This is a genomic window from Dermacoccus sp. BD5 (assembly GCF_044878485.1).
Lineage (GTDB): Bacteria > Actinomycetota > Actinomycetes > Actinomycetales > Dermatophilaceae > Dermacoccus > Dermacoccus nishinomiyaensis.
In genome coordinates this window covers 112,788-164,712 of the sequence record NZ_JANJER010000005.1, presented here as the reverse complement: position 1 = coordinate 164,712, position 51,925 = coordinate 112,788, and the positions used below count along the sequence as shown (strand labels likewise).

Genomic DNA, 51,925 nt, shown 5'->3' with positions numbered 1-51,925 from the left:
CCCCCCCCCCCCCGGCCCCGCGCCGCCCCCCCCCCCCCCCCCCCCCCGCCCCCCCCCCCCCGCCCCCCCCCCCCCCCGGGCCCCCCCCCCCGGGGGGGCGCCGCGCTCAGGCGTCCCGAGCGGGACGCCTGAGCGCGGCCGCGGCAGGCGCACGATTGCCCCGGCGTCACGCGGACGTGATGTCAGAGCCCTGATCGTTCGCGCCGGCCTGCGTGATGACGTCGCCGATGGCGTCGGTGACGAGGTCGGGCTCCTCGTACGTCAGCATGTGGCCCCGGCCGTCCACGATGTCGAGGTGAGCGTCGGGCATGGCCTCGGCGAGAGCGATGGAGTGGCGCTTCGGCGTCAGCAGATCACGCGAGCCGACGAGGATGCGCACGGGCACCTTGCTCAGCGCGGCCAGCGCGGCGAGCTCGTCGTGCGCCATGAGCGCGGTGTAGAACGCGCCGCTCGTCGAGATGCGCGTGGCGGCGATCTGGTCGCGCGTGGCCCGGACGTCTTCGTCGCGCGGGTCGATGCCGAAGCCGCCGCGGCGCTGTGAGGCGAGGGTGACGAGACGGCCCGGGCGGAGCGGAACGTGCTTGAGCGCCTTGACGATCCACTTCTCGCCGGGGACGGTGAAGCCGCGCAACTGCCCTGACGACGTCGAGACAAGCACCGCGCCGATGACCTTCTCGCCCAGGAGCCCCGGGTGCAGCCCGGCGAACGCCATCACCGTCATCCCGCCCATCGAGTGACCCGCGACGATGACCGGTGATCCCTCCGGTGCCGTCTCGGCGACGACGCTCGCGAGGTCCTCGCCGAGCGCGCGCACGGTCTCGTCGCCGGGGCGCATGCGGCCGCCGGCGAACGTCGAGTCGCCGTGCCCGCGCTGATCCCCCAGCACGACTCGCACGCCGCCGCGATCGAGCAGACGCTGCGCAACGGGTTCCCACGAGCGGTGGCTCAGTGTCCAGCCGTGGGACATGACGACGGTCGGCGCGTCGGGCGCGAGATCGGCCGGCTCGGCGGTGAAGACGGCGAGGCGCGCGCCGTCGGCGGCGGTGACGGTGGTGCGGGCGAATTCGTGGCTCACGCGACCCACTCAAACACACCCGGAGACGGTGAACCGCCCCGTTTCGGAACCTGCATTGCATAGGCTGCGTCACAACGACAGGTGAGCATCCGCTCACGACCCCCGACGGACAGGTGAGCTCATGACCTCCCACATGCCCACGCGCCGCAGCGTCATGACGGCAGCGCTCGCGAGCGTCGCCCTGACGGCGTGCTCGTCGGCGAAGAAGTCCGATTCGAACGCCTCCCGCGGCGAGGACGTGACGAAGCGTCTCAAGGCCGCGCAGGACAAGATCGGCAAGACGTCCGGGTACCACACGAAGGTGACGTGCTCGGCCGCGCCGAAGGACGAACCGGCGCTCAAGGCGGGGGAGGGTGACGTCGTCAACTCGCCCGCCGCGTTCAAGGGTGACGTGACGGCGAGCACGCAGGGCAACGAGATCAAGGCCGGCATCATCAGCATCGGCGAGAAGAACTGGGTGAAGCCGAGCTTCTCGCCCAAGTACCTGACGGTGAACCTCAAGTCGCTCGGTGTGCCGTCCCCGACGTCGCTTTTCAACGCGACGAGTGGCATCCCGGCGATGCCGCTCATGAGCAAGGACATGAAGCGTTCGGGCGAGAAGCTCGTCGGCGGCGAGAAGGTGACGACGTACAAGGGCACGCTCGACGGCCCGAGCGCCGCGAAGGCGATGGGTTTCGGCAAGACGCGCGGCGACTACACCGTCGAGGTCGGCCTCACCGACTCCGACGAGGTGCGCACCATGATCATCACGGGCCCGTTCTTCGACTCGGCCGACGCGACGTACACGATCGACATCTCCAAGTACGACCAGAAGGTCGACATCAAGCAGCCGTGATCACCGCCTGCCGGTGATGCATCCCTGCTCGTGACGCACCCGGCCGCCGACTGGCCCCCGACGCGAGAGACCTCGACGACCCATGACGCTCACCGCTGCCACCGCGCCCGACGCCGACGTTCCGGCGATCGCCACCCGTTCGAAGGCGCTGCTCGCGACGGCGGCACTCGCCGTGCTGCTGACGGCGGCCGACACTTACGTCGTCGTCCTCGCGCTGCAGGACATGATGGCGGGCGTCGGCCTCGGCATCGACGAACTGCAACGGGCGACGCCGATCGTGTCTGGCTTCCTGCTCGGTTACATCGCCGTGCTGCCGCTCATCGGCCGGTTGTCCGACCTCGTCTCGCGCCAACGCGTGTTGCTGTGGTGCCTCGTGCTGTTCGGCCTCGGCAGCGTCGTGACGGCGCTCGCCGTCGACCTGCCCGTCATCGTCGGCGGGCGCGTCATCCAGGGCATCGGTGGCGGTGGGCTCGTGCCCGCGACGCTGGCCCTCGTCGCGGATCTGCTGCCGCGCGGGCGACGGGGCATGGCGCTCGGGATGGTGTCGGCGGTGCAGGAAGTGGGGTCGGTGCTCGGCCCACTGCTCGGCGCCGCGATCCTCGCCGTGTGGTCGTGGCGGGCGATCTTCTGGGTCAACGCTGCAGCGGCCGTCGTGCTCGCCGTCATGATCGGTGTGCTGGGGCGACGGACGAGCGCGCAGGTGCCCGAAGTGGGTGATGGCGTTGAGCCGGTGGGCGGACGCGGCGCGTCGACATCCGAGGCTGGCGACGGCGCGCACCGCGTCGCTGCTGCGTCGTCAGGCCCCGGGCGTGTGGCCCGCAGCGTCGGATGGTTGGGGTGGCTGGCGTTGCTCGTCGGAACCCTCATCGTCCTGCTCGCGCTGTGGGCGCCGGAGCGGCTGACCTCCGACGTCGACTACGGCCTGCCGTTCGTCCCGTACGACGGCTACACCTCGCGCATGGCGACCCCCATCGCATTGCGTGGCCTCGGCGTCCTCGTGCTGGGCATCGCGCTGACGGCACGGACGTGGTGGCCGCGGCTACGCGCCGTCGACCTGCCCGGCGCCGTGCTGCTGACGGGCGCGCTCGCCTGCATCGTGTGGGCGTTCGCCGCGGCCGACACCTCGAAGGAGGTGCTCAGCCCCGCCGGATACGTGCTGCTGCCGGTGGCGGCGGTGCTGCTCGTCGGGTACGTCATCCGTCATCGCACGGCGCGGCGACCGCTCATCGAACGCGGCGTCCTGGCGGGTCGGGTGCCCGTCGCGCTACTGGTGTCGTTCCTCGTCGGCACGGCACTCGTCGCGATCGTCGTCGAGATCCCGGTCCTCGCGCGACTGACGCTGACGGACTCGCAGACGGCGGCCGCGTTCGTCCTGCTGCGCTTTCTCGTCGCCGTGCCCATCGGGGCGTTCCTCGGCGGGTTCCTGCTGCGCCGCGTGGGGCCGGCCCTCGTCGCCGCTCCCGGTCTCATCATGGCCGGGGCCGCGATCCTCGCGATGAGTACGTGGGGGCGCGACACGCTCGGCGGCGTCGTCATCTCGACGCTCGTGCTCGCCGTCGCGGGCCTCGGCATCGGCCTCGCCATCGCGCCCGTCAACGACGCGGCGCTCGCCGACTCGCCCGACGACGCGCACGGCGTGACGTCGGCACTCGTCGTCGTCGGCCGCATGATGGGCATGGTCGTCGGCCTCGCACTGCTGACGGCGATCGGCCTGCACCAGTTCAGCGTCGAGATGCAGAAGGCCGCTCATACGAGCGAGCAGACCGTTCGCGACGCGGGCGTCGTGCAGGTGCACACCGTGTTCGTCGGCGCAGGAATCGCGGCGCTCGTCGCGGCGGTGCTGGCGTTCTTCTTCCTGGGGCGCCGGGTCATCGGTTCACGCCGCGTCGAAAGTTGAGTGCAGGCTCGCCGACCACCGCGACCGTGTTCGGCGAGCGATTCATCAATGCTCGGGGTTTTGGCCCGTTTCGCGGTAGCGCGGTCAGTTCGCGCGTCGCAGGATCTGCTCGGCCTGCTTGAACACCGGCCCGTCGACCATCTGTCCCTCGAACGTGAACACGCCGCGTTCTCGCTTCGCCGCGTCCATGAGGCGTGTGGCCCAGTCGATCTGCTCATCGGTCGGGGCGTAGGCGTCGCGGATCGTGGCGACCTGCTTGGGGTGAATGGCGACCTTCGCATCGAAACCGATGGCGACGGCGTCGTCGGCCTCGGCGCGCAGGGCGAGGAGGTTGCCGATGTCCATGAACACGGAGTCGAGTGCGAAGCAGCCGTGCGCCTTCGCGGCCAGCAGGACGTTGCCGCGCACCTGCTGAACGATCGGGTGGTAACTCCCGTCGGCCAGGCGACTGCGGCGCCCACCGAGGCCCGCCGTCAGATCCTCCGAGCCCCACATGAACCCGGCGACGTTCGGGGCGGCCGCGATCTCGGCCGCGTTGACGGCACCCAGAGGAGATTCGATGAGGGCGATGATGTCGTGGTCCGGCAGGGCGTCGACGTCGGCGCGCGTCTCGGTCTTGGCGAGCATGACGCGACGGACGGGTAGCTGCTCCAGGCAGGCGAGGTCGGCGGCGAACTCGTCCGTCGTCGCGGCGTTGACGCGCACGACGGTCGTCTCGACGTCAGGAGCGCCGTCACCGTTGAATGCGTCGATGAGGGCCTGACGTGCCGCGGGCTTGTCCGCCGGGTTCACGGCGTCCTCCAGATCGAGGATGACGACGTCCGCCGCCGCAGCGGCCTTCGCGTAGCGCTCCGGGCGGTCCGCCGGGCAGAAGAGCCAGCCCGGCCCCGGCATCGTCCACGAGGTGCTTGTGTCCATGAGTTCCTCCGGTCGGTAGACGGTGACGGTTGGGGTGGATGGTGACGTCTGAACGTCCCCATCCACCCCAACCGTCACCAGGTGTGCATCAGGCCGACGGCGCGCACTTCACGAGCGTCTGGCGGACGGCGACGGCGACGACGTCACCGTGCTGGTTCTTCGCGACGTGCCGCAGCGTGACGATGCCCTGGCCGGGGCGCGACTTCGACTCGCGCTTGTCCTCCATCAGCGTCTCGGCGTACATCGTGTCACCGTGGCGCATCGGCTTGGGAAAGCTGATCTCGCTGAACCCGAGGTTCGCGACGATCGTTCCCATCGTCAGCTGGGCGACCGACAGCCCGACGAGCGTCGACAGCGTGAACATCGAGTTGACGAGGCGCTCGCCGAATTCCGTCCCCGCTCCGTACTCGGCGTCGAGGTGCAGGGCCTGAGTATTCATCGTCAGCGTTGTGAACAGCACGTTGTCGGCCTCGGTGACGGTGCGTCCGGGGCGGTGCTCGTAGATCGCGCCGACCTCGAACTCCTCGAACCACAGTCCACGCTGCGTGATGCGCTTGGGCTGTCGCTCGCCCGATTCGGGGCCGGTAGCGGCGTCGTCGCTCGAGGCGTCTTGGGGTGTTTCAGGAAGGGGCATGACGGCCTTTCGTCGAGTCGATGTTGCCCGGGTTTTGGGGCGCCCGTGCCCCGAAACCCGGGCAACATCGGGGGTCACAAGGACAGTTCGCGGGCGATGAGCATGAGCTGCACCTCGGTGGTGCCCTCGCCGATCTCGAGGATCTTCGAGTCGCGGTAGTGACGCGAGACGACGTACTCGTTCATGAAGCCGTAGCCGCCGTGGATCTGCGTGGCGTCGCGGGCGTTGTCCATCGCGGCCTCCGACGCGATCATCTTCGCGATGGACGCGGCCTTCTTGAACGGCTTGCCGGCGAGCATGAGTGCCGCCGCGTTGTAGTACGCCGAACGCGCCGTGTGAGCCCGCGCCTCCATGCGGGCGATCTTGAACTGGATGGCCTGGTACTCGCCGATCGCGTGCCCGAACGCCTGACGTTCCTTTGCGTACTTCACCGATTCGTCGACGCATCCCTGCGCCGCCCCGACCGCCAGCGCCGCGATGGCGATGCGGCCCTCGTCGAGGATGCGCAGGAAGTTCGCGTACCCGCGACCGCGTTCGCCGAGCAGGTTCGCCTTCGGCACGCGCACGTCCGAGAACGACAGCGGATGCGTGTCGGAGGCATTCCAACCGACCTTGTCGTACGCGGGCTCAGCCGTGAAACCCGGCGTGTTCGTCGGCACGATGATCGTCGAGATCTCCTTCTTGACGCGCCCGTCAGCCGTCTGCGACTCGCCCGTCACCGCCGTCACCGTCACGAGCTTCGTGATGTCGGTGCCCGAGTTGGTGATGAACTGCTTCGAGCCATTGATGACCCACTCGTCGCCGTCTTCCTTGGCCGTCGTGCGCGTGCCGGACGCGTCAGAACCGGCGCCGGCCTCCGTCAGACCGAAGCCGCCGAGCGCCTCACCGGACGCGAGCATCGGTAGCCACTGCTCCTTCTGCTCCTGCGAACCGAAGCGGTAGATCGGCATCGCGCCGAGCCCGACGCCGGCCTCGAGGGTGATGGCGACGCTCTGGTCGACCTTCGCGAGTTCTTCGAGCGCGAGGCACAGGGCGAAGTAGTCGCCGCCCATGCCACCGAACTCCTCGGGAAACGGGATGCCGAACAGGCCCATCTCGGCCATGCCGGAGACGACCTCGTAGGGGAACGTGTGGTCCTTGTCGTGCTGCGCCGACACAGGCGCGACGACACGCTGCGCGAAGTCACGCACGCCCTTCGCGAGGTCGGCGTACTCGTCGGGCAGATTGCCCTGCGCGATGAAGTCGGTCATGGCGGTCTCCTACGGGTGTGCGGGCGTCTACCCCCTCTGCGTGCAAGTGCACCCGGGTGCACTTGCACGCGGAGGATCAGGGCTCGGCGGGGGCGGTGGGCTGAAGAGGCGGAAAGAGTGGGGTGGGATGAAGAGGGAGGGGGTCAGGAGCCGTCGGGCGGTGTGATGCGAGCGAGCACCTCGTCGACGGCCACCTGAGTGCCTGCGGGGGCGAGAATCTCGACGATGCCGTCGATCGGTGCGGTGAGGGAGTGCTCCATCTTCATCGCCTCGACGATGACGACGACGTCGCCCGCCGACACCTCGGCACCATCGGCCACCTGCACGGCGATGACGGCGCCCGGCATCGGGCTCGTGATGTCACCACCCGCGTTGGCCGCAGCCGACGCGCGCAGGCTGACGTGTGGTGCCTCCTTGAGCGAGAACGTCCCGTCGGGTGAGTCGACCCAGACGGTGCGGGTACCGCTCTTGTCGCTCGAGATCGTCGTTCGGTACGTGCGGCGTTCGCCATCGGCGTCGATGACGAATCGCGTTGTGCCGTCGGTCTCCTCGCCTTCGATGACGACTGCGAGCCGCGTTGTCTCCCCGTCGCCGCGGGCCGCCGTCACGGAGGCGGGCACGTCGCGGCTGATCGTGACGTCATCACCGTCGCGGTGATGCACGAGGGCGACCTCGACGATGCCGCTGGCATCCTCACTCAGGTCGGTGACGGCGAAGCGGGCGCGCCGCGGGCTGTTGTGGCCGGTGCGCCATCCGTCTCGCCCGGCCCACAGGTCGCCACCGCCGGCGAGCCCCAACGAGGCCAACGCTGCGGCGACGAGCACGCCGTCGGGCGCGGGGGTGGCGACGTAGTCGGCGACGCGCGCGTCGAGCAGGCCGGTGTCGAGGCGCCCGGCCACGACGTCGGGATCGGCGAGCAGGAAGCGGCAGAAATCGATGTTCGTCACGACGCCGCCGATGTGCGTCTTCGCCAAGGCCGCGTCGAGACCTCGCAGAGCGGACGCGCGGTCGGGGCCGTGGGCGATGACCTTGCTCAGCATCGGGTCGAAGGTGCTGCCGACGATCGTGCCGACGCGCAACCCCGAGTCGACGCGCACCCCCGCGCCCGTCGGCTCGGACAGCGAGATGACCTCGCCGCCCGTGGGTAGGAAGCCGCGCGCCGGGTCCTCGGCGTACACGCGCGCCTCGATGGCGTGGCCCGTCAGCGTCACGTCGTCCTGCGTGAACCCGAGCGGCTCACCGGCGGCCACGCGCACCTGCCACTCGACGAGGTCGAGGCCGGTGACGAGTTCGGTGACGGGGTGCTCAACCTGCAGGCGCGTGTTCATCTCCATGAAGAAGAACTCGTCGGGCGCGTCGGCGCTGACGATGAACTCGACCGTCCCCGCGCCGACGTAGTCGACGGATCGCGCTGTGTTGCAGGCGGCTTCGCCGATTCGTGCACGCGTGGCGTCGTCGAGCAGCGGTGACGGTGCCTCTTCGATGACCTTCTGGTGACGGCGCTGCAGCGAGCACTCGCGCTCGCCGAGATGCACGACGTTGCCGTGCTTGTCCGCGATGACCTGCACCTCGATGTGCCGCGGGCGCAGCACGAACCGTTCGAGGAACAGCGTGTCGTCGCCGAAGCTCGAGGCGGCCTCCCGACGGGCGCGCGCGACGGCGTCGGCCATGTCCTCGGCGCGCTCGACGACGTGCATGCCCTTGCCGCCGCCGCCGGCGCTCGGCTTGATGAGGACGGGAAAACCGACCTCGCTCGCGGCCGCGACGAGCTCGTCGTCGCTCAGGCCGGGTCGGGCGAGGCCGGGCACGACGGGCACGTCGAACGCGCTGACGGCTGTCTTCGCCGTGATCTTGTCGCCCATCGTCTCGATGGCGCGGCTGCCGGGGCCGAGGAAGGCGATGCCCGCCTCCTCGCACGCCGCCGCGAACGCGGTGTTCTCCGACAGGAACCCGTAGCCCGGGTGAACGCCGTCGGCGCCACTGATGCGGCACGCCTCGATGACGGCGGGGATGCTGAGGTAGTTCGTGCGAACCGGGGCGTTGCCGTCACCGCGCGCAACGTCGAGACGGTCCAGGTTGATGGCGACGTCGGCTTCGCGCACGTGCAGCGCGCTCGCGTCGGCGTCGGTGTAGACGGCGACGCTGCGGATGCCCATGCGGCGCAGCGTGTGCATGACGCGGACGGCGATCTCGCCGCGGTTGGCGATGAGAACCGTTGCGATGTCGCGCTTCTCGACGTTCGTGTCGGGGGCGGAGGTCGTATTCGGGGTCATCTCACTCACATCCGGAAGACGCCGTATCTGACGTCGGGCAGGTCGGTGCCGGAGCACGCCTCGAGGGCGAGTCCGACGAGGTCGCGGGTGGAGGCGGGGTCGATGACGCCGTCGTCCCACAGGCGGGCGGTCGAGTAGTAGGGGTTGCCCTGCGTCTCGTACTGCTCGCGGATCGGGGCCTTGAACGTCTCGGCGTCGTCGTCGCTCCACGGGGTGCCGGCGGCTTCGAGCTGGTCGCCGCGCACCGTCGCGAGCACGCTCGCGGCCTGTTCACCGCCCATGACGCTGATGCGCGCGTTGGGCCACATCCACAGGAATCGCGGCGAGTAGGCGCGCCCGCACATCGAGTAGTTGCCGGCACCGTAGCTGCCGCCGATGACGACGGTGAACTTCGGTACGCGCGCGCAGGCGACGGCTGTCACCATCTTCGCGCCGTGCTTGGCGATGCCCCCGGCCTCGTACTCGCGGCCCACCATGAAACCGGTGATGTTCTGCAGGAACAGCAGCGGCGTCTTGCGCTTGTCGGCAAGCTCGATGAAGTGCGCGCCCTTCTGCGCGGATTCGCCGAACAGCACGCCGTTGTTCGCGATGATCGCGACGGGGTGGCCGTGGATGTGCGCGAACCCGGTGACGAGCGTCTTGCCGTATTCGGCCTTGAACTCGTGGAACTCGCCGGCGTCGACGATCGTCTCGATGACGTCGTGCACGTCGTACGGCGTGCGCAGGTCGACGGGGACGACGTCGTAGAGGCGTTCCTGGTCATGCACGGCGTCGCGCGGTTCCACGGTGCGCCAAGGGGTTTCGGGCTTCGGCCCGAGCGTGCTGACGATTCTGCGCACCGTCATGAGGGCGTCGTGGTCGTCGTCGGCGAGGTGGTCGGTGACGCCGGAGACCTTCGAGTGCAGGTCGCCGCCACCGAGATCCTCGGCCGTGACGACCTCGCCCGTCGCAGCCTTCACCAGCGGTGGGCCGCCGAGGAAGATCGTGCCCTGTTCGCGCACGATGACGGTCTCGTCGCTCATCGCGGGCACGTAGGCGCCGCCGGCGGTGCACGAGCCCATGACGGCGGCGATCTGCGGGATGCCCTTCGCCGACAGCGTCGCCTGGTTGTAGAAGATGCGGCCGAAGTGGTCGCGGTCGGGGAACACGTCGTCCTGCTTGGGCAGGAACGCTCCGCCGGAGTCGACGAGGTAGATGCACGGCAGGTTGTTCTCGCGCGCGATCTCCTGCGCGCGCAGGTGCTTCTTCACCGTCATCGGGTAGTACGTGCCGCCCTTGACGGTCGCGTCGTTCGCGACGATGACGCACTCGCGACCCTCGACTCGGCCGATACCGCCGATGACGCCGGCGCCGGGGCACTCGTCGTCGTACATGCCCTCGGCGGCGAGGGGCGCGAGCTCGATGAACGGGCTGCCCGGATCGAGCAGCGTCTCGACGCGGTCGCGCGGCAACAGCTTGCCGCGGGCGACGTGGCGCTCGCGCGACTTGTCGCTGCCACCCTTGGCAGCGCGGGCCAGCTTGTCGTTCAGCTCGTCGAGCAGGCGCAGATGCTCGGCTCGGTTGGCGGCTTGGTCGAAGGCCATGCGTTCGCTCACCCCGTGACGTCGGTGGGACGGGTCGGTGCGAGCGACCAGGTGACCTGAATCACTCGCACATTCAGTTAATCACAATTAACTCAACTGCGGTGAGTGGGGAGGTCTGCCCGGGTGTCCTCGCCCGAGCACGTGGCGGGAGTCGTCGAAGTGAGCGGTGGACGGTGGGCCGCTTGCGGCGGCCGGCGTCGTCGACCGGCCGTGTCGCATTCGTGCCACGGGGTATACGAGTCGGCGAGGCGAGCGTCACGGTGAGTGAGGTGCGCATGTGCCCGGCCGAATGGCGACGGCCGTCGAGGCTGCGACGGCCGCGGGGGTCCAGGGGGATCTGATGACTCGCAGGGATGAATTCACGAATCATGCTCAGTCCTGGCGACGGGCGGCTGTGGGAGCGGGAGCGGCGCTCGTCGTGACGCTCGGGCCGCGGCCTGCGGGCCGTCCGACGAGGGCGCGGCGTCGATGTCGTCGCCGGGTGCGCCGGGCTCCCGGTGAGGCGACGCTCGTGGGCTGGCTTCGCGAATCGGCTTCGTACGACCCGAGGTTCGCGTTCGTCGCATTCGATGGGGACAGAATCGTCGGCCACGTGATGGCGACCTGGGGTGACCTCGACGGGGCGCCGACGTTCCCGCTGGGGCCGTTGTCAGTCGAGCCGTCGAGGCAGGGTCAGGGCATCGGGTCGCGGCTGATGGAGGCGACCCTTGACGCCGCACGTCAGGCAGGTGCGAGCGTCGTCGTCCTGCTGGGTGAGCCGGGCTACTACGCGCGGTTCGGTTTCGTGCGGGCTGCGGATCTCGGCATCAGCGCAGACCGTCATGGGGTGAGTTCTTCCAGGCGCGTCCTCTCGCGGGCGGCTGGGGGCGCGACGGTGACGCTGAAAGCCAGGCGTGCGCCGGACCGCGCGGCGTCTTCACCTACCCTGAGCCGTTCGCGCGCCTGGGGTGACGGCCGGCGCACCCCGTCGTCTCGTCTGAGCGGAGCCCATGAGGGTGGTCAGCCCATGCGGCGCCCAGCTTCTCGCGTGAGGGAGCGTCGCGAGGCCCCTGAGGCGTGACAACGCGTGGCGTCGGCGACGCTACGTCAGGGGCAGGTCTCGTCGAGCTTGACGGTCTTGAACCGCACGTCGACGCCGTCCTTGACCTCGGTTCCGGCAGCAGGGGTCTGTGAGCAGACCTTCCAGTGCTTGTCGAGCAGTTGGGGGCGGCTCGTGCCGAGCGCGTCGTCCGAGTGCGAGACGTAGAGCGGGTTGCCGGAGACCCGCTGCACGTCGTCCTGCGCGGCTTGCAAGGTCTTGCCGGTCTCATCGGGCATGGTGAACGGCTCGGCCTGCGCCCCGACGGCCTCGGAGCTGGCTTCGCCGGCTGCGCTCGATGCTGCGGAGCCTGCGCTCGCCGCCGCGCTCGTGGCCTGCGACGCAGCACTGGTCGCGGCGTCCTTGGCCTTGTCGGTGTCGTTGCTCGAGCACCCGGCGAGGGCGAGAACCGCAGCCAGTGCGAGGAGGCTGGTCTTGTTCATAGATCGACCTTAGGCTGAGCTCCCTGGCTCAAGGGCCCGCTGGTCATGCTTGTGTCCAACTCGTCACGCACGGCTGAGGGGACTTCTCATGTCCGGGGCTTGACGCCGATGTGGTGGCTTGAGGATGAACCGGCACAACGGACGCTGAGGCCCTCCGTCCCCTTCCGGGTTCACGGGGCGCCGCAGTAGTTCCGTATGAGAGGCGGCCGTACCGTGATGATCATCGCCGCCGCAGTGATCTTGTCCAACCCCGTCGGCGCTGTCCTATTTGTAATAGCCCTTTGCGTTGCCAAAGCCGTTTTCAACCGCGATGACGAGGTCGCCCGTGGCGTCGACACCGTAGGCCTGCTTCCAAGTGAGTGTCTTGCCGGGGAGAATGTCAGCGGTGGGCAGATCAATGCCCTTCTCGGTGTCGAAGACCCCGTCGGATTGCTTATCTCCGCTCGTGGCTGTGGTCGTGAGCGTCATGGCGTTGTAGGGCTCTTTAGATCCGTTCTTCAACGTGACATCGGCGATGACGAACTTCTTGAACTTGGTGTCAGAGGCTGCATAGGGAGACGGCTGACAGGGCTGAGGCTTCGAGATGGTGATCGCGACGCCGTCGTCCCACGTGAACGTGGATCCGAAGGGCTTGGTCTTGCTGTTGCCTTCGTCAGATGACGTAGAGGTCGCGGAGCTGGATGTCTGAGGTGTCGCGCCTTCCCCGGCGGCTGACGAGGCCGACGAGGCGGGGGTGATGCTGCCAGGGGCGTCGTTCGTGTTCTTGACCTCTGACGAACAGCTGGACAGGGCGAGGGCAGCCGCCACGGAGCAATCTTCAGATTGCGCATGCGGCCAAGATAGAGGGTTTCGTATGTTTCGAGGGCGTTCGCGAGGTGACTTCTTTGGGTGACTGCCTGCGTTGGTGCGCTATGAGGAGTCCGTCGAGGTCAACCACACTCAGTTCATTGTGATTAACTCAATCGTTGGTATCCGTCTCTCGCCCACGGGGGTTCGCATGGCGCTCGACGTCGCGGCAGGCGCGGAGCTGACGGCCCGGGAGCGCAGCAAGGCTGCCCGGCGTCAGCAAATCCTCGATGCCGCTGCGGGCCTCATCGCCGAGCGTGGGCTCGCGGGGGTGCGTCTCGAAGACCTGGGCAGCGCGGTCGGCATCAGCGGCCCCGCCGTCTACCGCCACTTCGCGAACAAGGAAGCGGTGCTCGCCGAACTGCTCGTCGGCATCAGCCGGTATCTCCTCGAGAACGGTTCGCGCGTCGTCGCTGACGCCGCCACGGGCGACGAGGCGCTCGAGAACCTCGTCGACTTCCACATCGACTTCTCCCTGACCAAGCCGGCGCTCATCCGCGTGCAGGGCCGCGATCTCGCAAGCCTCGACGCAGCCGCTCGTCGCGACGTGCGGCAGCTGCAGCGCCAATACGTCGAGATCTGGGTCGGCGTGCTGCGCCACGTCGACCCCTCTCTCAGCGACGACGAAGCCCGCATCAAGGCCCACGCCGGCTTCGGCGCGCTCAACTCGACGCCGCACTCGACCGGCAGGACGAAGACCGCAGTCGAAGCTCACCGCGAACGCACCCGAGCCGTCCTGCGCGCGATGGCGCTCGCGGCGCTGCGCCCTGCTGGGTGAAGTCGGGCCGTTCCGCCCGTCGAGAAATTCAGTTAAGAACCATTAACCGAGACGGTGTGATGTGGTTCACTGAAATCCTGTGATGTGAGTCACGGATGACGCGACCGGAGGAGAGCCGATGTCCGCCACCGACACCCTCGAGAACGACCTCGACCCGAGGCTCAGCCACACGCGTGGGGCGCCCGAATCGCCGCTGATCGAGCAGACGATCGGCGACAACCTCGACGCGACCGTCGTCGCACACCCCGATCGTGAGGCGCTCGTCGACGTCGCGAGCGGCCGTCGCTGGACGTACACCGAGTTCCTCCACGACGTCGACGCCCTTGCCCTGGCCCTGCTCGACGCCGGCGTCGCGACGGGCGACCGCGTCGGCATCTGGGCGCCCAACTGCCCCGAGTGGACGCTCACCCAGTACGCGACGGCCAAGATCGGCGCCATCCTCGTCAACATCAACCCTGCCTACCGCAGCCACGAACTCAAGTACGTGCTGGGCCAGGCCGGCATCACGACACTGATCGCCGCCCCGAAGTTCAAGACGAGCAACTACGCCCGCATGATCGAGCAGGTGCGCGGCGAGTGCCCCGACCTCGCGCGTGTCGTTCTCATCGGCGAGACGTCGTGGAGCGACCTCGCCGACGCGGGCGCGAAGGCTCTCGCCGCTGAGGGCGGACGCGAGCGCCTCGCCGCCGTCCAGAAGTCGCTGAAGAACACCGACGCCATCAACATCCAGTACACGAGCGGCACGACCGGCTTCCCCAAGGGCGCGACGCTGAGTCACCGCAACATCCTCAACAACGGCTTCTTCGTCGGCGAACTCTGTTCGTACACAGCCGAAGACCGCGTCTGCATCCCCGTGCCGTTCTACCACTGCTTCGGCATGGTCATGGGCAACCTCGCCTGCACCTCGCACGGCGCGACGATGGTCATCCCCGCGCCCGGCTTCGACGCCGCCCTCACCCTGCAGAGCGTCGTCGACGAACGGTGTACGAGCCTCTACGGCGTGCCGACCATGTTCATCGCCGAACTCGCGCTGCCCGACTTCGACCGCTACGACCTGACGAGCCTGCGCACCGGCATCATGGCCGGCTCGCCCTGCCCCGAGCACACGATGCGTCAGGTCATGGAGCGCATGCACATGGAGGAGGTCTCGATCTGCTACGGCATGACGGAGACCTCGCCCGTGTCGCTGCAGACACGCAAGAACGACACCGTCGAGCAGCGCACGCAGACGGTCGGGCGCGTCGGCCCGCACCTCGTCATGGTCGTCGACCCCGTCACGTACGAGCCCGTCAAGCGCGGTGAGCCGGGTGAGCTGTGCACCAAGGGGTATTCGGTCATGCTCGGCTATTGGAACCAGGACGACAAGAGCGCCGAAGCCATCGTCGACGGCTGGATGCACACGGGCGACATCGCCGCCATGGACGACGACGGGTACGTCGCGATCACGGGGCGCATCAAGGACATGGTCATCCGCGGCGGCGAGAACATCTACCCGCGAGAGATCGAGGAGTTCCTCTACAACCACCCCGACATCGTCGACGCGCAGGTCATCGGCGTGCCCGACGAGAAGTACGGCGAGGAACTCATGGCGTGCGTCCGCATGATCGACGGCGCGGAGCCGCTGACGGTCGAATCGCTGCGCGCCTACTGCGGCGGCAAGCTCGCGCACTACAAGGTGCCGCGCTACGTGCGCGTCATGGATGAATTCCCGATGACGGTGACGGGCAAGATCCGCAAGATCGACCTGCGCGAAGAGGCGCCGCAGTACATGAAGTGACGCTGGTAGGTTCGCGGGCGTGCATATCGTCCTCGTCGCGCCGCAGATCGCGCCCAACACCGGCAACGTCGTCCGCCTCGCCGCGAACGTCGGCGCGAGCCTGCACCTCGTCGAACCGCTCGGTTTCTCGATGGACGCCCGCCTGCTGCGTCGTGGTGGGCTCGATTATCACGAGTTGACCGACGTCCACGTGCATGCGGACGTCGACTCGGCCCGCGCCGCCTGCCCCGGGCGGTGGCTCGCGCTGACGTCGCATGCCCGGCGACGGTATGACGCCGTCGACTACCGTGACGACGACGTCCTCGTCTTCGGTTGCGAGGCAACGGGATTGCCTGACGATCTCCTCGCGACGTTCGGCGCTGACGAGCGACTGCGCATCCCCATGCGCCCCGACAACCGCAGCCTCAACCTCGGCAACGCGGTCGCCGTCGTCGCGTATGAGGCATGGCGTCAGCTCGGCTTCAGCGGCGCCGCCGACGATGGCACCGGCACCCTCGAGGCGCTGAACGCTGACGCCCCAGGACGGAAGGCGTGATCGTCCCGCGTGAGACGCGAGGTGCCCGGTGTGGGGTGCGCGGCGGGCGGACGCGAACACACGATGCGACGCCGGCTCGACGCGGGGAGGTCGCCTTGGCAGGATGGCGGCATGGCCGCTCACATGCCCCTGACCGACGCTCCGCGCGTGCTCGCCATCGTCCAGGCCGGAGGTAAGGGCTCACGGATGGGTGTGCTCACCGCGCACCGCGCGAAACCGGCGCTGCCGTTCGGCGGCACGCACCAGCTTGTCGACATCGCCATGTCGAACCTCGTCAACTCGGGTATCTCCAGCGTCTGGGTTTCCGTGCAGTACCGCGCGGGCACGCTCGACAAGCACCTGCAGCACGGACGCCCCTGGGATCTGGACCGCAACGACGGCGGTTTCCGCCGCATCGTGCCCGAGGAGATCGACGCCGTGCGCACGGGTGGGTTCGCCACCGGCAACGCGGACGACCTGTACCGCATCCGTCATCAGATCGCCGACGAGAACGCTGACGTGACCGTCGTGCTGAGCGCCGATCAGGTGTTCACGCTCGACCTGCGGGACGTCGTCGCCGCTCACCTCGCCAAGGGCGCCGACCTCACCATCGTCACCACCGAGGTGCCGTGACGGAGGCGTCGAACAAGGCTGTCGTGACGAGCGACGCCACCGGCAAGGTAACCCGCATCGACGAGAAGCCCGAGGACCCGGCCCACGGAACGATCTCCGCGGAGGTCTTCGTCTACCGCACGGCGGCGCTGCTCGACGCCCTCGACGAAGCCGAGAAGGCGACGCGCCCTGAAGCCGACGGTGAGGACGAGACCGGCCTCGGCGACTTCGCCGAGCACCTCATCCCGACGCTCGTCGCGCGTGGACGTGTGCGCACCCACGCGCTCGAGGGGTACTGGATGGACATGGGCCGCCCCGAGACCTACCTGCGGGCCCACCGCGACCTCGTGCGTGGTGACGTGCCGATCTTCGACGACGAGGCGTGGCCGATGCGCACCCTCGCGACGAACAAGTGCGCCGCCCGCGTGCGGGAGGACGCGCTCGTCGAAGCGTCCTACGTGTCGCCAGGGTGCGACATCTCAGGCACCGTGCGCCGCTCGGTGCTCGGGCCCGGCGTGATCGTGCGCGCGGGGGCCGTCGTCGAGGATGCCGTGGTGCTCGACGGCGCGGTCATCGAGAAGGGTGCCGAGGTGCGCACCGCGATCGTCGACGTCGACGTCGCGGTGCGCCGGGATGCGCGCGTGGGGGCAGCCCCCGCGGCCACCAAGGTGCGGGACGCCGACATCGCCGTCATCGGCGCGGGTGCCACCGTGCGCGGTGTCGTGAAGCCGGGGGAGCAGATCGACCCCGGCGACGTCGTCGGCTGAGCCGCGCCGGGGGCGCCCCGGCAACCCCTGGGGTGACGCAGGGGCGCCGACGGCTGTGGATGATGACGGCTGCGCGGCCTTCCGCGGCCATCCTTCACCCTCGTCCACAGGGTTCGCGGCCGGCGCCGACGGTATACCCCGTGACATGCCTACCGTCGACGCATGACTATCTTCGCAACTCACGGCGTGCTGGCGGTCGCGGACGATCCCAACGCGGAAGCGCTCGCGACGTTCATCCACTGGTTCGTCGTCGTCGCCGTCCTGCTCTTCGTCGTCGCCCCGGCGCTGTGGCTCACCGGTGCCATCGTGGCGACCCGCAGCCTCAAGAAGTGGCCGAGCCTCGTCGCCGACACCGAGGACGCCATGTACCGCTGGGCCCTGCTCGTCGGCGTCCTGCCTGTCGTGGGCCCGCTCATCTACGCCGTCTCGTTCCAGCAGGCCAAGAACCGTCGGACGCCTGAGCAACTCGTCCTCGCACGGATGACACATCGGGAGCGCCATCGTCAGGCGCAACTCGCAGGCATCGGGCGACGGTAGCCGGGCTCTCGTTCGCGCATGACAAGGCGCGGGAGCGCAGGTAAGGCGAACGACTCCAGCCGGCTCGCCGGCGTGCTCAGGTGAAGAGGAAGTCGACGGCCGACGGCTCGGTGAGGCGCAGTTCGTATTCGCCGACCCCGCCGGGCCACAGCGTGCGGTTCTCGCCGTCGTCATCGAGGTACCAGGAGGTGCAGCCGCCCTGCGTCCACACCGAGCGACCGCTGCGTTCGCGCATCTCACGCGTGAAGGCGGGCACGAGTTCGGGGCGCACCTCGACGGCGTGGGCGCCGCGGCGATCGCGTTCGTCGAGCAGCGTCATGACGTGGGCGATCTGCGCTTCGATCATGAGCACGACGCTCGTGTGCCCCAGGCCCGTGTTGGGCCCCAGCAGCATGAAGAGGTTGGGGAAGTCGGCCATCGTCACGCCGAGATAGGACTCGACACCGTTCTGCCATTCCTCGGCGAACGAGCGGCCGTCACGCCCGGTGATGTCGAGGTGGGCGTACGAGCCGCGGGGGTCGAAGCCGGTGGCCAGCACGAGGGCGTCAATCTCGTGCAGGGTTCCGTCGGCGGTGACGACGCCGTCGGGCGTCACGCCCACGACGTCGTCGGTCACGACGTCGACGTCGGCGCGCGCGAGGGCAGGGTAGTACGTGTCGGACAGCAGGACGCGCTTGCACCCCATCGTGTAGGTGGGGGTCAGCTTCTCGCGCAGCTGCGGATCCGTGATCTGGTTGGCCAGGTGCCGTCGGGCCTCGCGGGAGGCGAGTTCGAGCAGCCGCGGCTGGCTGTCGAACGCGACGGCACGCAGGTCGTTGCGTCGGCGCAGTGCAGCCCGATGGGCCCGCATGAGCGCGGGGTGACGCCGGAAGCGGTCGATCGTCGCGTCGGAGTACTCGCTGTTGCGCTGCGGCATGATCCACGGTGCGCTGCGCTGGAAGACGGTGAGGTGCTCGGCGTCCTCGGCGAGCGCCGGGATGCACTGCACAGCCGAGGCGCCCGTGCCGATGATGCCGACGCGGCGGCCGAACATCGAACTGTCGCGAGGCCAGGCTGCGGTGTGGATGAGTTCGCCGGCGAACGTGTGCAGCCCGTCGATGAGGGGGATGTGCGGCAGGTGCAGCGCACCGACGCCGAGCACGAGTGCGCGGGCGGTGACGGTGTGCGTCGAACCGTCCGAGGAGTGCGTCGCGATCGTCCACACGCCGCTCGACTCGTCGTAGTCGGCGGCGTGCAGCGCCGTGTCGAAGCGGATGTGCTCGCGCAGCCCGTACTTCTCGACGACGGCGAGCAGATAGTCCTGGATGACGTCACCGCGCGAATAGGTGTGCGACCAGTACGGGTTGAGCTCGAAGCTGAACGAGTACAGGTGGCTCGGCACATCGCAGGCAACACCGGGATAACGGTTGTCGCGCCACGTGCCACCGATCTCGTCGGCCTTCTCGAGGATGACGAAGCTGCGGCCGGCGTCCTGCAGCGCCACGGCCATGCCGATCCCGGAGAAACCGGTGCCGACGACGACGACGTCCACCTCTGCCACAGTGCTCACCGCACCAACCTAACGGGGCCGACCGCCGCCATCGCGCACCGACACAGCCGACGGGGCGTGATGGCGCTGCTCGCGCCGCCACTGCGTCAGTCAGTGCCGGTTGCGTCACGCAGGACTGACTCGAACGACACGGACTGACGCAGCTGGGCTCGGCTGATCGCACCGTGCGCCGTCACGCTGCCAGCCGACTCGTCAGTCAGGACGCTGTCAGTCAAGCTGCACGATGACGGGCGCGTGGTCGCTCGCGCCCTTGCCCTTGCGCTCATCGCGGTCGATGACGGCGCCCTGGACGCGCCCGGCGAGGGCGGGGGAGCACAGGGCGAAGTCGATGCGCATGCCCTGCTTCTTGGGGAAACGCAGCTGCGTGTAATCCCAGTACGTGTAGGTGCGCGGCTCGTTCGTGTGCGGGCGCACCACGTCGGCGTAGCCTGTGTCGATCATCGCCTGGAACGCGTCACGCTCGGGTTGCGTCACGTGCGTCTTGCCCTCGAAGAACGCCGGATCCCAGACGTCTTCGTCTCTCGGCGCGATGTTCCAGTCACCCGTCAGCGCGATCTGCGCCTCGGGGTTCTCGGTGAGCCACTTCTCGCCGTCGGCGCGCAGCGCGGCAAGCCAATCGAGCTTGTACTCGTAGTGCGGGTGGCCGATCTCGCGACCGTTCGGCACGTACAGCGACCACATGCGCACCCCGTCGCACGTGGCGGCGATGGCGCGGGCCTCCGCGGCGATGGGGTCGCCGAAGCCGGGCATGTCCTCGAAGCCGATCTGCACGTCCTCGAGGCCGACGCGCGAGGCGATCGCGACACCGTTCCACTGGTTCAGCCCGTGATGGGCGACCTCGTACCCGGCCTCCTCGAAGCGGGCCATGGGGAACTGCTCGTCCTTGCACTTAGTCTCCTGCATGGCGAGCACGTCGACGTCACCACGTTCGAGGAAGGCGATGACGCGGTCGACGCGGGTGCGGATGGAGTTGACGTTCCACGTGGCGATTCGCATGCCTCAACCCTAGACGGGCCCTGCGACAACCCTCGAAACCAGCGGGATCCTGCGGTTGTCGGCCACGAGTGGCACAGTGGTGAGCATGACGAAATGGGCACTGGTCACCGGCGCGAGCGCCGGCATCGGCAAGGAGTTCTGCGAGCAGCTCGCGGCGCGCGGCGACAACGTCGTCCTCGTCGCGCGGCGCGCCGACCGGCTCGAGGAGCTCAAGGCGCACCTCGAGAAGCGCTACCGCGTGCACGCCGAGGTCCTCGCGGCCGACCTCGCCAACGCTGACGATCTCAAGCGCGTCGCCGAGCGTGTCGCGCAGGCGAGCGACCCCATCGAGGTGCTCGTCAACAACGCCGGCTTCGGGCTCAAGACGGCGTTCCTCGACACCGACGTCGAAAAGGAAATCGCCTCCGTTGACGTCATGGTCAAGGCCGTCGTCGTGCTCAGCCACGCCGCAGGCCGCGCGATGCGTGAGCGGGGGCGGGGCGCGATCATCAACGTCTCGTCGGTCGCGGGGTTCATGGCGAGCGGCACCTACTCGGCGGCGAAGTCGTACGTCACCGTGTTCAGCGAGTCGCTCGCCGGCCAGCTCGCGCGCACCGGCGTCACGGTGACCGCGCTGTGCCCGGGTTTCACCCACACCGACTTCCACGCGAGCGCCGACATCGACGTCGACAAGACCTCGGCCATCGGCAAGCGACTCTGGCTCGACGCCGACCGCCTCGTGCGCGACTGCCTCGCCGACGTCGACGCCGGACGCGTCATCTCGGTGCCTGGGAAGCAGTACAAGGTCGCGACGCAGTTGCTGCGCCACGTGCCGCGCTCCATCGTGCGCGCGGGCGCTTTGAGCAACCGTCATCGGCCACGCGACTGAGGAGCCCCCGCCAATAGAATGGACGGCATGACGAACATCGCCGAAGACCGCGCCCGCCTGCTGCAACTCATCAAGGACAACGCCATCGTGCACGGCAAGGTGACGTTGAGCAGCGGCAAGGAGGCCGACTACTACGTCGATCTGCGTCGCATCTCTCTCTCCGGCGAGGCTGCGCCGCTCGTCGGACGCGTCATGCGCGATCTGACGAAGGACTTCGACTACGTCGCCGTCGGCGGTCTGACGCTCGGTGCCGACCCCGTCGCGACGTCGATGCTGCACGCTGCGGCTGCTGCGGGGGAGCAGGTCGACGCGTTCGTCGTCCGCAAGGCCGGCAAGGCGCACGGCCTGCAGCAGCGCATCGAGGGCCCCTCGATCAAGGGTCGCCGCGTGCTCGTCGTCGAGGACACGACGACGACGGGTGCCTCGCCGCTGGAAGCCGTCGCCGCGTGCCGTGAGGAGGGCGCCGAGGTCGTCGGCGTCGCGACCATCGCCGACCGTGCCACCGGTGCGCAGGAGAAGATCGAGGCCGAGGGCCTCACCTACGTCAGCGCGTTCTCGATGGAGGATCTGGGCCTGGCCTGAGCGTTGATGAAACGACAGAAGGCCGATCACCTCGGGGTGGCCGGCCGCTCGTCGCTCCTCGGCCCGCGTCGTTGGTGCGGCCCCATAGGGAGTGGTGCTGGCTTCAGCGGCGCATCTCTCCAGCGATGAGTCGCGGCGGTGAGGTGGATGTTTCACGCGTGAAACATCGTCGGCTGGTGGGAGAAACAAGGTGCTCCTAACGTCAGGGGCACTTCGTCGTCGATGTGTCTGGAGACGCACCATGGCTCTCACCCACGCCCAGAAGCACGCCCCCACCCCTGCGAGCGCGCCTCGCCCGGCACGAAGCGCAACTACAGCGTCGAGCTTCACACGTCGGCCGGGGCGTTGGGTCGACGGGTGGGATCCGGAGGACGCCGCCCAATGGCATCACGCCGGGGGAGCACAGACCGCGCGCACTAACCTCGCGTGCTCCGTCTACGCTGAGTTTCTCGGCTTCGGTGTCTTCGCGCTGTGGGCGATCGTCGTGCCGCAACTGAAGAAGTACGGCTACACAGGAAGCGCGGCGCTGAGTGAATCTCAACAGTTCTGGCTCCTGTCGGTGCCGACGCTCGTCGGCGCGTCGCTGCGTGTCCCGTACACCTTCGCCGTGCCGCGCTTCGGCGGCCGTAACTGGACGATCATTTCGTCTTTGCTGCTTCTGTTGCCGACGATCGGGTTGGCGCTCGCGGTCGGCCAGCACGCGAGCTTCCCGGTGTTGCTCACTGTTGCGGCGCTCGCGGGTTTCGGCGGTGGCAACTTCGCCAGCTCGATGACGAACATCTCGTTCTTTTACCGCAGCAGCCAGAAGGGCAAGGCGCTCGGGCTCAACGCGGCCGGCGGAAACCTCGGCACCGCCGCAGTGCAGTTCACCATCCCCCTCCTCGTGACTTTCGGTGCAACCGCAGGAACCGCGGGTAGTATCCCCAACCTCCCGCTCGCAGGCTGGATCTTCGTGCCGCTCGTTCTGGTGTCGGCGGGGCTCGCGTGGAGGTTCATGGACAACCTGTCCGTCATCTCCGGCACGGGCGATCGCGGCGGGTTCGAGATGGCGTCGCGCGCCCGCCACACCTGGGTGCTCGCGGTGCTCTACATTGGCACGTTCGGCTCGTTCATCGGCTTCGCCGGGGCATTCCCCAAGATTATGTCCGACGCGTTCCCCCAGCACGGTCTCAAGCTCGCTTTCCTCGGTGCCCTCGTCGGCTCGCTCACGCGTCCGCTCGGTGGCGTCATCGCCGACCGCGTCGGGGGCGCAAGGATCACCGTCATCAGCTTCGTGGCGATGGCGCTCGGTGCCGGCGGTGCGGTGATCGCGTTGCAGGGCAAGAACTTCGGGCTGTTCATGGCGACGTTCCTGCTCCTGTTCGTCTTCACCGGCATCGGCAATGGCTCGATCTACCGGATGATCCCGGCCGTGTTCGAGGCGACCGGTAACACTTGCGACGATGCGGCCCGTCAGCGCACCCGACGCATCGCCGCAGGGTCGATCGGCATCGTTGGAGCCGTTGGCGCCTTCGGGGGATTCCTCATCCCGCAGGGATTCGCGCTGAGCAAAGCATCCACCGTCGGAAGCGCCCACCCCACCGGCACCATCGTTCCGGCACTCGTCGTCATCATTGGTGTGTACGTTCTGCTCGGTGCGCTGACCTGGGCGGTCTACGCCCGCCGCGGTGCGGCTCTGGCGAAGGCGGGCATCTGATGACGGCGCCCATGGTCGAGGAGGATGCGGCGAGCCGTACCGGTGCGGCGACCCACTGCCCATACTGCGCACTGCAGTGTGCGATGACGGTGACGCCGGCGACCGCCGAGATGGCGGTCGACGTGCAGCCGCGCGACTTTCCGACGAACCGTGGCGGCCTGTGCCACAAGGGGTGGACGTCGGCGTCGCTGCTTGATCACCCTGACCGGCTACGCGTGCCGCTTGTGCGTGATGCGGCCGGCGAACTTGTCCCGAGTTCCTGGGACGAGGCGTATGCCCGCATCGTCGCGGGCGTGCATCGGGCACGTGTGCGGGGAGGCCCGGACGGAGTCGCTGTGTTCGGCGGCGGCGGCCTGACGAACGAGAAGGCGTACACGCTCGGCAAGTTCGCGCGCGTGGGTTTGGGGACGGCAATGATCGACTACAACGGGCGATTCTGCATGAGTTCCGCCGCGGCCGGGGCGGCGCGCTCGATCGGGATGGATCGAGGTCTGCCCTTTCCCGTCGCCGATCTCGACAGTGCTGGCGCGGTGCTACTCGTGGGCAGCAACCCCGCCGAGACGATGCCACCGTTCGTCCAGCACCTGCGCTCGTGTCGGGAACGGGGTGGGCTCGTCGTCATCGACCCGCGCCGCACGCCGACGGCTGCGCTGACGGCCGATGCGGCCGGCATGCATCTGCAACCGCTGCCCGGAACCGACGTGACGGTGCTGCTCGGGCTGCTCCACCTCGTCGTCGTGCGCGGTGAAACGGACGAGACCTACCTCGCCGAACGCGTCGACGGATGGGACACGGTTCGTCGCGCAGCCATGATGTGGTGGCCTGAGGCGGTCGAACGGGCGACGGGCGTGCCGGTGAGCGAACTGCGCTCTGCGGCAGCGATTCTGACGGCGGCCTCACCGGCGTCCGGTGGCCACGGCGCGTACGTGCTGACCGGCCGCGGTGCCGAGCAGCACGCTCACGGCACCGACACCGTCAACGCGGCGATCAACCTGGCGCTCGCCCTGGGGCTACCGGGGCGCGTCGGCTCGGGCTATGGGTGCCTCACTGGCCAGGGTAACGGCCAGGGCGGGCGTGAGCACGGTCAGAAGTGCGATCAGCTGCCCGGCTACCGCAAGATCACCGACCCGGCGGCGCGCGCCCACGTGGCCGCGGTCTGGGGTGTCGAGCCGTCTGACATTCCTGGCCCCGGCATACCCGCCGTGCAGCTGCTGGACTCGCTTGGGCAGGTGGACTCCGCGGGTCAGGCTAGCGGGCCGACGATGCTCTTCGTCCACGGGGCGAATCCCGTGGTGAGCGGACCGAACTCGACAACCATCGCCAAGCGATTCGAAGCGTTGGACACGCTCGTGGTCACCGACTTCGTCCTGTCCGAGACGGCTGCGATGGCCGACGTCGTGCTCCCGTCCCTGCAGTGGGCCGAGGAAGAGGGCACGATGACGAACTTGGAGGGCCGCGTGTTGCGGCGTCGCCGTTCGGTCGTCATGGATGATCCGAACGGGCCGCGTGACGAGCTGCGCATCTGGAGTGATCTCGCTCGACTGCTCGTGGCCCCGGCACGGTTCGTCACCGAACCGGCCGAGGTGTTCGACGAACTGGCCCGTGCCTCCGCGGGTGGTCTCGCCGACTACTCGGGCCTCTCCCACGCGCTGCTCGACCGCCTCGAACTGGGCAGCGGCTCCACACCCGCTGGCGAGGACGAGCGCGCGGCGTACTGGCCGGCGCCGGCTCGTGGCAGCGATGACAGTGATGCCCAGACGGTCGAGCGGATGCCTGCGCTGCTCGATGGGTCCGCAGACGCCGAAACGCCCGCAAACCACCCCGACTCCCCGACGCGGCGAGCGACGGGGAGCGTCGGCACCCCGCGGCTGTTTCTCGATCGATTCGCCACGCCGAACGGCCGGGCGACGATGATCGACGTCCGGGCGAGCGATGTCGAGGACGACGTACGCCCCGACGCTCCGCTGTACCTCATCACCGGGCGCGTGCTGCAGCACTACCAATCGGGGGCTCAGACCCGTCGCGTGCCTGAGCTCGTGGCCGGCGAGCCGCGCGCGTTCGCCCAGCTCCATCCGTTGACGGCCGACAGGTTCAGCATCGAGGAAGGCGACGACGTCGCCGTCACCACACGCTTCGGGCGTGTGGTCGCGGCGGCCCGCCTGAGCAACGACATCCGTCGCGACTGTGTGTTCGTCCCGTTTCACTTCGCAGGCTCCGCGACGGCGAACCGAGCGACCAACCCTGCGCTCGACCCCATCAGCTCAATGCCCGAGTTCAAGGTCTGCGCCGCGAGCATCAGAGCCGTGCGGATCGGACGGAGCGACGCCGATGAGGGCGCGAAGGCGGAACGCGCCGGCTCCGCTTCGCCGCTTCCGTCCGAGGGGTCGCACACTCCAGGCACCGCGTCGCACGGAGCCTGGCGAGTCGCGGGGGTGGCATCGTGAAACGGGTCGTCGTCATCGGCAATGGCATGGTCGGTTCGCGCTTCGTCGACGAGCTGATGCGAGAAGCGAGTCGGTGCGATGCAAAGTTTGACGTCACCATCCTTGGTGACGAACCGTACGAGGCGTACAACCGGCTCATGTTGTCGGAGGTCATCGCGGGCCGCGCCGAGATCGGCGCGCTGACGCTACCCGCGCCACCCGAGGGCATCGTGGTGCACAGCGGTGTCGCTGCGCAATCGATCGAGCGTTCACGCCGCATCGTCATCGACGCAGAGGGCAGGGCGCATCCTTACGACGTGCTCGTGCTCGCCACCGGAGCGGACGCGGCGCTGCCGGCGATCCCAGGGCTGCGAGCAGCGCGCGGGCGGGATGTCCATACCGTCCGAACCATCGACGACTGCCGTGAGCTGCTCGCGGCCGCCTCGATGTCGACGCCGGAGGCGCCGCGTCGCATGGCCGTCCTCGGCGGTGGTCTGCTCGGCGTCGAGATCGCGTGCGGGTTGCGTGCACGCGGGGTCGACGTCAGCCTGGTGCACCGCGGCACGCACGTCATGGATCGCCAGATCGACGCTCCGAGCGGAGTGATGGCGGGCGCCACCCTGGCCGATCTCGGCATCGACGTGCGCACGGGCAGCGGCATAACACGGGTACTGCGCAGCAAGGGTCGTGTCACCGGCGTCGAACTGATCGACGGCACATGCCTCGACGTTGACGACCTCGTCGTCAACACGGGCGTGCGCCCACGTGTCGACCTGGCTCGCGCGGCTGGCGTGCCCGTCGACGTCGGGGTGCTCGTCGATACGCGACTGCGGGTGCTCGACGACGAGTCGGTCGCGGCGATCGGAGACTGCGCGCAGACTGACGTCGGTTGCCCCGGACTCATCGCACCCGGGTGGGATCAGGCGGCGCGGTTAGCGCACGACCTGTGTCATGTCACGCCGGTCGGTTCCGCCGAGCCGGGCGAGCACGTTGCAGATGAGCTCAGCATCGTCAAGCTCAAGGCGGTCGGGTTGGAGACGGTCGTTCTCGGTGACAGAATTCCCGATCCGTTCGTTGCACACGAGCGCGGCCTACGTGTCGTCACGCTCAGCGATGTCGGGGCGCGGCGCAGCGCCACCGTCGCCGTGGATGGCGACCGCATCGTCGCCGCGGTCATCATCGGATCGGCGCGTATGGCCGCCGATCTCACGGCAACCTACGAGCGTCGAACGCCGTTGCCACTTGACCCCGCCCACCTGCTCGTCAAGGGGGCCTCGACGTCGGGGCTCGTGCCCGAGACCGCGAGCCCGACTGCCCTGCCGAGTGGCGCGACCGTGTGTCGCTGCAACGGCGTGACGAAAGGCGACGTCGTCGATGCGCACGTGCAGGGGGCCCGCAGCGTCGAGGCGGTCGCGAGCGAGACCCGCGCGACGACCGGGTGCGGCGGTTGCACGAGCACCGTCTGCGGAATCCTCAAATGGATGGACGAGGTGGATCCGGTGGACGAAAAAGTCGCTGTCTGAGATCGGCCGCAAGGTGCTCGACCCTAATGCGATGGCGCGCGCCTCGCGGCCCGCCTGCGGATTGGTCCGCAACACGCGGTGGGCACAGGATGGTGGGATGGCCGTTCTCATCGATCCGCCGCGCTGGCCCGCGTGGGGCACCGTGTTTGCGCATCTCGTCTCTGACGTCTCGCTCGACGAGCTGCACGCGTTCGCGTCCGCGAACGGCGTCCCGCGAGCCGCCTTCGACCTCGACCACTACGACGTGCCCGAGCGCCTCTACGACGCGCTCGTCGCCGCCGGCGCGGAACCCGTGCGCGAGACCGAACTCATCCGCCGTCTCATCGCCAGCGGGCTACGTGTGCGCGCCGTCGACCGTCGCTGAGCGGGTCGCAAACACCCGGGCCGAACCTCCCGTCGCTCACCCCGCTGTGGTGAGGGTTTTGTTTCACTTCCGAAACATTTCCCAGGCGCACGCGAAACACGGGACCCCTACCGTCGGGTCATCGAAGCTCACAACCGCCCCGGCGCACTGCCGGGACGCTAGGAGGATCAGATGGCCAGGTACCCGCAACAGATCGTCGTCGTCGGTGGTGGCATGGTGGCGCACCGGTTCGTCGAGGCTATGCGTGACCGCGACTCGGACGGCCGTCACGAGATCACCGTGCTCGCTGAGGAGCCCCGTCCTCCATATGACCGTGTGGCGTTGACGAGCTACTTCACTGGCCGCGACCCGCAGGAACTCAACCTAGGCGCCGACGAGCTGTGGGCTGATCCGCTCGTCACGCTCAAGAAGAACACAGCGGTTGCGAGCATCGATCGCACGGCAATGACTGTGACGACGAGGTGCGGCGCGACTTACGGCTACGACCATCTCGTCCTCGCAACAGGCAGCTACGCGGCCGTGCCGCCGGTCGAGGGAAGCGACCTTCGCGGTTGCTTCGTCTATCGCACGCTCGACGACGTCGCCGACCTGCGCGGCTACGTAGAGCAGCTGCGTCGTGACCGGCCTGGACGCACAGTGCGGGGCGCCGTCATCGGCGGTGGTCTGCTCGGTCTGGAGGCCGCGGGCGCGCTGCAGGCGCTCGGCGCCGAGCCGACGGTTGTCGAGTTTGCTCCGCGGCTCATGCCGTTGCAGGTCGACGAAGGTGGCGGGCAGGAGCTGCGACGCCTCATCGAGAGCCTCGGGGTGAGCGTACGAACCGGTACGGCGACCCAGCGCGTCCTGGGGAGCGGCTGCACGAAGCAGGTCACCGGCATGGAGTTCGCCGACGGTGAAAACGTCGACGTCGATGTCGTCGTCTTCGCGACGGGTGTCCGCCCCCGTGACGAACTGGCCCGCGCAGCCGGCCTCGTGGTCGGCGAGCGCGGGGGTGTGGTCGTCGATTCCGCCTGTACGACAAGTGATTCGGCGATCAGTGCCATCGGTGAGGTCGCGTGCATCGAGGGGCGCGTGTGGGGGCTCGTTGCGCCCGGTTACACGATGGCGGAGATCGCTGCCGATCGGCTGCTGGGCGGGTTGTCGAGCTTCCCCGGCGCCGACACGTCGACGAAGCTAAAGCTGCTCGGCGTCGACGTCGCGAGCTTCGGTGACGCGTTCGCGACGACGCCCGGTGCGCTGGAGGTCGTCTACTCCGATCCCGTGACGGGCACGTACAAGAAGCTCGTCGTCAGCGACGACGCGAAGACGCTGCTCGGCGGCATCCTCGTCGGTGACGCGAGTAGCTACGCGAGCCTGCGCCCGATGCTGGGACGGGATCTGGGCGGCGACCCGAGCGCGTACATCGTGCCGACCATCGACGGTGCAAGCAGCCCGCTGGCGACCCTCGAACTGCCTGACGACGCCCCGGTGTGTTCGTGCAACAACGTCTGCGCCGGCACGATCCGCAGCGTGCTCGACGACGACCCGAAGGCGACGCTCGCCGATGTCAAAGCGTGCACGAAGGCCGGAACGTCCTGCGGCTCATGCCTACCCACGGTCAAGAAGATATTCGAGACACAGCAGGAACGCGCCGGCATCACGATTGACACGGCTTTGTGCGAACACATGCCGATGTCCCGCAGCCAGCTGTTCAACGCGGTGAAGGTGAGTGGTTTGACGACGTTCAGCGCCGTCATCGAACGCTTCGGCACGGGGCGCGGCTGCGACATCTGCAAGCCGACCATCGCGAACATCCTCGCGAGTCTCGGCGGCGGCCACATCCTCGACGGTGAACAGGGCACACTGCAGGACAGCAACGACCACCTGCTCGCGAACCTTCAGAAGGACGGCACATACTCGGTGGTGCCGCGTATCCCCGGGGGCGAGATCTCGCCAGACGGCCTCCTCGTCATCGGGCAGGTCGCGAAGGATTTCGGGATGTACACCAAGATCACCGGCGGTCAGCGCATCGACATGTTTGGCGCGCGCATCGATCAACTGCCGGCGATCTGGAAGCGCCTCGTAGACGCCGGGTTCGAATCCGGTCATGCGTATGGCAAGAGCCTGCGCACGGTGAAGTCGTGCGTCGGCCAGAGCTGGTGCCGCTACGGCGTGCAGGACAGCGTGCGCATGGCGATCGACCTCGAACTGCGCTACCGCGGGCTACGCAGCCCGCACAAGCTCAAGCTCGGCGTCAGCGGCTGCGCACGGGAGTGCGCCGAGGCGCGGGGCAAGGACGCCGGCGTCATCGCGACCGAGAACGGTTGGAACCTGTACGTCGGCGGCAACGGTGGCGCGACGCCGCGTCACGCCCAACTGCTGGGGCAGGATCTCAGCGACGACGAACTCGTTCGGGCGATTGACCGGTTCTTCATGTTCTACATCTCGACCGCCGAACGGCTGCAGCGCACGGCGCCGTGGCTGGAAGAGCTCGACGGAGGCATCGATCACCTGCGCGCTGTCGTGTTCGATGACGAACTCGGCATCTGCGACGACCTCGACGCGATGATGTCGAACCATGTCGCGACCTACAGCGACGAGTGGCGCGACGTGCTCGAAGACCCGGCGAAGCTGGCCCAGTTCACGGGTTTCGTGAACGATGCGACCGACGTCGACCCCGACCTGCTCTACGTCGTCGAACGTGAACAGATCCGCCCCGCGACGACGCAGGAACGCCGCCTCGGTGAGGCAGGCGAACTTGAGCTCGTCGACTCCAACCGCCGCCCGGTGATGATCGCCGGCACCACCCTGGAGGTGCGCGCATGACGCTCACGCAGACCGACATGACTACAGACCTCAGCATCGGCGACGACGCCGCGACGGTGTGTCGCAGCGATCAGGTGCCGGTCGAGCGTGCGGTGGCCGTGCGTGCCCCCGACGGTGTGCAGATCGCCCTGGTCCGGACTGCGACGGGAGAACTGCACGCCGTGGGCCACCACGACCCGTACTCGGGCGCCAACGTCATGGCGCGCGGCCTTATCGGTACCGTGACGGTCGAGGGGCAGGTGCACGACGTCATCCAATCGCCCATGTACAAGCAGGCGTTCGATCTCGCCACGGGTGCGAGCACGGTGGGCGACGGGGCCAACCTAGGGGTGTGGGACGTCGTCGAGGCTGACGGGATGATCGTTCTGCGGAACAACAGGATTCCCGCCCGTGCGTCGGCCTAGAGTGCGAGACCTGAGACACCTGAGCGTCGCTCGACGACCGGAGGGGACGAAGGAGATGGCTACGATGACGAGCAGCGATGACGCCTGCGGCCGCGTTGTCCTCGTCGGTGGGGGCCCGGGTGCCCTCGACCTCCTGACGATCCGGGCCCTGCGAGAGCTGAGGGCCGCCGATGTCATCGTTGCTGATCGTCTCGGCCCTCGTGACGAGCTCGATCAGCTCGGCCTCGACGCGGAGATCATCGACGTGGGCAAGACTCCGCATCACCATCCGGTGCCGCAGGTCGAGATCAACAAGATCCTCGTACGTGAGGCGCGCGCCGGGCGCCGCGTGGTGCGCCTCAAGGGCGGCGACCCGTATCTGCTCGGTCGTGGCGGCGAGGAGCTGCTGCACTGTCGCGCGCACGGCGTGGAGGTCGACGTCGTCCCCGGCGTGACGAGCGCGTTGTCGGCTCCGCTCGCCGGTGGCATTCCGGTGACGCACCGCGGCGTCTCCGCAGGCATGCTCGTGCTGTCCGGGCATGACGACCTGGCGCTCGACTCGCTCGCCGTCTGGCCCCACACGATCGTCGTGCTCATGGGCATGAGCCGCCTGCCCACCCTCGCCGCCGGCCTCGTCGGCCACGGCAAGGACGCGGCGACGCCCGCTGGCGTCGTCTATCGTGCGTGGACACCGCAGCAGCGGGTCATCAAGGGCACCCTCGCGACGATCGCCGCCCAGTGCGCGGTCGAGGAGGTGGGCAACCCGAGCGTCATCATCATCGGCGATGTCGTCGACGTGCTGCACGACGCCGAGATCGTGCAGGTAGCGCGCGATGCTGACTCCGCGCAGGGGAATGCCTCAGGGCAAAGAGACCTGGACGTGCCCGCATGAGCGTGTCGCGAAGCACAGACCTCACTGGGTGCCGCGTCGTCCTCACGGCGCAGCGGCGTGGTGAGGAGTTCGCTGCGGCCCTTGAACGTCGGGGCGTCGAGGTCGTGCACGCGCCGACCCTGTCGCACATCCCTCACGTCGACGACCTCGAACTGCTGTCACGCACCAGGGAACTCCTCGACGGGCCGCCGGACGTTGTCATCGTGACGACGGGCGTGGGCTTCCGCGGTTGGTTGGAAGCGGCCGACGCCGCCGGGTTGCACGCGCGCCTACTCGAGGCGCTGACCGGTGCACGCATCATCGCGCGCGGCCCGAAGGCGCAGGGGGCTGTCCAGCGTGAGGGGCTCGACGTCGCGTGGACGGCCACTTCGGAGACTGCGCGAGAGATAAAGGACCTTCTCGCCGAGGAGGGGGTCGCGGGGCTGCGCGTCGCAGTGCAGCACCACGGGGCAGGCTCCGATGGCATCGACGACGCCCTGCGTGCGGGCGGTGCGCAGGTCGTCTCGCTCATCGTCTACCGCTGGGGGCCGGCCCCCGATCCGGTTGCGGTAGAAGCCGCCGTCGACCTGGTCGCCCTGGGCGAGGTCGACTGCGTCGCCTTCACCGCAGCACCGGGCACCCAGGCCTTCCTCGATGCCGCCGCCCGCGTCGGCGTACTCGATGCGGTGCTCGGCTCGCTGCGCGAGCGCTGCGTTCTCGCCGCGTGCGTCGGCGACACGACGGCGGCCCCCCTACGCGCCCACGGCGTCGAACCGCTCGTTCCGGAGCGGTTCCGGATGGGCGCACTCGTGCGTGTCATCGCGACGGCCCTCGAGGAACGGCGCGAGCCGCCCATCGCGACGCCGGCGGGCCGCATCATCCTTACGCGGGACGGCGCGCTCGTCGATGACGAACCGTTGGCCCTGACTCCTGCAGCACTCGCTGTCTTGCGACGCCTCGCGGACGCGGACGGAGCCGTCGTGGCCCGCGACGAGCTGCTCGCCGTGCTACCGGGTGCTGCGGGCGAGCACTCGGTCGAGGTCGCTGTCGGGCGTCTGCGCGACGCGCTCGGTAGTCGTGATGCCGTCGCCACCGTCATCAAACGCGGTTATCGCCTTGAGATTGTGCGATGACGGGCGAACCTGCCGGCACCGCTCTCGTCCTCGTCGCCCACGGAACGGCGAGCCCGCAGGGGCGGCAGGTCGTCCACGACCTCGTCGACGCCGTCCGCGCCGCCCGCCCGGAGCTCGCTGTGGCGGACGCCTACGTCGACGTCCAGGAGCCGAAGGTCGCCGACGTCGTCGCGCGCCTTGCGCCCGAGTACGACGAGGTCGTCGCGGTGCCGTTGCTGTTCTGCGGCGGCTACCACGTGCGTGTCGACGTCGCGAAAGCCGTTGCTCCACACGACAATGCGCGCTCCACCGGAGCGCTGGGCCCGTCGCGGCTCATCGCCGACCTGCTCGCGCAGCGCCTGCGCGAGGCGGGCGCGAGCCCCGGTGACGCGATCGTCATGTCCGCCGCCGGGTCCAGCCGTGTCGAGGCCACCGCCGACGCACGCGCCCAGGCGCGTCTGCTCGCCGACGTCTGGGGCACCTCGGTGGACGTGGCCTTCGGCTCGGCGGCCACCCCGTCCGTGCCCGACGCCGTGAGCGCCAACCGCGACCATCCTCGAGCCCGAGTGGCCGTCGCCGCGCTGTTGCTCGGCGAGGGGCACTTCCATGACCAGCTGACGCGGTCGGGCGCCGACATCGTCACCGCGCCGCTGGGCGCATGCCCCCAGATCGTCGCGCAGATCCTCACCCGCTTCGACGAGGAGTGACCTCCAGTCCCCAGGCGCAGCCGGCCCTGCGGGGGGCGAATCGTGCCGTGACACGCATCGAGCGCTGACGGTGGTCGCTGCCGTCGGCTAGGGTCGAAGCAGACATGACCCCTCGAAGTAGGAGCCACTCATGACGTTCGTCATCATCCTTCTCGTCATCATCGTCGCGCTCGTCGTCGCAGCCGTCATGATGTACAACGGCCTCGTCAAGCAGCGCAACACGGTGCAAGAGGCCTGGCACCAGATCGACGTCGAGCTGACGCGTCGTCACGACCTCATCCCGAACCTCGTCGAGACGGTCAAGGCGTACGCGAAGCACGAGGCGGGCACGCTCGACGCCGTCATCCGCGCGCGTGGTGCGGCCGTCAACACGAACGGTTCGCCGGCGCAGGTCGCCGAGGCCGAGGGTGAGCTGAGCCAGGCGCTGGGTCGCCTCATCTCCGTCTCCGAGGCCTACCCCGACCTCAAGTCGAACCAGAACTACCAGCAGCTCATGGGCGAGCTCAGCTCGACCGAGGACCGCATCTCCAACGCGCGCCGCTACTACAACGCGTGCGTCAGCTCGCTCAACTCGAAGGTCGACTCGATCCCGACGAAGTTCATGGCCGGCCCCGCGGGCGTGACGAAGGCCGAGTACTACGAGGCCGACGAGGCGACGAAGGGTGCCCCGCGCGTCAACATGACGAACGACCAGGCGCCGAACGTGCAGTTCGACGCGCCGCAGAGCCAGCAGCGTCCGTACAACGAGCAGCCGCAGCTGCCGCCGTCGCAGATGCCGTACCCGACGCAGAACACCGCGAGTGGCGAGTACCAGGTGCCCGGCCAGGAGGGTTACGGGGTGTCGTACCCCGAGCAGCGCAAGTGAGCCGAGCCCACCTGCGTCGACGCCCCGAATCGCCTGTGCGGTTCGGGGCGTCGTCCGTCGCGTCCCGATGGACGGGCTGGGGCGTGGGCCTGCCCGACGACGCGATGGGTTCGCTCTGGGCAACCTCGGGCGCGTTTCGCTTCCTGACGCTCGCGTACAGCCTCTTCATCCATTCGATGGCGATCTCGCACTACTCGCGCCCCCACCTGGCAAGCGCCCTCATCGCGGTGCAGTGCATCTGGTCCGGCATCGCGGCGTACGCGATGTTCGCGCGCCGCACCTGGCGACCTGTGCTCGTCGGGCTCGACCAGGTCGTCACGCTCGCGCTCGTCTACTCGACGTGGATCGTCGCACCCGAGAGCTGGTGGGATCACAACCAGAGCCTGCCGACGACGATGTGGGTGACGAACGCCGTGCTCACCGCCGGGATGATGTGGGGTGTCGGCGCAGGTTTCGCGAGCGCCGTCGTCCTGGGGCTCGCGTGCCTGCACGTCGGCGGAGATCTGTCGTGGCTCGAACGTTCACCGACGCTGCCCATTCTCGTCAGTGCGGGCATCGCCGCGGGGGTGGCGAGCCACGGTGTGCAGCGCGCCCACGAGCAGTTGACGAGGGCGCTCGAGCTGCGCGCCCGGGCCGCGGAGCGCGAACGGCTCGCCCGGCAGGTGCACGACGGAGTGCTGCAGGTGCTCGCCTTGACCGCGCGCGAAGGGGAGCGCGCGGGTGGTGAGTTCGCGCGTGTCGGGCAGCTCGCCGCCGAGCAGGAGCAGGCTCTACGCCACCTCATCGCGGACGGCGACGACAGCGCGCGCCGCGACGGCACGTGGGCGGGCAACGCGGGGGCAGTGCGTCTTAATGGTCTCGCCGGGGGAGTCGCCTCCAGCCTGCGTGATGCGGGTCAGAACGGGGTGGCGCGGGGTGGGGGAGCTCTCGACGCCGGCATAGAGGCGTCGTCGGTGGACGCGCCGGCGCGGGGTGCTGCCCGCCGGTCTGACGCGCCTGACCCGACGGATCTGCGCCAGGCGCTGCTCGCCCTCGAGAGCCGTCGGTGCCACGTCAGCGCCGGAGCCGAGGCGTTGACGCTGCGCCCCGACGTCGTCGCCGAGATCACCGCGGCGGTGCGGCAAGCCCTGACGAACACCGATTTGCACGCCGGGCGTGGTGGCGCACCCGCGACCTCGTACGTCCTGCTCGAGGATCTCGGCGATGAGGTCGTCGTCACCGTCCGTGACGACGGCGTGGGCATGTCGCCGGAACGGCCGGCGCAGGCACGCGCCGAAGGGCGACTGGGCGTCAGCGGATCGATCGTCGGACGCATCGAGGCGATCGGCGGACGCGCGCATCTCACCACCGTTCCGGGCGAGGGCGTCGAGTGGGAGTTCACGGTGCCGCGCTGAGGCGCGGCAAGCGGCCTCGATCATGATCGTGTCGCGCGACGGGCGTTCTCATCCGCCGCAGCAGTGGAGCGCCGCAGCGCCACGGTGGCCCGCGATCTTGGCGTCCGCGACAATGTCGTCATGAATGACTCGTCCCGTGAGCCCCAGGCCCGCGTCATGATCGTCGACGATCATCCGATGTGGCGTGACGCCGTCGAACGCGACCTCGTCGCGCGCGGCTACGACGTCGTCGCCACCGCCGGGTCCGTGCGCGAGGCCGTCGATCGCGCTCGCGCGACGCGCCCCGACCTGGTCCTCATGGACATGAATCTGCCCGACGGCAACGGTGCCGACGCGACGTCCGCCATCATGCTGACGCTCGCCGAGGTCAAGGTGCTCGTGCTGTCGGCGTCGTCGGCGCGCAGCGACGTGCTCGACGCCGTCAAGGTTGGCGCGTCGGGCTACCTGCTCAAGAGTGCCAGCGCCGCCGAACTCGTCGACGCGGTCGAGGCGACGCTGCGCGGAGACGCGGTGTTCACCCCCGAACTCGCCGGGCTGGTGCTCGCGCACCTGCGTGGCCGCGTCGACACCACGGACGACCCGGCGAGCGCCCTGACGCCCCGCGAGAGCGAGGTACTGCGCATGGTTGCGAAGGGGCTCGCGTCGAAGCAGATCGCCTCGCGGCTCGGCCTCAGCAGCCGCACCGTCGACAACCACGTCGCCGCGACGCTGCGCAAGCTGCACCTTGCCAACCGCGTCGAACTGACGCGGTTCGCTCTCGAGAACGGCCTCGACTGACGTTCGCCGCACCTGCGTGGGCAGGGGCGCCCTGAGCACTCACTCGCGTCCATTACTCACGTCGTCTGAGTAGTCCTGCTCAGGCGCCGAAGCCGACGGCCGACGAGGCTCGAAGGCATGAATGAGAACCAGCCCTCGAACTCCTTCGACCCGTCCCGCCCGGTGCCGCCCTACGGTCCGTCGTACCCCGGACGCCCTGCCTTCGACGCTCCTGACGGCCACTCGACGCCGCCGCCACCGTTCATGGGGGCGACGCCGAACAGTGGTCATCGGCAAGGCCAGTACAGCGGTGCCGCTCCCGGTCAGGCTCCCCATGACGGGCGCCCTGGTGCAGGACCGGCACCCGCATTTCCCGGTTCGCTCGCGTTCATCCCGCCGCCACCTCCCGAACTGAAGCCTCGACGGTTCGACAACCAGCAGATCGTCGCGATGCTGCTGGCGGCCGCGGGCGTCGTCGTCACGCTCGTCGGGGTCGTGCTCCTGCTCGTCATGGCGGCGCGTGAAGGCATCCTGACGCCGCCGGTCCGCGTCGTCGGTGGCGCCGCGGGTTCGGCGGCTCTCGCCGCGGCCGCCGCGTGGGTACGCCGTCGACCGGGTGGCCAGATCGGCTCCATCGCGCTGCTCGCGACGGCAGCGTCCGCGGCTTACTTCGACGTCATCGCCGTCACCCGCCTCTACGCGTGGGTGCCGTTGAGTGTCGGCCTCGCGATGGCGTTCGTCGTCGCGGCAGCCGCGTTCCTGCTCGCGATGCGCTGGGACGAGAAATGGCTCGCCATCGCGATCATGGTCGCGGTCTGCGTGTTCGCGCCCTTCTTGACGCAGGGCCCCGGCCTCGCGCTCGTCGCGTTCCTGTTCGTCATCCAGCTCGTCGGCGTCGCACCCGAGCTGACGCGTCGCTGGGACGAGCTCGGCCTCGCGCGGACCGTCCCCGTCGTGCTCGCCGCGACGTTCTGGATCGACCTCGACCACAGCGTCCAGGTGCCCGTCATGATCGGCCTCATCGCCCTCACCGCGGTGACGACGACGCTGCTCACCGCGACGGTTCGTCCCGACGCGCGCTGGGGTGCGGCCGCCTACGTCAGCGCCTGGCTGCCGATGTGGGTCTTCATGATCCGTGCCGACCGTTCGACGTGGACGCTGTTGGCCCTCGGGGCGACGCTCGTCGCGGCACTGACGTGGTGGGCCCTGCGGCACGCGGGGCGCGAGCTGCGCCTGGGCGCGCTCGTCGTCACCGTCATCAACGCGCTGACGTTGGCCTTCGCCATGACGACCGGGCCGTGGCTCGCCCTGCCGTTCCTCGCCGCTGCGCTCGTGCTGTTCGCCGCGCAGGGCATGACGCGTCAGCGCATCGACGGTCAGTTGGCCCTCGGAGCGCTGGGTCTCGCCGCCGTCGCGCAGCAGGTGGCCTCTCCCACGATCGACCTGTTCTACCGGGGGCGTGCCGCTGAACTGCCGGCATCCGTCGCGGTGAGCGGGCTGCTCATGCTCACGGTGGCCGCCGTCGCGACCTGGTCGGTCCGGGGCCGGGCGATGCCCGCGCCGCACGTCCAGATGACGCTCGTCGGTGCCGGCTTCATCGGTCTGCTGGGCTTCGCAATGTCGCTGATCACCTGCCTGGGTCGCACGCCGTCGGGCTTCTTCCTCGTGCACCTCGTCATCACCGTCGGCGCGATGGCGCTCGCCGCTCTCGTGCTCGTCGCCGGCCTGACGCGGCCGCGCCACCTGTCGGCCTCGATGGCGTGGGGTCTCGCGCTGCTCGGCTGTGCCCTTCTCAAGTTGCTCATGTTCGATCTCGCCTACTTGGGCGCGATGACGCGGGCCATGACGTGCGTCGTCGCAGGCCTCGTCCTGCTCGCGGCCGGCACCACGTACGCCCGCACCTACGCGCTGGCCTCGAAGGAGGCGAAGCAGCCGAAGGCATCGTCGGAGCCGCATCAGGAGCGTCACGTCTGACATGAGCCAAACGCGCACCGGTGACGGGTGGGGCGGACCCCGCCCGTCACTGGTGCGCGTGCGTCGTTCATGCGGCGCGCCACCCCTCGAGACCCAGCCATGTCGCCATCGTCGTGAGCTCGTCGCTCAAGGCGTCCGCGGCGCCTGGGTGTGCGGCGGGGGCGCCCGGCTCCCAGTGGATCGCGTGAGCGCGCAACACCCCGGCGGCGCGGTCGGCCTTCAGGTCGACGCGCGCGACGAGGCGCTCGCCGAACAGGAACGGCAGGACGTAGTAGCCATACTGACGCTTCGCGGCGGGGGTGTAGATCTCGAGGCGGTAGCGGAAGTTCCACAGTGCCTCGGTGCGTTCGCGCTGCCAGATGAGTGAGTCGAACGGCGACAACAGCGCGGCCGTCTCGATGCGGCGAGGGTTCTTTGCATCGACGTGGCGCCATGCGGGTTTGTCGAAGCATTCGACGTCGACGGGTTCGAGTTCGCCCGCCGACACCAGGTGCTCGATCGCCGGGCGCACCTGCGCGCCCTTGAGCCGGAAGTAATCCCTTAGACACAGCTCGGTGCCGACCCCGTGCGCCATCGCGCTGCGCCGCACGAGTTCGACGACGTCGTCGAAGTAGGCGACGTCGCTGCCCGCAGGGGCGTCGATCAGGGAGGTCGGTGAGAAGAACTCCTCGGCCAGCGCGGCGTCGGCGATCTGGTTCGGCAGGACGCGCTCGAGGCTCGCGTAGCGACGTTCGAACTGCGGCGTTCGTCCGGCCGAGGTGATGCGGCCGGCCCAGAACAGGTGCTCCAGAGCTGCCTTGACGAGCGACCAGTTCCAACCCCAGTGGTCGTTGTTCAGCTGCTCGTCGTGTTCGAGCGCGACCTCGATCTCGCGGGCTGTGGCGGGCGGGTGCGTCGTGACGTGGGCGTGGACGCGTTCGACGAGGTCGGGGTGCTCGGCTGCGACGCGACGCATGCCACCCCAGGCGTCCTCATGGGCGCGCGCCATGCGGTGACGCAGCAGCGGCCACACCTGCGGCGTCACGAGACTGGCCTCGTGCGCCCAATACTCGACGAGACGACGTGGCGCGCGGTCCCGAAGCGCGTCCAGGTCGCGCTGCGCATACGGGCCGAGGCGGCTGAAGAAGGGGAGGTAGTGGCTGCGCGTGAGGACGTTGACGCTGTCGATCTGCACGACCTGCAGGCGCGCGGCGGTCGCCGTCAGGTGGCGTGTCGTGACGCTCTCGGGGCGTGCCTTCGCGAACCCCTGGGCGGCCAACGCGATGCGGCGTGCCTGCGCGGTGCTGAGGCGTCGCGGACTGCGGTTCGTCATGTCGCCGACAGTAGTGGGCGGCCCCGACAACCCTGTCGGCTCGGGGTTTTCCGGCCCCGTGACGGCGTGGCGACGCGCCGGCGTCCGGGCAGCACTCGGCACCTGACGGGCGGCGCCGAAGGCCTGGAATGACGGGGTTGTCGCCGGCGCGCGGTAGCGTTCGCGCCATGGACGACGTGCACGAGGAGAGTTTCTCGACCGCGCTGCTGGCGCGCGGCAAACGGCTCGCGATCGTCGGCGCTGCGCTGCTGTGGGTGGCCTCGCCACTGCTCATCGGCGCATGGGTGACTGTGGCCGTCAAGCTCGCCGACCGGGGGCATGTCGGCGCGCTGCTCCATGCCGCCATGGTGGTGTGGGCGCTGGTCTGTCTCGTCGCCCTGCTCGCCGGGTTCGCGATGCTGCTCGGCGGGGTGTTCTTCTGGTGGCGCTCGCGCGCCGTCACGCAGCCGCCGGCCGCCCGCCGTGCGTCGGCGGGCGATGCGGCGTCGCGCTCGGCCCGCGCCGACATGCTGCGGCAGATGCAGCAGCAACTGCGCGAGGACAACGCCGGCAGCAGGGACGGTGCACACGAGCGCGGCGGCGGCTCGGATGACGCCGGCATCGAGGTCGCCGAGCCGAGCGTGGAACGCGTCGAGGCCGACGATTCGGAGGCGCCGCACACGCGCCGGTAAACTCGAAAAGTTACTGTTCGACGGGGTGCCGCACGCGCGAGCCACCCCACCCGAGGTCGCCCGCCGGCCTCATGAGCAAAGAGGTGCGACGTGCCGGTCGGCAAGGTCAAGTTCTACAGCGCCGAGAAGGGCTTCGGCTTCGTCTCCGGGGACGACGGCGTCGACGTCTTCGTCCCCGCGAGTGCGCTGCCTGCCGGGGTGAGCCAGCTGCGGGGCGGAATGCGCATCGAGTACAGCGTCGTCGACGGGCGCAAGGGCGCGCAGGCGATGCACGTCCAGGTGCTCGACGCGCCGCCGTCGATCGCCGAGCGCAAGCGCAAGCCCGCTGAGCAGATGAGCGTTATCGTCGAAGACGTGATCCGTCTGCTCGACGACCTGTCCTCCGGGTTGCAGAAGGGGCGTTACCCCGACCGCAGCCATTCGAACAAGATCGCGACGGTGCTGCGCGCCGTGGCCGACGACCTCGAGGTCTGATCATGTCTGACGTCCCCTCCGTGCCCTCCGCGGCGAGCGAACCCGTCGAGCCGGCGCCCGCGTCGTCACCGAAGGCTCGCCGCGTCAAGGTGGTGAAGAACGACGCCGTACTCGCCGCTGACGCCGCACGCGACATGGCGCGCGCCGCCGTCGTCGAGATCGCCTACCGCGACACCGTCGGTGAGCACGTGCGCTTCGAGATGAACTCGGAGCGACTCGGCACGCACTACTTCGCGAGCCTGGCCAAGGGCTACCCCGACTGGCAGTGGGCCGTCTCCGTGGCCCGCGCGCCCCGCGCGAAGGTCGCCACCGTGTGCGAGACGAATCTCGTGCCGACGGCGTCGTCGATCCTCGCGCCCGAGTGGGTGCCCTGGGCTGACCGGCTCGCCCCGGGGGACCTGAGCGCCGGCGACGTGCTGCCGTACAAGGAGGACGACCCGCGCCTCGAAGGCGGGTTCGAGGCAACCGGCAACGAGGACGTCGACCAGGTCGCCATCTTCGAGCTCGGCCTCGGCCGCGCGCGCGTGCTCTCGGCAGAGGGGCGCGACGAGGCGGCTCAGCGCTGGTACGACGGAGAGAACGGGCCGTCGTCCGACGTCGCCCGCAAGGCTCCCGCGCCGTGCGCGACGTGTGGCTACTTCCTGCCGATGGCGGGTGTGCTGCGTCAGCAGTTCGGTGTCTGCGCCAACGACTGGTCGCCCGCCGACGGCAAGGTCGTCGCCCTCGACTTCGGGTGCGGCGCCCATTCCGAGGCCGACATGGAAGCTCCGCAGGCGCACGACCATCAGGATGCGCCGGTGCTCGACGAACTTGACGTCGACCTCGAGGTCTCGGGCGGCGGCAAGGGTGCGCGCGAGAACACCGAGCACGAGAACACCGAGCACGAGAACACCGAGCACGACGAGGCCTGAGGCAGCGATCAAGCGGGCGCGGGGGCGCCCCCCCCCCGGGGGGGGGCCCCCGCCCGGCGGCAACGCGCCCGGCGGCGCCCCCGGCGGGGGGGGCCCCGGGGGGGGCCCCCCCCCCCGGGGGGGGCGCCCCCCCCCTCGCCGCATGATCGCTGCCTCAGCTGACGCCGAGGATCTGCTTGACCGGTTCGATCCCGAAGTAGACGAGGAAGAAGAACCCGACGACGTACATGAGTGGGTGCACGTCCTTCGCCTTGCCCTTGACCAGCTTGATCAGGATGAAGCTGATGAACCCGGCGCCGATGCCGACGGCGATCGAGTAGGTGAAGGGCATGAGCGCCATCGTCAGGAAGGCGGGCAGGCCGATCTCCATGTCCTTCCAGTCGATGTCGTTCGCCTGCGTCATCATGAGGTAGCCGACGATGACGAGGGCAGGCGCGGCGGCCTCCGAAGGCACCATCTCGACGAGCGGGGCCAGGAACGTCGTGAGCAGGAAGCACACGCCGGTGACGATGGAGGCGAGGCCGGTTCGCGCGCCCTCGCCGACGCCGGACGCCGATTCGATGAAGGCCGTGTTGGAGCTGATGGAGCCGGCGCCGCCGGCCATCGCGGCCACGGAGTCGACGATCATGATGCGTTCGGAGTGCTCGGGCACACCATCCTCGTCGAGCAGGTCTCCCTCGGCGCCGACGGCGTACATCGCGCCCATGAGGTCGAAGAAGGCGCCGAGCACGAGCGTGAAGATGATGAGGATCGTGGAGATGGTGCCGATCTTGCCGAAGGCTCCGAATAGCGAGAAGTCGCCGATGATCGAGAAGTTCGGCTGCGAGACGAACGAGTCGGGCACCTGCGGCACGGTGAGGGACCACCCTCCCGGGTTCACGACGTCCCCCTTGGCGTTCGTCTTGCTGCCGATGTTGCCGACCGTCTCGGCGATGACGGCGAGCGTCGTCGCACCGAGGATGCCGACGAGCATGGCGCCTTTCACCTTGCGGGCCATCATCGCGGCGATGCCGAGCACGCCGATGATGAAGATGAGCACCGGCCAGCCCTGCAGCGTGCCGCTCGGGCCGAGTTGGAGGAAGCCGCCGCCGGCGGAGTTGAAACCCGCGTCGTGGAGGGCGACGAGGCAGATGAACAGCCCGATGCCGACGCTGATGGCCGTCTTCAACGAGTGCGGAATCGCCGCGAACAGTGCCTTGCGAAAACCGGAGATGACGAGCAGGAAGATGATGAAGCCCTCGATGACGACGAGCCCCATGGCGTCAGGCCAGGTCATGCCCGGCAGCTTCGCCACGGAGTAGGCGACGAATGCGTTGAGACCGAGGCCGGTCGCGATGGCGAGGGGGAACTTGGCGATCGCGCCCATGAAGATCGTCATCACACCAGCGACGAGGGCCGTCACGGATGCCACGAGGGTGAGGTTCGGCGACGTTCCGCCACCGATGTAATGGCCCGTCGAGTCCGGCACCGTGCCGATGATGATGGGGTTGAGGACGACGATGTACGCCATCGTGAAGAAGGTGACGAGGCCACCGCGGATCTCCCGTCCGACGGTGGAACCGCGTTCGCTGATCTTGAAGTAGCGATCCAGGGCGTTCGCGGGCGGCCCGGGGGCGGGGGCCGAAGTGACTGTGCTCGACATGGCGCACATCGTATTTGGCGCCCGTGTGCGCCGGGAAACGTGCTCAGCGGGTGGTCGTCGCCGCCTCGTCGGGTGCCCGCCCATGACCGGGCCCGTGAGTGACGTCTGCCGTCCCTTCGCCCCGCTCAGCAGAGGCACGCCCTGGGTCTGAGGCGCCGGCGCCGAGCTCGGCTGTCGGTGCTTCGCCGCCCGTCAGGGGCGCGTCAACTAGGCTGTGGCGGTGAGCCCAGACCAGCGTCAGCCGAAGCGCGCGCCGCGTGCTGACGGTGCGACGCCCCGCTCGATCGAGCGCGCCCGCGAGATGCGGGAGCGCGCCGAGCACTCGATGTCCTACGAAGCTGGCGTCGTGCTCCCCGCCGAGGGCGAGGCGCGACTCGAGGAATCGCCGTACGAGAAGTTGTTCACCGGCGGCGACACCGTCATTCCGAAGCCGCAGCCGCTGCACGTCGACACACCCAAGGTGATCCTCGTCGGCGTCGCGTGCTGGGTCGTCATGCTCGTCGTGACGCTTCTCGTGCCCGCCCTGCACACGGGCGAGCGTGACTGGTGGCCGTGGACGTGCGTCGCGGGCGCCGTCCTCGGACTCATGGGCTGGGCCTACGTGCGTCGCGGACGTGGCAACGCCGAAGCTGCGTGAGCTCTCGCGGATGGCGTCTTTCGCACTTCGGCCGAGACCGCGGTCGTCCTGCAGTAGCCGCAGCGCGACGTGGGTATCGAGCAGGATGCTCATCGCTCGGCGCCGAACAGCGCCCCGACGAGCGTGTCGATCTCATCGCCGAAGGCGTCGTCCGCCGTCGTCCACGACGCATCGAGTGTGCCGAACCTGACGGGCTCGGCGACATGCGGGACGAGGTCGACGATGGGCCGCCCCGCCTTGGCGATGGTGATCGACTCGCCGGCCTCGACCCTGGCGAGCAGCCGGGAAAGGTGAGTCTTCGCCTCGTGGATGTTGACCGTCGTCATGTGGTTGGTCTGCTGAACCAAGCTGTGCGGGGAAGGGCTCAGATGTCGCTCTCGTCGACGATGCGGTAGGCGTAGCCCTGCTCGGCGAGGAAGCGCTGGCGGTGCGCGGCGAAGTCGGCGTCGACGGTGTCGCGCGTGACGATCGAGTAGAAGTGCGCGGTGCGTCCGTCGGCCTTCGGGCGCAGGACGCGACCGAGGCGTTGGGCCTCCTCCTGACGCGAGCCGAAGGTCCCGGAGATCTGGACGGCGACACTCGCCTCCGGCAGGTCGATCGAGAAGTTCGCGACCTTCGACACGACGAGCTTGGTGATCTCGCCGTCACGGAACTGCTGGAACAGCTTCTGCCGCACCGCAACCGACGTCTCACCGGTGATGAGGTCGGCGTTCAGGCGTCCCGCGATGGTCTCGAGCTGGTCGAGATACTGGCCGATGACGAGGGTCGGTTCGCCGTCATGCTTGGCGACGATGCGTTCGACGACCGGATCCTTGACCGTCGCGCACGAGGCGAAGCGGTAGCGCTCGTCGGGTTCGCTCGTCGCATAGGCCATGCGGTCGGAGTCGGAGAGCCCGACGCGCACCTCGACGCAATCGGCGGGCGCGATGTAACCCTGGCTCTCGATGTCCTTCCAGGGTGTGTCGTAGCGCTTGGGGCCGATGAGGGAGAACACGTCGTCCTCGCGGTTGTCCTCACGCACGAGCGTCGCCGTCAGGCCGAGACGTCGACGGGCCTGCAGGTCGGCCGTCATGCGGAAGATGGGCGCCGGGAGCAGGTGCACCTCGTCGTAGACGACGAGGCCCCAGTCGCGCGCGTCGAGCAGTTCGAGGTGCGGGTAGACGCCCTTTCGCTTGAGCGTGAGCACCTGGTACGTCGCGATCGTGACGGGGCGGATCTCCTTGCGCGCACCGGAGTACTCGCCGATCTCGTCCTCCGTCAGCGTCGTGCGCTTGAGCAGCTCGTCGCGCCACTGACGGGCCGAGACGGTGTTCGTCACGAGGATGAGGGTCGTCGCCTTGGCCTTCGCCATGGCACCGGCGCCGACGAGCGTCTTGCCGGCGCCACAGGGCAGGACGACGACGCCGCTGCCGCCGTCCCAGAACCCGTCGACGGCCTGACGCTGGTAGGGGCGCAGCTGCCAGCCGTCGGTGTCGAGGTCGATGGGATGGGCCTCGCCGTCGACGAAACCCGCACGGTCCTCGGCCGGCCAGCCGACCTTGATGAGCTCCTGCTTGATCGCGCCACGCTCACTTGGGTGGACGGCGACGGTGAAGTCGTCGAGGCGCTCGCCGACGAGTGGCTTGATCTTCTTGTGCCGCAGCACCTCTTCGAGCACGGGCTTGTCGGTGGAGTGCAGGACGAGCTGGTCGCCGTCCTTCTCGAGGACGAGACGGCCGTAACGATCCATCGTCTCGGCGACGTCGAGCAGCAGCGGTTGCGGCACGGGGAAACGGCTGTGCGTGATGAGGGCGTCGACGACCGTCTCGGCGTCGAGGCCGGCAGCGCGGGCGTTCCACAGGCCGAGCGGCGTGACGCGATACGTGTGAACGTGCTCGGGGGCGCGTTCGAGCTCGGCGAACGGAGCGATGGCGCGACGCGCCGCCTCGGCGTCCTCGTGATCGACCTCGAGCAGGATCGTCCGATCGCTCTGCACGATGAGTGCGCCGTTGTTCACGCGTTGCCTCTCGGTGGGGTCTGCGGCATCGACCGATGCTGCGTTCAGGGTAACGGGGTGGAGCGTGATGGCATTCCGAGCGGGGTGAGCGTTGCGACGGCCTATGTTGTGTCAAGAACGCGCGAAATGGCGCGCGTTCTTAACACAACATCAGCGCGCCTGCTTCGGGGGCGCCTTCCTGGCCGACGTCGCGCGGCGAGCTGCGGATGACGGTTGTCGGTGCGAGGTGTTTGGATGGACATCAGCTGAGAAGTCCTCGACCTCCACGAAATCTGAGGTGTTCGCATGACCCGCAAGTCCGGCCTCGACGTCGACACGTTCGACGCGTCCGTCCGCCCCCAGGACGACCTGTTCGCCTACGTCAACAACACGTGGGTTCGCGAGCACCCCATCCCCGACGACAAGTCGCGCTACGGCGCGTTCGACCGCCTTCGTGAGAAGAGCGAGGCGGCGATGCGCGTCATCATCGAGGAGGCAGCGCAAAAGGCGGAGGACGCCGAGAACGGCAACCCGGCCGAGGGCTTCGGCCCGGCCACGCAGAAGGTCGGCGACCTGTACCGCTCGTTCATGGACACCGAGCGCATCAACCGTCTCGGCGTCTCGCCGATCGCGGAGGATCTCGCCGCCATCGACGGGCTGACGAGCGAGCACGATCTGCTCATGCTCCTCGGCCACCTCGAGCGCTACGGCATGGGCGGTCTGTTCGGTTTCTACGTCAGCGCCGACGCGAAGAACAGCGACGAGTACATCGTCTACATCGGCCAGAGCGGCCTCGGGCTGCCCGACGAGGCCTACTACCGCGAGGCGCAGTACGCCGAGATCCGCGCCGCCTACCAGGAGCACATGGTGCGGCTGCTCGAACTCGCGGGTGTCTCCACGCCGGAGGCCGTCGCCGACCGCGCTTACGCCCTCGAGGTCGACCTCGCGAAGCACCACTGGGACAACGTCTCGACGCGCGACGCGATCAAGACCTACAACCGCTACACGCTCGACGAGCTGCGCGACGTGCTCGGCGCGTTCGACCTCGACGCGTGGATGGAGGGCCAGGTCGTGCCGGACGGTGCGTTCGCGAACGTCGTCGTCGGTGAACCGAGCTACCTCGAGGGGCTCGCCGAACTGTTCGCCACCCGTCCGCTCGAGGATTGGAAGGCGTGGATGACGTGGCACCTCGTCACCTCGTTCGCGAACTACCTCGGCGACGCCGTGGTCGAGGAGCGCTTCGACTTCGCCGGCCGCACCCTGTCGGGCACGCCGCAGCTGCGTGAGCGCTGGAAGCGCGGCGTCGGCCTCGTCGAGGGCGTCCTCGGCGAAGAGGCCGGCAAGCTGTACGTCGAGCGTCACTTCCCGCCGGAGGCGAAGGGGCGGATGCAGGAACTCGTCGGCAACCTCGTCGAGGCGTTCCGTCGCAGTTTCCGCGAATCGACGTGGATGAGCCCCGAGACGCAGGTCAAGGCGCTCGAGAAGCTCGACGCGTTCACGCCGAAGATCGGCTACCCCGACGAGTGGCGCGACTACTCCGACCTGCAGATCGTCGCCGACGACCTCGTCGGCAACATCAAGCGTTCCGCGTCATTCGAGACCGACTACCAGCTGGCCAAGATCGGGCAGCCCATCGACCGCAACGAGTGGCTCATGAGCCCGCAGACGGTCAACGCCTACTACCACCCGATGATGAACGAGATCGTCTTCCCGGCCGCCATCCTGCAGCCGCCGTTCTTCGACGTCGACGCCGACGATGCCGTGAACTACGGCGGCATCGGCGCCGTCATCGGACACGAACTCGGCCACGGCTTCGACGACCAGGGCTCGCGCTTCAACGGAGACGGTGAACTCGTCGACTGGTGGACCGAGGGCGATCGCGAGCGCTTCGACGCCCTGTCGGCCAAGCTCATCGCGCAGTTCTCCGAGCTCGAGACGCGCGACGCTCCCGGCCTCAAGGTGAACGGTGGCCTGACGGTCGGCGAGAACATCGGCGACCTCGGCGGGCTGACGATCGGGTACAAGGCGTACACGATCGCCTGCGAGGACGCTCCGGCGCCTGAGCTCGACGGTTTCACGGGCGCGCAGCGCTTCTTCCTCGGCTGGGCCCAGGTGTGGAGCGGCACCGCTCGCGAGGCCGAGGCGAAGCGTCTGCTCGCCACCGACCCGCACTCGCCGATGGACGTGCGCGCCAACGCCGCCCGCAACCTCACCGAGTTCGTCGAGGCGTTCGACGTCAAGGCCGGCGACGGCATGTGGGTCGACGAAGACGAGCGCGTGCGCATCTTCTGAGGTACCTTCCGAGGCCCTGAACGGCCATCAGACGGATCGTTCTTCCGGCCGCGGGCGCGGTGCGGTGGGATGGGGCTCATGACCCCACGCCACATCGCGCTCGCGCTGCTCGTCGTTCTCATCTGGGGGCTCAACTTCGTCGTCATCCACGAGGGGCTGGCCGGCATGCCGCCGCTGCTGTTCGTGGCGATCCGGTTCGCGTGCATCCTGCCGATCATGGCGTTCGTGCCGCGCCCGCAGGTCGCGTGGCGCGACCTCGCACTCGTCGGGCTGCTCATGTCGGCCGGGCAGTTCGGGTTTCTGTACTCGGCGATGGCGGCGGGTCTGGCCTCCGGGCTGGCCTCGCTGATCCTGCAGGCTCAGGCGCTGTTCACCGTCGTCATCGCCGCGGCCGTCCTGGGGGAGCGGCCGCGACCCATCCAACTCATGGGCATGGGCATCGCCGTGGGTGGGCTCGTCGTCGTGGCCCTCGGACGCTCGGGGGCGACACCGCTCGTCGGCGTCCTGCTGTGTCTCGCGGGAGCGCTGAGCTGGGGTGCCGGTAACGTCGCCTCGCGACGCTGCGCGGGAGCGTCAGGCCTGGGGTTGACGGTGTGGGGCAGCCTGTTCGTCCCGCTACCGATGCTGGTGTTGTCGCTGCTCATCGAAGGACCGGGCGCTGTCGGTGACGCGCTCACGCACTTCGGCGGCGCGGCGATCGCGTCGACGGCGTACACCGTCATCCTTGCGAGCCTCGTTGGCTACACGATCTGGAACGGGCTCATGGGCATCTATCCGGCATCGAACGTCGCCCCGTTCACGCTGCTCGTCCCCGTCGTCGGCTTCCTCGCCGGCTGGGTCTTCCTCGGCGAACGCCCCAACGCTGCCGCGTTCGTCGGCGGCGCGCTCCTGCTCGTCGGCGTGGCCGTCATCGTGCTCGGCCCGCGCGCGCTGACGCGGCTGGGCGCCCGTCGTCAGAGCTCGAAGCGCTCGAGCGTGACGCCGTCCGCGCCGTAGACGAACAGGGCGCGCCGCAGGGTGCCCGCGAGCGCGCGGGGCATCCAGTGGCGCGCGTCTGGCCACATCTCGACGTACGGAATCTCGTCCTGACGCACCCACCGGCCGGCGATCTCGTCTGAATCCTGCACCGCGCCGAGGGCATCGGACGCAATGAACACATGCGCCCGCATGTCTTGGGTCAGGGCGTCCTGGGAAAAGCGAAAGTCGAGGACGCCGGCTGGCACGAGCGTCTGCGCGCGCAGGCCCGTCTCCTCCTCGAGCTCGCGGGTGGCCGCCTCCTGCGCGCTCTCACCGGCGTCGATCTTGCCGCCGGGGGCGACGACGCGGCTACGACCGAAGCCGCGCAGCTTTCTCCCGAGCAGCACCTCGTCCGCCCCGTCGCTCGTACGGGTGACAAGGACGAGGCAGGTCTCGAGGGGCGTCGCGGACGTCACGCCGACGCCACGCCCGTGATGCGGTGGATCGAGAACGTCCGCGTCACTGGCGAGGTGTCGCCCAGCTGGCCCGTGACGCGCCCGCCCGTCACGCTCGCGGGGCGGAACAAGCCGCGCTTGATGTCGCCGCCGGCCTCCACGTAGCCGATCCACACGGGAACGCTCTCGGCGGCCGCGTCCTGCAGCAGCGCCAACGTCACCGTCGGATCACAGGACGGAATGCGCGTGTGCGCGTCGTGCTCGCTCGGACGGACGGCGTCCTTCTCGGCGGCCCGTAGACGGCCGGCCAGCTGCTCAGCCTCACCGGCGTCGAGCGTGTGCACCTGGACGGGGGTGGTGCGGCGCGACGGCGTCGGGGCGCGCTCGACGGTGGCGGCGCGCACGACGACCCCGCCGTCGGAGGTCTCGGCGACAGGCGCGTGACGATGCTCGCGCAGGACGTCGAGCAGCGTCGCCGCAGGCATCGGGGAGACGCAGACGGTGGGTGCGATGCGGCGCAGCTGCAGCGACGCGAGGCCCGTGTCGGCGACGAGCGCGTCGAGGGCGGCCTCGTCATCGCTGCGCACGTACGAACTGACCGAGCCGACGCGCACGTGGCCGTGGCGGCGCGCGACGTCGCCGAGCAGGTATTCGAGAGCCTGCGGGATCGGCGTCATGCTGTGGCGACGCAGCAACTCGAGCGCCTCCGCCGAGGAGACCCCGTGGTCGAGCAGCCGACGCAGACTCGCGTCGCTGAAGCGGAAAACCGTTGCACCACCGCGGGATTCGACGTCGGCGGCGCGACGCATGAACGTGGCGGCCTCTTCCGCCAGCGGGCCGGGCGCGATGGCGGTGAGGTCGCCCTGGAGCATGACCTGATCGACCGGCTCCGGGAGCGCGGTCGACATGGCGGTCGTCACGGCCTCGACATCCGCGGCGGACGACGGGTCGGCCGCGGGCAGCGCACGCCCGGCGCTGGTGAACGCGCCCCGGCCGAGGACGCCGAGCCATGCCGCTTCGCGCAGGACGACATCAGCGTGGGTGGGCGCCCCGGCAGGCAGGCGGAGCGGTCGGCGCCAACGCAGCAGCGCTTCGACGTCGTCGATCGTGGGGGCGCTGCCCGCCGGGAGGGCGGCGAGGACGTCGAGCACGTCCCGGCGGCGGGCCCGCATGAGCGGCCACGCGGCGTCCTTGCCGAGGACGTTGACGAGCGTCCCGTCGACGCTCTGACCCGCGAGGCCGGGGGCGCGGACGGTGTCACGCCACGCCAGAGCGAGGGCCGTCCAGCGTCGCGCCGGGCTCCAGGTCGTCCATTCGTCGTACAGATCGGTCGGTCGCCACGTCGCGTCGATCTCTCCGTCGGAGGCGAACAGGCCTGCGGCGTGGCCGATCTCGAGGACGAAGGCGGTCAGTTCGCTCGACGCATCGAGCCTCGCGGCAAGACGACGGTGATCGCGGACGGACAGACCACCGGTGCGCAGGACACGCGGCGCCTCCTCATCCCAGGCGGCGGCGACGTCGTCGAGTCGCCACAGCAGATCGAGCACCTCCCCGGCGGCAGCCGTGTCGGCGTCGGCCTGGTCGACGTGACGTGGCTCAGGTTGTGGCGGCGCCCACGGTTCGCGCGACAGCCGGCCGCCGCGCAGGGCGAGGCCCACCTCGCGCGGGATGACGGCGTCGTCACCGTCGAGGGCGACCATGAGCCCGGCGCGGACGAGTTCGTCACGGACGGCGCGCAGGGCGGGCGTCGTGAACGAGGCGCGGGCGCTGCCCCAGCGCAGTTGCTCGATGACGGCGCGCGCGCGATCGGTGAGACGTGCTTCGGCGTCGGCGACCTCGTCGGGGGTGGTCGTGGGCGAGAGCGCGAGGGTGCTCGGATGCGTCACCAGCTCGGCGGTCGAACGTCCCAATCCTGCT

At 69.2% G+C, this 51,925-nt stretch carries 46 protein-coding genes (1 of these 46 running past the window's edge); 30 read left to right on the top strand and 16 right to left on the bottom strand.

The genetic code is table 11. The features are described from left to right. Window positions 1–166 precede the first annotated feature (166 nt). Window positions 167–1,075 carry an alpha/beta fold hydrolase gene (locus NQ706_RS06065; protein ID WP_150112712.1) on the bottom strand — a complete coding sequence of 303 codons (909 nt, stop codon included), beginning with the start codon at window positions 1,073–1,075 and terminating at the stop codon, window positions 167–169. 121 nt (window positions 1,076–1,196) lie between these two features. Between NQ706_RS06065 and NQ706_RS06060 the strand changes: the two genes are divergently transcribed. Next, window positions 1,197–1,910: an LppX_LprAFG lipoprotein gene (locus tag NQ706_RS06060; protein ID WP_081873580.1), complete on the top strand. Its 714-nt coding sequence runs from the start codon at window positions 1,197–1,199 to the stop codon at window positions 1,908–1,910. An 82-nt stretch (window positions 1,911–1,992) separates the two neighbouring features. Continuing rightward, entirely contained in the window at window positions 1,993–3,807 is a 1,815-nt protein-coding gene (locus NQ706_RS06055) for an MFS transporter (protein WP_051805630.1), read from the top strand. Window positions 3,808–3,891: 84 nt separating this feature from the next. On the opposite strand, the gene NQ706_RS06050 is transcribed toward NQ706_RS06055, so the two are convergent. The 5 genes from NQ706_RS06050 to NQ706_RS06030 all read right to left on the bottom strand — a co-directional run bounded on the left by NQ706_RS06050 (window position 3,892) and on the right by NQ706_RS06030 (window position 10,465). Beyond that, complete coding sequence (locus tag NQ706_RS06050) at window positions 3,892–4,725, bottom strand: CoA ester lyase (RefSeq protein WP_038566927.1); 834 nt, start codon at window positions 4,723–4,725, stop codon at window positions 3,892–3,894. An 88-nt stretch (window positions 4,726–4,813) separates the two neighbouring features. Further along, window positions 4,814–5,359, bottom strand: a complete 546-nt coding sequence (locus NQ706_RS06045) for a MaoC family dehydratase (protein WP_235182002.1) — start codon at window positions 5,357–5,359, stop codon at window positions 4,814–4,816. A 74-nt stretch (window positions 5,360–5,433) separates the two neighbouring features. Further along, window positions 5,434–6,609: an acyl-CoA dehydrogenase family protein gene (locus NQ706_RS06040; protein ID WP_038566929.1), complete on the bottom strand. Its 1,176-nt coding sequence runs from the start codon at window positions 6,607–6,609 to the stop codon at window positions 5,434–5,436. A 143-nt stretch (window positions 6,610–6,752) separates the two neighbouring features. Beyond that, window positions 6,753–8,882 carry a biotin carboxylase N-terminal domain-containing protein gene (locus NQ706_RS06035; RefSeq protein ID WP_051805632.1) on the bottom strand — a complete coding sequence of 710 codons (2,130 nt, stop codon included), beginning with the start codon at window positions 8,880–8,882 and terminating at the stop codon, window positions 6,753–6,755. Window positions 8,883–8,887: 5 nt separating this feature from the next. Next, window positions 8,888–10,465, bottom strand: coding sequence for a carboxyl transferase domain-containing protein (locus tag NQ706_RS06030; RefSeq protein WP_038570309.1), 1,578 nt, complete (start codon window positions 10,463–10,465; stop codon window positions 8,888–8,890). 289 nt (window positions 10,466–10,754) lie between these two features. Here NQ706_RS06030 and NQ706_RS06025 point away from each other — a divergent pair, with 289 nt between their 5' ends. Then, on the top strand, window positions 10,755–11,525 hold the full coding sequence (locus NQ706_RS06025; RefSeq protein ID WP_404360573.1) for a GNAT family N-acetyltransferase: 771 nt from the start codon (window positions 10,755–10,757) through the stop codon (window positions 11,523–11,525). A gap of 26 nt (window positions 11,526–11,551) precedes the next feature. Here the strand turns inward: NQ706_RS06025 and NQ706_RS06020 are convergent, their stop codons facing one another. Beyond that, window positions 11,552–11,986 (bottom strand): hypothetical protein, encoded by a 435-nt coding sequence (locus NQ706_RS06020; RefSeq protein WP_038570312.1) that lies wholly within the window; start codon window positions 11,984–11,986, stop codon window positions 11,552–11,554. Between the two features lie 264 nt (window positions 11,987–12,250). Next, window positions 12,251–12,793, bottom strand: a complete 543-nt coding sequence (locus NQ706_RS06015) for a hypothetical protein (RefSeq protein WP_038566931.1) — start codon at window positions 12,791–12,793, stop codon at window positions 12,251–12,253. A 190-nt stretch (window positions 12,794–12,983) separates the two neighbouring features. Here NQ706_RS06015 and NQ706_RS06010 point away from each other — a divergent pair, with 190 nt between their 5' ends. From NQ706_RS06010 to NQ706_RS05985, 6 genes are all read left to right on the top strand, one after another. After that, on the top strand, window positions 12,984–13,610 hold the full coding sequence (locus NQ706_RS06010; RefSeq protein WP_038566933.1) for a TetR/AcrR family transcriptional regulator: 627 nt from the start codon (window positions 12,984–12,986) through the stop codon (window positions 13,608–13,610). A 118-nt stretch (window positions 13,611–13,728) separates the two neighbouring features. Beyond that, a complete protein-coding gene (locus NQ706_RS06005; RefSeq protein ID WP_038566935.1) occupies window positions 13,729–15,387 on the top strand; it encodes an AMP-binding protein in 1,659 nt (552 codons plus the stop codon). A 19-nt stretch (window positions 15,388–15,406) separates the two neighbouring features. Beyond that, window positions 15,407–15,922 carry a tRNA (cytidine(34)-2'-O)-methyltransferase gene (locus NQ706_RS06000; RefSeq protein ID WP_038566937.1) on the top strand — a complete coding sequence of 172 codons (516 nt, stop codon included), beginning with the start codon at window positions 15,407–15,409 and terminating at the stop codon, window positions 15,920–15,922. A 111-nt stretch (window positions 15,923–16,033) separates the two neighbouring features. Next, a complete protein-coding gene (locus NQ706_RS05995) occupies window positions 16,034–16,534 on the top strand; it encodes a sugar phosphate nucleotidyltransferase (RefSeq protein ID WP_051805636.1) in 501 nt (166 codons plus the stop codon). Continuing rightward, entirely contained in the window at window positions 16,531–17,280 is a 750-nt protein-coding gene (locus tag NQ706_RS05990) for a sugar phosphate nucleotidyltransferase (protein WP_051805638.1), read from the top strand. The genes NQ706_RS05995 and NQ706_RS05990 overlap by 4 nt, the downstream gene beginning before the upstream one ends. Window positions 17,281–17,442: 162 nt before the next feature. Then, window positions 17,443–17,817 (top strand): hypothetical protein, encoded by a 375-nt coding sequence (locus tag NQ706_RS05985; protein ID WP_131940591.1) that lies wholly within the window; start codon window positions 17,443–17,445, stop codon window positions 17,815–17,817. Window positions 17,818–17,893: 76 nt separating this feature from the next. Here NQ706_RS05985 and NQ706_RS05980 read toward each other — a convergent pair whose 3' ends face one another. Continuing rightward, on the bottom strand, window positions 17,894–19,366 hold the full coding sequence (locus tag NQ706_RS05980; RefSeq protein WP_038566941.1) for an NAD(P)/FAD-dependent oxidoreductase: 1,473 nt from the start codon (window positions 19,364–19,366) through the stop codon (window positions 17,894–17,896). Between the two features lie 207 nt (window positions 19,367–19,573). Further along, window positions 19,574–20,362 carry an exodeoxyribonuclease III gene (locus tag NQ706_RS05975; RefSeq protein ID WP_006946080.1) on the bottom strand — a complete coding sequence of 263 codons (789 nt, stop codon included), beginning with the start codon at window positions 20,360–20,362 and terminating at the stop codon, window positions 19,574–19,576. A gap of 85 nt (window positions 20,363–20,447) precedes the next feature. Here NQ706_RS05975 and NQ706_RS05970 point away from each other — a divergent pair, with 85 nt between their 5' ends. The 15 genes from NQ706_RS05970 (at window position 20,448) to NQ706_RS05900 (ending at window position 38,682) form a co-directional block, all read left to right on the top strand. Next, a complete protein-coding gene (locus tag NQ706_RS05970) occupies window positions 20,448–21,230 on the top strand; it encodes an SDR family oxidoreductase (protein WP_038566943.1) in 783 nt (260 codons plus the stop codon). A 27-nt stretch (window positions 21,231–21,257) separates the two neighbouring features. After that, window positions 21,258–21,812, top strand: coding sequence for an orotate phosphoribosyltransferase (gene pyrE / locus NQ706_RS05965; protein ID WP_038570314.1), 555 nt, complete (start codon window positions 21,258–21,260; stop codon window positions 21,810–21,812). Window positions 21,813–22,053: 241 nt separating this feature from the next. Continuing rightward, window positions 22,054–23,508, top strand: coding sequence for an MFS transporter (locus NQ706_RS05960; protein ID WP_038566945.1), 1,455 nt, complete (start codon window positions 22,054–22,056; stop codon window positions 23,506–23,508). Then, window positions 23,508–25,952, top strand: coding sequence for a molybdopterin oxidoreductase family protein (locus tag NQ706_RS05955; RefSeq protein WP_081873583.1), 2,445 nt, complete (start codon window positions 23,508–23,510; stop codon window positions 25,950–25,952). Before NQ706_RS05960 ends, NQ706_RS05955 begins: the two co-directional genes overlap by 1 nt. Next, complete coding sequence (locus NQ706_RS05950; RefSeq protein ID WP_038566947.1) at window positions 25,949–27,454, top strand: FAD-dependent oxidoreductase; 1,506 nt, start codon at window positions 25,949–25,951, stop codon at window positions 27,452–27,454. The genes NQ706_RS05955 and NQ706_RS05950 overlap by 4 nt, the downstream gene beginning before the upstream one ends. A 97-nt stretch (window positions 27,455–27,551) precedes the next feature. After that, window positions 27,552–27,818 (top strand): DUF4031 domain-containing protein, encoded by a 267-nt coding sequence (locus tag NQ706_RS05945; protein WP_038566949.1) that lies wholly within the window; start codon window positions 27,552–27,554, stop codon window positions 27,816–27,818. Between the two features lie 171 nt (window positions 27,819–27,989). Beyond that, window positions 27,990–30,620: a nitrite reductase large subunit NirB gene (nirB, locus tag NQ706_RS05940; RefSeq protein ID WP_038566951.1), complete on the top strand. Its 2,631-nt coding sequence runs from the start codon at window positions 27,990–27,992 to the stop codon at window positions 30,618–30,620. After that, window positions 30,617–31,024: a nitrite reductase (NAD(P)H) small subunit gene (locus NQ706_RS05935; RefSeq protein WP_051805639.1), complete on the top strand. Its 408-nt coding sequence runs from the start codon at window positions 30,617–30,619 to the stop codon at window positions 31,022–31,024. The genes nirB and NQ706_RS05935 overlap by 4 nt, the downstream gene beginning before the upstream one ends. A gap of 64 nt (window positions 31,025–31,088) precedes the next feature. Next, window positions 31,089–31,895: a uroporphyrinogen-III C-methyltransferase gene (gene cobA, locus NQ706_RS05930; protein ID WP_235182004.1), complete on the top strand. Its 807-nt coding sequence runs from the start codon at window positions 31,089–31,091 to the stop codon at window positions 31,893–31,895. Then, window positions 31,892–33,007, top strand: a complete 1,116-nt coding sequence (locus NQ706_RS05925) for a uroporphyrinogen-III synthase (RefSeq protein WP_038566955.1) — start codon at window positions 31,892–31,894, stop codon at window positions 33,005–33,007. Before cobA ends, NQ706_RS05925 begins: the two co-directional genes overlap by 4 nt. Further along, the gene (locus NQ706_RS05920; protein WP_038566957.1) at window positions 33,004–33,693 is read left to right on the top strand and encodes a sirohydrochlorin chelatase; all 690 of its coding nucleotides are present in this window, start codon (window positions 33,004–33,006) and stop codon (window positions 33,691–33,693) included. The genes NQ706_RS05925 and NQ706_RS05920 overlap by 4 nt, the downstream gene beginning before the upstream one ends. Before the next feature lie 130 nt (window positions 33,694–33,823). Then, window positions 33,824–34,558 (top strand): LemA family protein, encoded by a 735-nt coding sequence (locus NQ706_RS05915; RefSeq protein ID WP_038566959.1) that lies wholly within the window; start codon window positions 33,824–33,826, stop codon window positions 34,556–34,558. Next, a complete protein-coding gene (gene macS, locus NQ706_RS05910; protein ID WP_150112714.1) occupies window positions 34,555–35,952 on the top strand; it encodes a MacS family sensor histidine kinase in 1,398 nt (465 codons plus the stop codon). The genes NQ706_RS05915 and macS overlap by 4 nt, the downstream gene beginning before the upstream one ends. A 120-nt stretch (window positions 35,953–36,072) precedes the next feature. Further along, complete coding sequence (locus NQ706_RS05905; protein ID WP_038570324.1) at window positions 36,073–36,729, top strand: response regulator transcription factor; 657 nt, start codon at window positions 36,073–36,075, stop codon at window positions 36,727–36,729. Window positions 36,730–36,846: 117 nt separating this feature from the next. Beyond that, complete coding sequence (locus NQ706_RS05900) at window positions 36,847–38,682, top strand: DUF2339 domain-containing protein (protein WP_038566961.1); 1,836 nt, start codon at window positions 36,847–36,849, stop codon at window positions 38,680–38,682. Window positions 38,683–38,749: 67 nt separating this feature from the next. Here the strand turns inward: NQ706_RS05900 and NQ706_RS05895 are convergent, their stop codons facing one another. After that, window positions 38,750–39,994, bottom strand: coding sequence for a winged helix-turn-helix domain-containing protein (locus NQ706_RS05895; RefSeq protein WP_038566963.1), 1,245 nt, complete (start codon window positions 39,992–39,994; stop codon window positions 38,750–38,752). 167 nt (window positions 39,995–40,161) lie between these two features. On the opposite strand from NQ706_RS05895, the gene NQ706_RS05890 reads away from it, so the two are divergent. From NQ706_RS05890 to NQ706_RS05880, 3 genes are all read left to right on the top strand, one after another. Next, window positions 40,162–40,665 carry a hypothetical protein gene (locus NQ706_RS05890; protein WP_038566965.1) on the top strand — a complete coding sequence of 168 codons (504 nt, stop codon included), beginning with the start codon at window positions 40,162–40,164 and terminating at the stop codon, window positions 40,663–40,665. A gap of 90 nt (window positions 40,666–40,755) precedes the next feature. Further along, a complete protein-coding gene (locus tag NQ706_RS05885; RefSeq protein WP_006946178.1) occupies window positions 40,756–41,139 on the top strand; it encodes a cold-shock protein in 384 nt (127 codons plus the stop codon). 2 nt (window positions 41,140–41,141) lie between these two features. Beyond that, a complete protein-coding gene (locus tag NQ706_RS05880) occupies window positions 41,142–42,050 on the top strand; it encodes a DUF3027 domain-containing protein (protein ID WP_051805643.1) in 909 nt (302 codons plus the stop codon). 154 nt (window positions 42,051–42,204) lie between these two features. On the opposite strand, the gene NQ706_RS05875 is transcribed toward NQ706_RS05880, so the two are convergent. After that, the gene (locus NQ706_RS05875) at window positions 42,205–43,692 is read right to left on the bottom strand and encodes an NCS2 family permease (protein WP_038566975.1); all 1,488 of its coding nucleotides are present in this window, start codon (window positions 43,690–43,692) and stop codon (window positions 42,205–42,207) included. Window positions 43,693–43,912: 220 nt separating this feature from the next. Between NQ706_RS05875 and NQ706_RS05870 the strand changes: the two genes are divergently transcribed. Further along, window positions 43,913–44,329: a DUF2530 domain-containing protein gene (locus NQ706_RS05870; protein WP_235182005.1), complete on the top strand. Its 417-nt coding sequence runs from the start codon at window positions 43,913–43,915 to the stop codon at window positions 44,327–44,329. 89 nt (window positions 44,330–44,418) lie between these two features. On the opposite strand, the gene NQ706_RS05865 is transcribed toward NQ706_RS05870, so the two are convergent. Both NQ706_RS05865 and NQ706_RS05860 read right to left on the bottom strand, forming a co-directional pair. Further along, window positions 44,419–44,655: a type II toxin-antitoxin system Phd/YefM family antitoxin gene (locus NQ706_RS05865; RefSeq protein ID WP_038570333.1), complete on the bottom strand. Its 237-nt coding sequence runs from the start codon at window positions 44,653–44,655 to the stop codon at window positions 44,419–44,421. Window positions 44,656–44,693: 38 nt separating this feature from the next. Continuing rightward, on the bottom strand, window positions 44,694–46,325 hold the full coding sequence (locus tag NQ706_RS05860) for a DNA repair helicase XPB (protein WP_038566978.1): 1,632 nt from the start codon (window positions 46,323–46,325) through the stop codon (window positions 44,694–44,696). Between the two features lie 285 nt (window positions 46,326–46,610). Here NQ706_RS05860 and NQ706_RS05855 point away from each other — a divergent pair, with 285 nt between their 5' ends. Then, window positions 46,611–48,596, top strand: a complete 1,986-nt coding sequence (locus NQ706_RS05855; RefSeq protein WP_038566982.1) for a M13 family metallopeptidase — start codon at window positions 46,611–46,613, stop codon at window positions 48,594–48,596. Window positions 48,597–48,674: 78 nt separating this feature from the next. Continuing rightward, window positions 48,675–49,592, top strand: coding sequence for an EamA family transporter (locus NQ706_RS05850; protein WP_081873791.1), 918 nt, complete (start codon window positions 48,675–48,677; stop codon window positions 49,590–49,592). On the opposite strand, the gene NQ706_RS05845 is transcribed toward NQ706_RS05850, so the two are convergent. Continuing rightward, entirely contained in the window at window positions 49,550–50,029 is a 480-nt protein-coding gene (locus NQ706_RS05845; protein WP_051805645.1) for an 8-oxo-dGTP diphosphatase, read from the bottom strand. The two genes, NQ706_RS05850 and NQ706_RS05845, sit on opposite strands and share 43 nt — an antisense overlap. Continuing rightward, a protein-coding gene (locus NQ706_RS05840; RefSeq protein WP_038570341.1) for a helicase-associated domain-containing protein crosses the window boundary here: on the bottom strand, window positions 50,026–51,925 show its 3' portion. The gene runs 362 nt beyond the window's last position; 1,900 of the gene's 2,262 nt are visible here — the last part of the coding sequence; the start codon falls outside the window, past its right edge; the stop codon is at window positions 50,026–50,028. Before NQ706_RS05840 ends, NQ706_RS05845 begins: the two co-directional genes overlap by 4 nt.

What these genes read in the sequence shown, in the direction of transcription:
- NQ706_RS05850 (WP_081873791.1), top strand. Translation starts at nt 48,675, where the DNA reads ATGACCCCACGCCACATCGCGCTCGCGCTGCTCGTCGTTCTCATCTGG.
- NQ706_RS05890 (WP_038566965.1), top strand. Translation starts at nt 40,162, where the DNA reads ATGGACGACGTGCACGAGGAGAGTTTCTCGACCGCGCTGCTGGCGCGC.
- NQ706_RS05985 (WP_131940591.1), top strand. Translation starts at nt 17,443, where the DNA reads ATGACTATCTTCGCAACTCACGGCGTGCTGGCGGTCGCGGACGATCCC.
- pyrE (WP_038570314.1), top strand. Translation starts at nt 21,258, where the DNA reads ATGACGAACATCGCCGAAGACCGCGCCCGCCTGCTGCAACTCATCAAG.
- NQ706_RS05905 (WP_038570324.1), top strand. Translation starts at nt 36,073, where the DNA reads ATGAATGACTCGTCCCGTGAGCCCCAGGCCCGCGTCATGATCGTCGAC.
- NQ706_RS05875 (WP_038566975.1), bottom strand. Translation starts at nt 43,692, where the DNA reads ATGTCGAGCACAGTCACTTCGGCCCCCGCCCCCGGGCCGCCCGCGAAC.
- NQ706_RS05925 (WP_038566955.1), top strand. Translation starts at nt 31,892, where the DNA reads ATGAGCGTGTCGCGAAGCACAGACCTCACTGGGTGCCGCGTCGTCCTC.
- cobA (WP_235182004.1), top strand. Translation starts at nt 31,089, where the DNA reads ATGACGAGCAGCGATGACGCCTGCGGCCGCGTTGTCCTCGTCGGTGGG.
- NQ706_RS05855 (WP_038566982.1), top strand. Translation starts at nt 46,611, where the DNA reads ATGACCCGCAAGTCCGGCCTCGACGTCGACACGTTCGACGCGTCCGTC.
- NQ706_RS06040 (WP_038566929.1), bottom strand. Translation starts at nt 6,609, where the DNA reads ATGACCGACTTCATCGCGCAGGGCAATCTGCCCGACGAGTACGCCGAC.
- NQ706_RS05945 (WP_038566949.1), top strand. Translation starts at nt 27,552, where the DNA reads ATGGCCGTTCTCATCGATCCGCCGCGCTGGCCCGCGTGGGGCACCGTG.
- NQ706_RS05865 (WP_038570333.1), bottom strand. Translation starts at nt 44,655, where the DNA reads ATGACGACGGTCAACATCCACGAGGCGAAGACTCACCTTTCCCGGCTG.
- NQ706_RS06020 (WP_038570312.1), bottom strand. Translation starts at nt 11,986, where the DNA reads ATGAACAAGACCAGCCTCCTCGCACTGGCTGCGGTTCTCGCCCTCGCC.
- NQ706_RS05995 (WP_051805636.1), top strand. Translation starts at nt 16,034, where the DNA reads ATGGCCGCTCACATGCCCCTGACCGACGCTCCGCGCGTGCTCGCCATC.
- nirB (WP_038566951.1), top strand. Translation starts at nt 27,990, where the DNA reads ATGGCCAGGTACCCGCAACAGATCGTCGTCGTCGGTGGTGGCATGGTG.
- NQ706_RS05915 (WP_038566959.1), top strand. Translation starts at nt 33,824, where the DNA reads ATGACGTTCGTCATCATCCTTCTCGTCATCATCGTCGCGCTCGTCGTC.
- NQ706_RS05970 (WP_038566943.1), top strand. Translation starts at nt 20,448, where the DNA reads ATGACGAAATGGGCACTGGTCACCGGCGCGAGCGCCGGCATCGGCAAG.
- NQ706_RS05975 (WP_006946080.1), bottom strand. Translation starts at nt 20,362, where the DNA reads ATGCGAATCGCCACGTGGAACGTCAACTCCATCCGCACCCGCGTCGAC.
- NQ706_RS06060 (WP_081873580.1), top strand. Translation starts at nt 1,197, where the DNA reads ATGACCTCCCACATGCCCACGCGCCGCAGCGTCATGACGGCAGCGCTC.
- NQ706_RS06035 (WP_051805632.1), bottom strand. Translation starts at nt 8,882, where the DNA reads ATGACCCCGAATACGACCTCCGCCCCCGACACGAACGTCGAGAAGCGC.
- NQ706_RS06025 (WP_404360573.1), top strand. Translation starts at nt 10,755, where the DNA reads ATGGCGACGGCCGTCGAGGCTGCGACGGCCGCGGGGGTCCAGGGGGAT.
- NQ706_RS05880 (WP_051805643.1), top strand. Translation starts at nt 41,142, where the DNA reads ATGTCTGACGTCCCCTCCGTGCCCTCCGCGGCGAGCGAACCCGTCGAG.
- NQ706_RS06045 (WP_235182002.1), bottom strand. Translation starts at nt 5,359, where the DNA reads ATGCCCCTTCCTGAAACACCCCAAGACGCCTCGAGCGACGACGCCGCT.
- NQ706_RS05960 (WP_038566945.1), top strand. Translation starts at nt 22,054, where the DNA reads ATGGCTCTCACCCACGCCCAGAAGCACGCCCCCACCCCTGCGAGCGCG.
- NQ706_RS05895 (WP_038566963.1), bottom strand. Translation starts at nt 39,994, where the DNA reads ATGACGAACCGCAGTCCGCGACGCCTCAGCACCGCGCAGGCACGCCGC.
- NQ706_RS06010 (WP_038566933.1), top strand. Translation starts at nt 12,984, where the DNA reads ATGGCGCTCGACGTCGCGGCAGGCGCGGAGCTGACGGCCCGGGAGCGC.
- NQ706_RS06050 (WP_038566927.1), bottom strand. Translation starts at nt 4,725, where the DNA reads ATGGACACAAGCACCTCGTGGACGATGCCGGGGCCGGGCTGGCTCTTC.
- NQ706_RS05920 (WP_038566957.1), top strand. Translation starts at nt 33,004, where the DNA reads ATGACGGGCGAACCTGCCGGCACCGCTCTCGTCCTCGTCGCCCACGGA.
- NQ706_RS06030 (WP_038570309.1), bottom strand. Translation starts at nt 10,465, where the DNA reads ATGGCCTTCGACCAAGCCGCCAACCGAGCCGAGCATCTGCGCCTGCTC.
- NQ706_RS05935 (WP_051805639.1), top strand. Translation starts at nt 30,617, where the DNA reads ATGACGCTCACGCAGACCGACATGACTACAGACCTCAGCATCGGCGAC.
- NQ706_RS05955 (WP_081873583.1), top strand. Translation starts at nt 23,508, where the DNA reads ATGACGGCGCCCATGGTCGAGGAGGATGCGGCGAGCCGTACCGGTGCG.
- NQ706_RS06005 (WP_038566935.1), top strand. Translation starts at nt 13,729, where the DNA reads ATGTCCGCCACCGACACCCTCGAGAACGACCTCGACCCGAGGCTCAGC.
- NQ706_RS06055 (WP_051805630.1), top strand. Translation starts at nt 1,993, where the DNA reads ATGACGCTCACCGCTGCCACCGCGCCCGACGCCGACGTTCCGGCGATC.
- NQ706_RS05900 (WP_038566961.1), top strand. Translation starts at nt 36,847, where the DNA reads ATGAATGAGAACCAGCCCTCGAACTCCTTCGACCCGTCCCGCCCGGTG.